We start from the raw sequence: 41,161 nt of genomic DNA on the forward strand, positions 1-41,161 counted from the left end.
CCCTACTCCCCCTACTCCCCTGCCCCAACAGCGATAGGATATTTTTTATTTGCAAGTCACTAGAGAGTAAATTTCTTGAATGCCAGGGTAACATTATGACCACCAAAGCCAAAAGAATTAGATAAAGCCACCTCGACTACCTGATCACGGCTAGTATGGGGAACATAATCTAGGTCACATTCTGGATCAAGATTTTCGATATTGATGGTGGGGGGAATTTTGTTATGAGCGATCGCCAAAATTGTCGCTACAGCTTCAATCCCACCAGAACCACCTAACAAATGTCCTGTCATGGATTTAGTCGAACTAATCGCCACCTTATAAGCATACTCCCCCAAAGCTTTCTTAATAGCAGCAGTTTCATTCACATCATTAGCTTGTGTACTAGTTCCATGAGCATTGATATAACTAACCATTTCCGGTGTCAGCGCCCCATCTTTTAAAGCTAATTCAATTGCTCTAGCCGCACCTAAACCACCGGGAACAGGCGAAGTCATGTGATAAGCATCACAGGTCATCCCATAACCGACAATTTCCCCATAAATCTTTGCACCACGACTAATGGCGTGTTCCAATTCTTCAAGAATTAAAATTCCTGCCCCCTCACCCATAACAAAGCCATCACGATCACGATCAAAAGGACGACAAGCATGAGCCGGATCATCATTGCGGGTGGACAGGGCGCGAGCAGCCGCAAATCCTGCCACTGACAGGGGTGTAACTGCGGCTTCACAGCCACCGCAAATCATGGCTGTGGCATATCCGCCTTGAATTTGACGAAAAGCATCGCCGATAGAATTAGAACCCGCAGCACAAGCTGTTACAGAGCAGGAATTCGGACCTTTTGCCCCAGTATGAATTGCTGTTAATCCTGCTGCCATATTGGCGATCATCATGGGAATCATGAAGGGACTACAACGACTAGGACCTTTATTAGGATCTAAGTAAATGGTTTGTTGGTCTTCTAAAACCTTAATTCCACCAATTCCCGAACCGATAATTACACCAACTTGTTCAGCGTTGAGATCATCAATTACTAAACCTGAATCAGCAACAGCTTGTTTAGCTGCTGATACACCCAATTGGGCAAACCGATCCATCCGCTTGGCTTCTTTGCGATCTAAGTAAGTGTGTGGATCAAAGTTCTTGACTTCACCCGCAATGCGGCAACTATGTTTAGAAGCATCAAAGGCGGTGATATAGTCAATTCCATTCCGTCCGCTTAATAATCCTTCCCAATATTCGGCTGGTGTGTTACCAATAGGTGTAATCGCGCCCACACCTGTTACAACAACGCGGTTACGTTTATAGTCTATCATGATTGCATTAAATATGGCGAAAAAGCAGCAGGGGGAAACAATTAAGAGGGCTGAGTTCCGAGTTAAGTATTCTTAGTTAAGACTATACTGTTTGCTCAATATTATGGACTTTTGGTGCTTTTTTTGAAGTCAAACTTACAGTTTAGACACTTAACACTCATCTAAGGACGGGTTTATCCAGTTAATTTGTATACTCTTAAAGTATTTGTTTAAACCCGTCAATGCTGAATATAATTTCGTCTATGGAGATGCAGCAACGTGACTAGAGATATAATCAACTACGGCTTGAACAGTTGTAATTTTTTCAGCCGCTTCATCAGGAATGTCGATCTCAAATTCTTCTTCCAAAGCCATGACTAACTCCACTGTATCTAGGGAATCAGCCCCTAGATCTTCCATAAAATTGGCATTTGGTATAACCTTAGCCTCATCCTCTATGCTAAGTTGCTCAACGATAATCTTTTTAACTTTTTCAAAAGTTGCTGCTTGGCTCATAAATAAAAGTCCTTAACAAGTTGCTATGATTTGCTCTAAATGAACAAAGTTTTTTTTGGGCATATACATCTTATCGGAAAGGGTGAACCTGAGTATAGGTTCTATCATTAAAACTGAGGATTAAAGATGAAGGAGATCCTGGAAATGAGAGATAAAGGTTTAATAACCACAGTAACCACCCAATTAATCAATCCTCATCACCTCTAAACAATAAACCAACTATACTTTTATGCTATCTAAACCGCTAAAATACGCTTACTATCCAGGCTGTGTAGCTCAAGGGGCTTGTAGGGAACTGTATATATCAACTCAATCTCTCACTCAAGCCTTGGGTATTGAATTGGTTGAACTGAAAAAAGCCTCTTGCTGTGGTTCAGGGACATTTAAAGAAGATTCTCAACTACTAGAAGATACCGTTAACGCCAGAAATATCGCTTTAGCAGAATCATTAAATCTCCCTTTACTTACCCATTGCAGCACTTGTCAAGGTGTTATTGGTCATGTTGATGAACGATTAAAAGAATGTCAATCTACCAATCCCGATTACGTGAATAAAGTTAATGGTTTATTAGAAAAAGAAGGTTGTTCACCCTATCGGGGGAGTACAGAAGTTAAACATCTTCTTTACGCTTTAGTGACAGATTACGGCTTAGAGGAAATTACCCAGCGTGTCACCAAGAAATTAAGTGGATTAAAATGTGCAGCTTTCTATGGTTGTTATCTCCTCCGCGCTCAGAAATCCATGCCCTATGATGATCCTTTTAAACCCGAAGCAATGGAAAATGTATTTCGGGCAGTAGGGGCGACACCTGTATATTATCGTGGCAGAACTCAATGCTGTGGTTGGCCTTTATCCAGCTACGCGACAACCGAATCTTTCCAAATGGCGGGAAATCACATCCAAGAAGCTTTAAATAATGGTGCTGATTGTATTGTCACACCATGTCCTCTGTGTCATTTGAATTTAGATTCTCGTCAACCAGAAGTAGAAAAGGTAATTGGTGAAAAGTTAGGTTTACCGATTTTACACTTACCCCAGTTAATTGCTTTAGCTTTAGGTGTCAGTCCCAAAGAATTGGGTTTAGACAGACATATTGTGTCTACAAAACCCATTTTAGAAAAATTAGGTTGGTAAAATATCACCGAGAATTTAGAGAATTTAGATCCCCGACTTCTTAGAGAAGTCGGGGATCTGTGGATCACTCATTTTTACCAATCACCGATTTTTGATATTCTTCTTCACTAATTAAATCCTGATTGTTTTCTACACGATCTAAAAATACTAATCCCTCCAAATGATCATACTCATGTTGAAAAATTCTGGCAACAAAATCAGTTAATTCTTGTTTTTGTAAATTGCCATAACGGTCTGTATATTCAACTTCAATTGTTTGATATCTAGGAACTAAACCCCTAATTCCAGGAACACTTAAACAACCTTCCCAATCTTTAACCACTTCTGAAGAATTGGCAACAATTCGGGGATTGATCATTGCTGTTGCTTGCATTTCTGGCGCATGGGGATATCTGGCATTAGGACGGGAAGCAACGATAAATAAACGGTATGATGCTGCTATTTGTGGTGCAGCAATTCCCACCCCATTAGCTTGAGCAACTGAGGTAATTAATTCATCAATGAGGTTTTGAATTTCTTGATTTTGAATATTCTCAACCGCAGCAGCTTTTTGTCGTAATATCGGATTACCTAATTTAATGATTGGTGCTAATTCATTCATTTTCAAATCTCTATATTTTTCTCATATCAAATTTCATTATCGCCGTTTTGACGATTATACCATTGATGATGTGCGATCGCCCTCCGATTGCGTCGCCTTCTACCTCGCACCGTCATGAATGCCGTAAGGTGTTACTTTACGCATTAAAAAAAGCGAGACAAGAAGTGGCTTCCGTGCCGTTCGCTCTTTTCTGTGAAATAATTAGGGCTTGCTAAATAAAGCTAAAACCATTGTAAACTTTACCTATTAGCCGGGAAATATGGCTTACGCCAGTAGATGTCAAGTTGCTATTTCCTAATCCCATAAAACCCATAAAACCACAAAAAAGGATCATGACAATGAGTATAGAATATCATGTCCAACTTATTCAAGCAGGTAACACCCAAACCTTAACAATTCCTCAAGAATTAAACCTATCAACAACAGAAGTAATTATCCGACAAGAAGACGGAAAACTGATCATAGAACCCTATCAGAAAAAATCCCTCCTGGAAATTTTTGCCACCTTAGATGATATTGAAGAAGATTTTCCCAATGTTGATGAAGGATTATTACCCCTAGATAATATTGAACTGTAAAAATGTCTTATTCTTACTTACTCGACACTAATATACTCTCTGATTTTATTAAACACCCAACAGGGAGAATTTTTTCTCAAATTCAAGATGTTGGTGAAGAAAAAATTTGTACCAGTATTATTGTAGCTTGTGAATTACGATTTGGCGCGGAAAAAAGTAATTCATTCCGATTAAAACAAAGAATTGAACTAGCTTTTAGCATTATTCCTGTATTGCCATTAATGGCGGATGTAGATCATAATTATGCCACAATTCGCACACATTTAGAACGTCAAGGAACGCCCATTGGTAGTAATGATTTATTGATTGCTGTGCAAGCGTTCACTCTAAATCTAACTCTCGTTACTGCCAATGTTCGTGAATTTTCTCGCGTTCCTAATTTAAAAGTAGAAAACTGGCTTAAATCTGATTAAGAAAGCTATGAGAAATGAAGAATAAACACAAAAATCACGTGAATTATACTCAACACGGCTTAATTATTTTATTTAAGCGGGTAGGGGTAAAGCAAGAGCTTCATTGGTGTCAACTTAACGTGAAAGCCTTGTAAAATATCAGTTTCACCCTTTCTCGTTCTCATACTCTGTATGGGAATGAATTCTAGAAGGCTCTGCCTTCTATGAAAACAGAGGCAGAGCCTCTGTAATAGCATTCCCAGTCAGAGACTGGGAACGAGATATCATCAGGATTTGAGCTTAAGTTGACACCAATGAAGCTCTTGCTTTACCCCTACAAATCTAGGTTTTTCGTGATTTTATAAAAGTCCATGTCCCAACCGTTTTGAGTATAAAAATTTTGGCGTTGCATAATATGGCGATCGCCATCTGGGCTATTAGCAACGCCAAGTTTTATCAGTTTTGAGAATGTGGGCAGGAAATCCGGGACAACTTACTAAATATCAATTTTCTTTGTTAATTGGTAAAGGTGCAGGTTTAACTAAAAATTGAGAAATTTTGCCATTACGCTCTACTTGCACTTGTAAAGGAATGCCAACTTGACTATTTTCTACTATTCTTTGCACCTCATCAACTTTCAAAACGGGTTGATTATTCATACTTTTGATCACATCTCCTGGACGTAATCCAGCAGTGGCTGCGGGTGAGTTAGGAACAATCCTCACTAATAGAATCCCTTGATTTGCAGATAAATTTATTTTCTCTCCAAATCGAGCAATGATTTTTTCCTTAATTTCTGGCGTTAATGTTACCATTTGTATGCCTAAATAGGGATGATCAACTCTACCTTTAGCAATTAGTTCTTCGGCAATTTTTTGGGCAGTATTAATAGGAATCGCAAAACCTAAACCTTGAGCGCCTTGAATAATTGCTGTATTCATGCCAATGACTTCACCACGAGCATTTAGTAATGGTCCACCAGAATTACCAGGATTAATTGCTGCATCTGTTTGCAGATAATCAACACGCTTATCACTTGCACCGATATCACTACTAGAACGATCTGTGGCGCTGATAATTCCAGATGTGACAGTATTATTTAAACCCAAGGGATTACCAATAGCGATAACGGCTTCTCCTGGTTGCAAAGTATCCGACTTACCTAAAGCTAGACTGGGTAAATTACTGGCATCAATTTGAATTACTGCCACATCTGTTACAGCATCTTCGCCTAATACTTTACCTTTAAAAGTTCTGCCGTCTTTGAGGGTAACTGTAACTAAATCAGCACCGTCTACAACATGAGAATTAGTTAAAATTTGCCCAGATGAATTAATGATAAATCCCGAACCGCTACCTCTTTCTACTCTTTCTCTTTGTTGAGAAGGGATTCTATTGCCAAAAAAGCCGCGAAAAAAGGGATCAGAAAATTCGTCTGGTGCTTGAGTTGTGACGGTTCTTGTCGAATCAATGCGAACAACTGCACCTCCCACCTTTTGTACTACTTTGACAACAAAGTTAGGATCTCCAGAAGAGGAAAAAATCGCGGGAGGAGCAATTTCTGTAGTGGGTGCAGTGGTTTTGTGTGGTTGTGCATTGCTAGGTTCGATTTCTGTGGTGGTTTTCTTGAGATTCGTACAACCTCCCAGCATGAACACGGCTACACCACACACTGCGAGCCATTTTTTACCCTTATTTCCCCAATTTTGCCCTAAAAATCTAGTATTAATATTCTGCGCTGCTAAGTTATGATTATTAATTTTTATCATGTGATTATTGCTCCGTATTCGTTAGTAGGTGCTAGGATATTAGCTACCGGGTTTTTATCAAAATGATTATAGGTGACACAGAAGTAATTACGAATTAGGAATTAGGAATTACGGATAAAGGTGGCGTTAATGGAAATTCCCATAGATGATTTATGGAATCGTGTATTAGAGCGGTTACAGTTAGAGTTAGCTCCGCCTACCTTTGAAACTTGGATTAAAACAGCTTATGCACAGCAGCTAGAAAATAACTGTTTGGTAATATATGCTCCTAATCCTTTTGCTCGCAATTGGCTTCAGAAGTATTACATTAATACTATTGCTAATGTAGTCCACGATATTGTGGGTTATCCAATAGAGATTTATATTACTGTAGTTGAGGATAAGGGAGTTTCTCATGTGGATAAACCGGAAGTGGAGGGGAAATTACCAGCAATAAATCATATTTTGGCAAATGCTCCCATAAATTCGCAAAAGACTTCAGATTTAAATTCTAAATATGTTTTTTCTCGTTTCGTTGTCGGAGCTAATAATCGCATGGCTCATGCGGCTTCTCTAGCCGTGGCAGAATATCCGGGTAGGGAATTTAATCCGTTATTTTTATGTGGTGGTGTGGGTTTGGGGAAAACTCACTTAATGCAAGCTATTGGTAATTATCGCTGGGAAATCTGTCCTCATTCTAAGATATTTTATGTGTCTACGGAGCAGTTTACAAATGATTTGATTACTGCAATTCGTCAAGATAGTATGCAGAGTTTCCGCGAACATTATCGGGCTGCTGATATGCTGCTAGTTGATGATATTCAGTTTTTGGAGGGGAAGGAATATACTCAAGAGGAATTTTTTCATACTTTTAATACTTTACATGAGGCGGGTAAGCAAGTTGTAATTGCTTCAGACCGTCCTCCTAATCAAATTCCCAGTTTACAAGAACGGTTGTGTTCACGGTTTTCTATGGGGCTAATTGCTGATGTGCAAATGCCTGATTTAGAGACGAGAATGGCAATTCTGCAAAAAAAAGCTGAGTATGAAAATATTCGTTTACCACGAGAGGTGGTTGAATACATCGCTTCTAATTGTACTTCTAATATCCGTGAGTTGGAGGGGGCGTTAATTCGAGCTTTGGCTTATATTTCTATTTGGGGTTTACCTATGACTGTGGAAAATCTGTCACCGATTTTAGGCACTCCTAGTCAGAAAATAGAAACTACTCCTGAGATAATTTTAAATATAGTTGCAGATGCTTTGAATGTTTCTATTGAGGATTTGAAGGGTAATTCCCGTCGTCGAGAAATAAGTTGGGCTAGGCAAATAGGAATGTATTTAATGCGACAACTTACGAATTTGAGTTTACCCAAGATAGGGGAGGAGTTTGGGGGTAAAGATCATACGACGGTGATGTATAGTTGTGAGAAAATTACCCAGTTAAAGGAGAGTGATCAGAGTTTAATTCAAACTTTACACCAATTGAGCGATCGCATCCAAATGGCTACTACCAAAAATAGAATTAATATCGTTGATGTTTTCCACAACCCAAAAAACTAACTTATCCCATTAAAATCTGCACTATTAAGTCCGAATTTTAAGAAAAATATAATAAATGATTAATTTTTATTTAAAATTGCGGTCAAAATCCAATTTTTTGCCGCAAAGCTGTGGAAAACTTTAATTTATTATTTATCAGTTTCATGAAGTATGATGATTTTGGGAAAATTCAGGATAGTTTTTCCACAGTTTTTCCACAGGTAACTATCCAGATTATTTGTTTTTTTATATCATGAGTATTGACAAATGGATGAATTTATGAGTGCTGCAATTTTCCAGGCTAAACAAGGTAGACAAGAAGGGGGAATTCCCATTGGCTCTGTTTTGGTTAAGGATGGTAAAATTTTCGGACAGGGACACAATAAGCGCGTCCAAGATGGTAATCCTGTAACTCATGCGGAGATTGATTGTCTCCGTAATGCGAGCAGAATTGGTAACTACAGAGGTACAATCTTCTACTCTACGTTAATGCCTTGTTATTTGTGTGCCGGTGCTGTGGTGCAGTTTGGGATTAAAAAAGTTATTGCTGGAGAATCAAAAACTTTTCCTGGCGCTAGAGAGTTTATGGTATCTCACGGTGTGGAAGTCATAGATCTAAATTTAGATGAATGTGAACAAATGATGAGTGAATTTATTACAACTAACCCGGAACTTTGGGATGAAGATATTGGGAGATAGGAGGTAGGGGCGCAGGGTCTGCGCCCATTCAGGAGTATGGCTAACGCCACGCTGCGCTATCAGGAGTTCAGGAGGAAGAAGAAATGAATGAAAATTGACACTCTCAGGGAGCCAAGCCACTGAGCTTTACGCTTACCGGATATTCCTGTAAAATTGTCCAAAAACCTATTACCCATTACCCATTACCCATTACCCATTACCTATCACCCATTTATATTGACCCCACAATTAAAATTGAGAAATTAGTGTCAATTTTCTCCAGTTGCGTTATGATGGCGATCGCAAGCCTAAAAACCTTGTCGGCTGGATATTGCCACGACTGTTCAGCTAAATAGCGTTTAGTAGTGGTAATTACCGTACAAAACCGAATTCCCAAGCAGCTTACTCTTGTTATTTATGGTATAGTGGAAAAGTTAGAACTAGCTTTACCAAACTATAATTGCTCTACGCGCAGGTAATAATTGCAAGCGGAAGGCTGTTTTGATCAAGAATTTACACACAAAAATCTGAAATACACCGAGTTTATGATTCAGCAAGTAATTCACCCAATGGTGAAATTGCAGCGCAACGTGCAATCACTCGTAGAATCCAATATTATCAAACCCAATGATAGGATTTGGAAGATTGCCTTACTCTATGGCGATGACTGGCAACATTGGAAACAGGAGTTGCTAGACTTTGGATTTAGCACCCAAGATCCAATTGGCGATTTATTAGCGGTAGAAAAGTGGGACGACGATTAAATATCTAAATTAGATTGGCTATATCTAGGATAGATTTGACGTAGATAAGCTGTTGTGCATTTAATTTGTATAAGTGGAACAGGCATCTTGCCTGTTAAACAAGAGTTCAGAATATTAGGATTATACAATTTAGCTGTGTAACAGCTTACACCTACCTCCAGCAATGATAGAACTTTGTCCTTGTTTTATGGTGGGTGCAATTCTTTCGTCACTCGATTTTGGATTGATGATTTTGGACTTCGACTTCGCTCAGTCGAACGATTTTGGATTAACTCCACCCTCAAGTATAGATATGGAAAATTTTGGATTTAGAATTGACGTTAGCGAAGCGTACGCAGCGCAGCGAGTATTTTTACATTAGTAACTGATACCAAATTTTTTAATCTAAAATCTAAAATTCCCCGTCCAAACACACACTCAAGAATTTTTATTAAGGTAGGTAAATTATGGTTCAAACCTTACCTAAAACCCAGTTAGTAACCTTTGAAGAGTTTATTAAATGGAAACCAGAAGGCGGATTTTATGAACTGCATGATGGGGAAATTATTGAGATGAATCCACCATTAGGAAAACACGAAAGCAGAACCGGGGTTTTAACTATAGAATTAGCTATAGAGTGCCGCCGCTTAAATCTTCCCTATTTTATTCCCAAACAGGCATTAGTTAAACCACCAACAACGGAATCAGCCTATTGTCCAGATGTTTTGTTGATAAATTCCACAAATCTAGTCAATGAACCTCTTTGGGAAAAAAAAGCAACAGTAACTCAAGGTGATTCTGTGCCATTAATCATCGAAGTGGTGAGTAGCAATTGGCGAGTTGATTACTATAGAAAATATAGTGATTATGAAGAAATGGGAATTAAAGAATATTGGATTGTTGATTATCAACCCTTTGGTGCTGGTAAATTCGTGGGTGAACCAAAACAACCTACCATATCAGTTTGTTCTCTAATTGGTGATGAGTATGAAATTAACCATTTTAGAGACAATGAGCAAATAATTTCCCGCACTTTTCCCGAATTGAACCTAACCGCTAACCAGATTTTGCTAACTGCTAATTGATATTAATGCCTGAGCCAACTCCTTTGCAGTATGATAGCGATCGCGTGGTAAAGGTTCTGTCACACAATCAATTACCTGTCTTAATTTATCACTAATTGTTGGTATCCCTTTAACCTCAAAGCGAAAATTACGCCCCCTTTGCCGATAAAATTTTAAAGGATTTTCCCCAGTTAATAAAAAAATTAACGTCGGACCAATAGCATACAAATCAGATTGGGTAAGCGGTTGTCCCCGTTCCTGTTCAGGAGCGCAAAAACCCTCAGCCCCGATTCTTGTCCCTGGTTTTGTGCCAATTTCCTTAACAGCACCAAAATCCAATACAACAATACTATTATTACCACTTCGCACCATCAAATTAGCCGGCTTAATATCCCGGTGAATTAATGGTGTATGTTGGTGATGCAGATAATCTAGAATATCACAAGTTTGGATCATCCAAGCGATCGCTTGCTTCGGAGTTACAGGTCCAGTTAAGCGAATCCGTTTGTCTAAATCTTGTCCATGAATTAACTCCATAGCCAAGTATTTTTTACCATCTTCCACAAAGAAATCATAATACTTGGGAACTCCCCCATGATTAAGATGCTTGAGAATACTAGCCTCTCGGATGAATAACTCTTGAGCTTTGGGAATTTTCACCATATCAGCATTCATCTGCTTAATTACCAGTAATTGTGGTACACCAGTAATTTCACCAACACCATCCCAAGCTAAATAGGTAGTACCCATACCACCCTTTCCCAAAGTGCGTAATACCTGATAATGACGAATAGTCTTTTGCACCAAAATTGGTTGACCACAGTGAACACAAAACACATTTTGAGGACGATTCCCTTCGTGAGTACAACCAGCACTGGAATATTCTGGAATTATCTTTTGATTAATTTCTCCATTTCCTGAACCTGAAGCTCGGATAAGTAGAGGAGATAATTCCTGAACTTGTACCTTGAGTACAGGACCACCCTGAGCTAATTGCAGCAAAGAATTATCAGCAACGATAGATTTAGTAACCAAAAAGCCATTGAGGAAAGTGCCATTAGTTCCATGACTAATTAACTCCCAATCATCCCCTCCAGCATTAGTAACTAATTTCAGTTCTAAATGATACCGAGAAACTAAATTGTCAGCCAAAACAACGTGATTATCTACCGCCCGACCAATGCGAACGACGGTAGAACCCTCAAAGCACCACTGTTTCAGCGGTGTTTTTGTGCTTTTTTCTAATAGGGTCAAAGTAATCACAATACAACCTAAAATTTAAGATCAAAAAACTAATTTTAGAAGCAACTTTGCTAAGATAGTCTGACTTTCACTCGCACTAGTATAGCTGTAATATTGTCATGACCATTGTGTTCATTACCCAATTCAATTAAATCTTGAACCCCTGTGACTAAATTACTAGAAGAACTTAATAAGGGTTGGAGATGGGTTTGCCAATGAGTTTCTAAGCAGTCATTATCTGATAAACCATCTGAAATCAATACCAGAAGCATATCTTCATTGATATCAAATAACATCACATCAGGATGGAGAGCATCTTCGTTGCGTGGACCTAAAGCTTGGGTAAGTTGATAAGCATCTGCACGTCCATAGGCAATACTAGGTTCTATACCCCTAGCAATTTCTCGTTGACCAACTTCATGGTCTATAGTTATTTGTTCTAGTCCTTGCTTGCGAGTCAGCCAATAAAGACGACTATCTCCCACATGAGCAATTGCCGCTTGATTATCTTGAATTAGTAGCATGACCAAAGTAGTACCCATGCGACCAATACCAGAACGAGCTTCTTTTTGATTAAGCTCATAAATAGCCTGATTAGCCAGATAAACTGCGTGAAGAATAGACTCCTTGCGAGGCAATTCTGTATCTACCCAAGTTTCTTGAAAGTATTGACGGATAGTATTTACCGCTAATTGACTAGCTATTTCACCTCCAGCATGACCACCCATACCATCACAAAGAATATATAAACCTTGTGTTGTAACTTGACTATTTCCTGGTAACTCTATCTTGTGAACTTGACTATCAACACCAAAATAGTCCTCATTATGATCACGTTGACGACCCACATCAGTAGCTGCTGCATATTCCACGCTACTTAGCTGCATGGATAGAACTAGGGTTGGGGCTTCATCACTTTTATTTTTTGTATCATCACCTAGTGCCAAGACAGGTGATGAAGTTGGTTGTTCCTGATTACATTCTTCTGCTATTTCTTGTAAATGCGATAGCAATTGCGCCAGAGTTTGAATATTCCCAGATTCCACATACTCTAACATCTGCACCACACAATCCAATGGAGTGTGTTGGGATTCTCTAAACAAAGTTTGCCACATCCGACCCAAACTTTTAAGAGTTAAAGCTTGTTGTCCATTCTCTCGTATTTTCGTCAAATCTAAAACTTCGGGTGGTTGTGGTGTCAGTAACGGTGTCTCTATATATAGCCGTTGTAATATCAGAGTTCGGTCTTCATCTAAGCGCAAGTTCGACAACTCCAACAAACTTTGGCGACAATTTACAGTTTCTAACAACTCCCAAAGTTGAGTCATTTGATAAAACCAATGTAAAATTTCCAACGGACTTACTGTATCTCGTCGCAAAACATCAAGCAACGTCGGGAAATTGGATCTGTCTTCTAACAAGACTACTTGAAAATGATCTTGCTGCCAAGCATCATGAATATTTGGTATTCCTGGGCGCTTATCTACCTGCAATTTTAGATAAGCTTCCGCCAGACCCGGAATTGTCCTTATATCCATCTTGGTTTCGTGCAAAAGCATTGCCCCAATCAGTGATATTTTGTAAGGTTGACAATCTAGAACCTTGACTTCTATATAATCCGCAAATTCTTGTGGAGATTCTAACAAGCGATAACGTTGCCAAGGATCTAAATAAGCATCTAAAACAAATTTGGATAACAGACCAGAATCTCCGCCACCATCCGCTATATTTTCTAGATTTTGGCTTAATTTCGCAGTTTCCGCCACAACAGAAACTACCTTATCCACTGCCTGAGTAATGAGTGCGTACCAAACTGTGCTAGATTCTGCACCACATTTATAACAATACTGTGCATCTAAAGCCATATCGGCACTACATTCAGAGCAGATTTTATGAGCTAAGGATATACCACAGCTTTGACAGAACTTATTACTATCACCGTTTTCAAATTTACACTGGGGGCAAATCAGCATAGTCGGACTTCCTTGATTTTCCTGGTAAGGTGCTTTTAGCTACAAATATTCAAACAGTCCACAATTAAATAACTAAAATTAAAATTATGTAACCTAAGAACTAAGTGCTATTGTTGACACTCTTTTTGTATACTGATATTACAGTACCTTAATCTATTTTTCCGGTTAATGATTTAATCTTGCAACTTCTAGGGGAGTGAGTTCTCGCCATTGTCCTGGTGCTAAATCATCTAATTGAATATTACCAATACTTATCCTAATTAACCGCAAAGTCGGAAAACCCACAGCAGCAGTCATGCGACGGACTTGGCGATTTTTACCTTCAGTTAAGGTCATTTCTAGCCAAGCTGTGGGAATACTTTTCCGAAATCGAATGGGGGGAATACGTTGGACTACGGATGGTTCTTCTAACAATAACCTAACTTGAGCAGGACGAGTCCGGTAATCTTGAATTTCTACCCCAGTTTGTAGCTGATGAATTGCATCAATATCAGGAATACGTTCCACCTGCGCCCAATAAGTACGTTGATGACCAAAGCGCGGATGTGCTAGACGATGCTGTAACTGTCCATCATTTGTTAGTAACAGTAACCCCTCACTATCCCAATCTAAACGCCCCACAGCATAAACATCGGGAACATCTATATACTCTTTTAGCGTAATATGTTTGGGACTTTCTTGAGTAAATTGGCTCAAAACCCCATAGGGTTTGTGAAAAATAATATACCGATTATTCATAAAATATAGAAGGATTCAGGAGGTAGGGGCGCAGGGACTGCGCCCATTCAGGATTCAGGAAAAAGAAGAAAGGATTAATAAACATCAATTATGACAATTAGCAAAATCAGCCGCAGATCCTTTTTATTTCTGGGTGGGGCAACCTTAGCACAAGGATTAACCTTAACATTACCTAGTTATGCTCAACCAGTCCAAGTAAACAAAAGTCAAATTAATGGTATCCCTTTTTATCAAACCATAGTTGATCTCACAGATCCAAAAACCTTGATTACAATGGGTTTAGCCAAAAATGCCAGCTTTGCCAACACCATTCAAAAAACCAGTGGTGATGAAGAATTTAGTAAATTAGTAGCGCGTTATAAGGCCACTGTGGTTGCTAATGGCACATTCTTCGCCAAAAATCCTCAAAAAACAGTGATGGGTAACATGGTAGCTGGGGGAAAATTTGTCAAATACAGTCGCTGGGAAAATTTTGGGACTACCTTGGGATTAGGAGTCGGCAATAAACCAGAAATGGTAACAGCCAGAGTAGACGGTAAACCCGAATGGAATAAACACTGGTTTTCCCTAACCTGTGGACCGAGATTATTGCGACAGGGGGAAATATGGATAAATCCCAGTATTGAAGGCTTTAAAGATCCTGTTGTTTTAGGCAATAGCGATCGCACAGCCATTGGTTTTACTCAGGACGGCACAAAGCTGATTTTAGCCAATTTTGAAATTAACCTCACTTTACAGCAGGAAGCAGAGGCAATGAAAGCGATCGGTTGTTATGAAGCTATGAATTTAGATGGTGGAGCATCCAGAGCCTTAGCCAACAAGACTAATATTGTAGTTCCCGCGGGTAGACCTTTAACCAATGTAATCGTCATTTATGATGCCACAAATCCCGCTCCCACAGCCTTAGAACAGGCATGGCTGAAGTTTCAAAAAGGAGAACACCCTTCCATACCTGCCTCGTAAATAAGGCACGGTTCAGGAATTAGAGGAATAATTACCAATTAGCCAGCCCTTGATTACGGAGTCAGGGGTATAGTATTTAATTTTTAATGGGGTTTGACGGCAAATACGACTATAAAGTTACGGTTCACCCCAATTCCTGAAAGTATTAATTCCCATACATTAGTCAATGTGAAAGCACATAAATCCATGAAACCACTAGACATAATTTATAAAATTCACCGTTCCCCTGACGGTTCGGTAAACCACCCTGCATGGAATGGCTACCACTGAGTTTATTTCTATTTCTTGCCCTGGGTAGCCTAGTTTGGGATTGTCTTCCCAGCAAAGCCATCAGTTTCTTTTTGGGCAACTGATTGTTATTAGCAGTTAGTTAATGCAATTTTATATTCTCTCTGAGTTCATTTAGTAATTTTATACGGAGCAAACACCCAAAATGGCAAAAGTAGTTGGAATTGATTTAGGAACGACTAACTCCTGTGTGGCAGTGATGGAAGGTGGTAAACCCACCGTTATCGCTAATGCAGAAGGTTTTCGGACAACACCCTCGGTAGTTGCATTTGCCAAAAACGGCGACAATTTAGTTGGTCAAATCGCTAAACGCCAAGCGGTAATGAACCCCGAAAACACTTTTTATTCTGTAAAACGCTTTATTGGTCGTCGCTTCGACGAAATTACCAACGAGGCTACAGAAGTTTCTTACAAAGTTCTCAGCAGTGGCGGTAACGTTAAGGTAGACTCTCCCGGTGCTGGTAAACAATTTGCTCCTGAAGAAATTTCTGCAAAAGTTCTCCGCAAATTGGTTGAAGATGCTAGTAAATACTTGGGTGAAACTGTTACCCAAGCTGTAATTACCGTCCCTGCTTACTTCAACGACTCTCAGCGTCAAGCTACTAAGGACGCGGGAAAAATCGCTGGTATTGACGTTCTCCGCATTATCAACGAACCTACCGCAGCTTCCCTAGCTTATGGCTTTGATAAAAAGAGCAACGAAACTATCCTCGTATTTGACTTGGGTGGTGGTACTTTCGACGTATCCGTTCTAGAAGTAGGCGACGGTGTATTTGAAGTATTATCAACATCCGGTGATACTCACCTGGGTGGTGACGACTTTGATAAAAAAATCGTTGACTTCCTAGCCGAACAGTTCAAAAAAGACGAAGGTATTGACCTCCGTAAGGACAAACAAGCCTTACAACGTCTGACTGAAGCCGCAGAAAAAGCCAAAATTGAACTTTCTAGCGTTACTCAAGCAGAAATTAACCTCCCATTTATCACTGCTACTCAGGACGGTCCAAAGCATTTGGATACAGTTCTTACTCGCGCTAAGTTTGAAGAACTCTGCGCTGATTTAATTGACCGTTGCCGCATTCCGGTGGAAGATGCACTTAAAGGTGCGAAGTTAAATAAGACCAATATTGACGAAGTTGTTCTCGTTGGTGGTTCTACCCGGATTCCCGCAGTTCAAGATGTGGTCAAACGGGTGTTAGGTAAAGATCCTAACCAAAGCGTTAACCCTGATGAAGTTGTAGCTGTTGGTGCTGCTATTCAAGCGGGTGTCTTGGCTGGTGATGTTACGGGTATCTTGTTGTTAGACGTAACACCATTATCTTTGGGTGTAGAAACCTTGGGTGGTGTGATGACTAAAATTATTCCTCGCAATACTACAATTCCTACCAAGAAATCAGAAGTGTTCTCTACTGCTGTAGACGGACAAACCAATGTGGAAATTCACGTTCTCCAAGGTGAGAGAGAATTCGCCAATGATAACAAGAGCTTAGGAACTTTCCGTTTGGATGGTATTCCTCCTGCTCCTCGTGGTGTTCCCCAAATTGAAGTTACTTTTGATATTGACGCTAACGGTATTCTCAATGTTGCGGCTAAGGATAAGGGAACTGGTAAGGAACAATCTATTAGTATCACTGGTGCTTCTACTCTGGATAAGAATGATGTAGAACGCATGGTGAGAGAAGCTGAACAAAATGCTTCTTCTGATAAGGAACGTCGTGAAAAAATTGAACGCAAAAACCAAGCTGATTCTTTAGCTTATCAAGCTGAAAAGCAGTTACAAGAGTTGGGTGATAAAGTCCCTGATGCTGATAAGACTAAGGTTGAAGGTTTAGTTAAGGAAGTACGGGAAGCTGTTGCTAAAGAAGATGATGCTCAAATCCAGAAGTTGATGCCAGAATTGCAACAAGCTCTGTTTGCTATTGGTAGCAATATCTATCAACAAGCTGGTGATGCTGCCGGTGCTGGTGGTACTGAACCTCCAAGCGGTGGTTCTGCTCCTTCTGGTGATGATGTTATTGATGCTGATTTCACTGAAAGCAAGTAGTCATAAATTCTCATCAAGGGCGGGGAACCCCCGTCCCTACACTATTAATACCCACCTAGCGCAATAACTGGATGGGTATTTTTTAATGGTAATTAAATTAGTTATTGCGAGATAGTGATTATTAATAAACCCAGTTGCTTAAAAATTCTATTTGTCCCTGCATACCTTGCGTTGATTTAGTGTTAATCAGCCGCAAAACTCCACGCATTAATTCGCCAATTCCGTATCTTTGTTGAGGTGCTAAAATTATTCCAGCGTGAGACAAACCTTGTTCCAGTAAAGTAGTATGGATCTGGTAAAAGTCCCTAGCATTAAAGCTAAATATAACTCGGTTATTTTCTTTAGCCCAAGTTAGCTGTTCTGGATCTGATTTATACAACATTCCCACATCGGCAACTGTTAATACATCTACATTGCGGGAACGTAAGGCTTGAACAAAATCTTCATCCATTGCGTCTTCGTCAATATACAACCGGATTTTATTCATCTGCATTTTTATCTTTATGGCTATGTAAAGTTGCCAAATTCCAGTATTCAGCGTCTGCTTCAGCCAATTCAGTCTCAATTTGATTAGGATTAGCGTGATAGTAAGCTAAAGCCGCATATACTTGAGCAAGGTTAAGGTGACTTATCCGGCGGGCAATTTCTTCAGCATTTGCACCTTGTTTGTAAAGAATAACCACCCGACTTACAGAAGTTTTAGTCCCTGTAATCATGGGACGACCATTATTCACACCTGGAGAACAGGTTACTAGCGTACCAATGTTAGTAGCAGTTGCCATAGTTGACAGAATTACTTGCTTATTTTACTTCACTTTAGTCTATCATAAGCGTTTCAGCTAATAAGAGACTTCCAATTAAAAAAATATCCTAAAATTTCTTGTGGTGCGGGCATACTATGGCTAACGCCACGCTTCGCTATCGACAAGCTCAGTACAAGTCTTGCCCGCTAATAATACAAGGACGGGCATCCCACATCCCACAAGATTGGATAGCGAGGCGCTGCTGCAAGCAGTTCATCTTTTTTGTGGAGTTCTCTAATGCAAATTGCTTCTTAATAAGTAGTGAGACAGAATTAATTACACAATGTCATTGCGTAATCGTTGCGTGGCGTTAGCCATATGGAACGAAGTGAAATGAAGCAATTGCAAGGGTTGTGATTGCTTCCCTTCGCTCGCAATGACTGTAAATATTAGCTCTTCGGTACTTGTTATGCTAAATTATTTTTTTTAAATCCCAAGATCCTTGTTATATAAGGATTTTACATTAATTTATTGGTTATTTTGACAAATTTGGTATCAAAAACAATAAAATCCTTTATTTATATGGGTTGTGGGGTAAATAAACTCATATTTGGCATAACAGGTACGGAAGAACCTAAATATTTTTGTCCAATTACTTATATCAAATCAAAGGCACAAAAAAAGAGGTCTTTTTAGACCCCTTCCAAAATCAAAATAAAATAATGTTTGATTTATAGAAATTAAGACAAACCAGCATTAGTACCTTGTTTACCGGTTGCTAATTCCACTTTAACAATCTTGCCACCCATTTTTTGAATCCGTTGTTGTTCACGGAACCAATTTTCATAAGGAACTAACTTAGTAAAGTAAGTATTTTGTAATTCGCGTTGGGTGCGAGTCCGAGATAGGCTAGGAACACAAGCAGTTACTTTAAATAAACGAGCCATTTTGTTTTAAATCTCCTGATATTGTTTGGGAAACTTTTTTATCTCAAATGTCTTGAGTGAAAATCTTTAATTTATCTGTAAGGATTTAGCTATCAGTGGTCAGCTTTTCTAAATTTTATGCCAAAAACTATATTTGATTACTTATCAATATATCAAATATTCTGACTCCTGACTCCTGACAATTATTTTTTCCAAGGCTGGAAATCAACCATCAGCACCAGACTGATAACACTTACAATCAATTAGCAAGAGAACCTTCTAGCAATCATGATTGATCTCCAGACCTTAATAATGCCGCACCTACATCACTAAGTGCAAAGCTAACTCCTAGCTCAAGCCAGAGGAGATATAGTCGAAGTAAACGCCCATTTCCTTACCAGCGTCAGGACCAACCAAACTAGCGGTTACTTCCTTCATAGCACTGATAGCTTGAATTGTAGCGCCTACGGGTACTCCCAAGGAGTTGTAGGTTTCTTTCAAACCATTTAATACACGCTCGTCCAAAATGGAAGCGTCACCAGCCAACATAGCGTAGGTAGAATAGCGCAAGTAGTAATCCAAGTCACGGATACAAGCTGCGTAACGACGGGTGGTGTACATATTACCACCGGGACGGGTGATGTCAGAGTACAACAAGGATTTAGCTACAGCTTCTTTAACGATCGCAGCAGCATTAGCGCTGATGGTTGTAGCTGCACGAACGCGCAGTTCACCAGTAGCGAAGTAGCCTTTTAGCTTTTCGAGAGCAGCGGTATCAAGGTATTTACCTTGAACGTCTGAAGAATTGATAACGGAGGTAATTGCGTCTTGCATTGTTGTTTTTTCCTTATTTCCAACCTTATTGCTACAGTTTTAGTTTGAGCCGAGTTACAGCTAAAACTTACTGCATTGCACCAACAACGTAGTCGAAGTAAGAACCAGCTTCACCAGCGTCTTCAGAAGACAATAGGGTAGCAGCAACGTTCTTCATAGCGGCAACGCCACCAGCAACTGCATCAATGGGAGTACCCAAAGATTTGTACATTTCACGCACACCAACGATACCGATTTCTTCGATGGCTGTAACATCACCAGAAACGATTCCGTAGGTAACGAGACGGAGGTAGTAGTCCAAGTCACGCAAGCAAGTAGCTGTCATTTCTTGACCGTAAGCGTTACCACCGGGGGAAACAACGTCAGGACGTTTTTGGAACAGTTGGTCGCCAGCTTGCTTAACAATGCGCTCGCGGTTTTCGGTCAATACTTGAGCGATGCGGAGACGTTGTGCGCCACCAGCAACAAAACCTTTGATTCTATCTAATTCACCGGGGCTGAGGTAGCGAGCTTCCGCATCAGCATTCACGATGGCTTTCGTGACGATACTCATTAATGGATTCCTCCAAAACTAATGGAACCAGAATTTGATTAAACTGGTACGACTTTATGTGGTTGATAGTGACTTGACAACTTGGTTGACATTTTTAGCCAGATTGTCTGGATTTGGTGTAAACCAGGTGGAAAACTCAATTACCTCCCGCAAAATATTGTCCAGTATTATGTTGAGCATTTATTACTGCTCTTAATATTTTGTAACACTTATTTTCAGATTTGCTCATTCTCAGGGAACAGGGAACAGGGAACAGGGAACAGTAAACAGGGAACAGGAAACAGGAAACAGGAAACAGGGAACAGGAAACAGGAAACAGGAAACAGGAAACAGGAAACAGGGAACAGGGAACAGGGAACAGTAAAAAGCCTGTGAAATCCAGATTAAACAGTCTTTTCTGAATCATGAGGGAGAAGAAAGGAAGAATTATCTCTTGCCTCTTGCCTCTTGCCTCTTGCCTCTTGTCTCTTGCCTCTTGCCTCTTGCCTCTTGCCTCTTGCCTCTTGCCTCTTGCCTCTTGCCTCTTGCCTCTTGCCTCTTGCCTCTTGCCTTCTTCCTGTCACCTGTCACCTGTCACCTATCTATTAGGAAGACCACCTGTTAAAACAGAAGGAGATAAGCTAGACCAGGATTGCTTCACTAGGTCGGCTTCAGCTTGAACACTGCCTAAATAGTTACCTGCTGGTAAAGATGGATAGCGTTTGTAGGGAACAACGTCTTCACCAAAGTAACGAGCATACTCAGGACTGTTAACAATTGCCTCTACTGCTGCCCGTAAACCGCTATCAGCCAATAGTTTGTTATATTGACGGATTTCGCCCTGAGTAGCGGGTGCGCGTCCCAAGAGGTGACGGAATAGGAATTCAATTACCTTGGTGTTGGGATAGGGGGTGTAGAACCGTTTGCGATAGATTTCGGAACTGGCTAGTTCGAGAACAAATTCCCGCACGGTAATTTCGCCGTTACGCAATTTGCTGTCTAAGTCAGAACGGCGGAAATAAGCAGGTACTTGACCGCTAAATACGTCCATAACTTGGATATAGATAGCATTGATGACCTGATTGGTTTCTGGGGAATTTGTGCCAGTGGTAGCACGGTAAATCCGGGCTGGTTTGCGACGGCTTGTACCGACACCAACTTCTACAGATTGACCACGACCATCGTTGAAAGAACGACCCAACTCAATAAACAAGGGTTTTGTCTTGTCCATTTTCTTGGCTTGGGCTGCTAAATCTGCGATCGCCTTCGCTAGAATTGGCGTATTCTCAGTTTTAATCCGTGGCTTCACAGTTTCAAAACTAGGAACAACCACATCATCATTTTGCTTGGTTAACTGGTTGTAAAGCTTCTCAGTATTGGGGAAATTAGCCGCAGGTAAAGTGGGGAAGCGACGGAAAGGAACGGTATCTTCACCAAACACCTGACCATATTCAGCACTTTCAACCATCGCGCTAATAAAAGCACGAATCCCTTGAGTAGCTAAAATTTGGTTGTATTTACGAATTTCTGCTTGGTCAATAGGAGCGCGACCCAAGAAATGCTTAGTACCCAACTCAATTACCTTTGTATTGGGGTAAGGGGTGTAGAACTCTTTCTGATACAGGCTAGAGTAACCCAAACCTTGAATAAATTCCTTAACGCTGATTTCACCGTTCACCAACTTACTTTCTAGAACTGTAAACTCGTTCTTAGAGATGTAAGGAGCAATATCGCGCTCGAAAATCTGCCGATAAGCACCGCTAATCACAATTTCCGCCGCAACCTTGTCATTTTTAACTGCTGTCAGTTTAAAGACTTTGGTTTGCTCACGTTGCTTAGTAACACCTTGGTTAATGCGGAAATCAATATCTGGTTCAGTCCGCATTTCTGTGACTGCACCCAATTCCACAAAGCGAGGAGTTTCTTGTTTCTCAACATTCGCCAAATCTTCGCGGATAGTCCCCACACGTAATTGACGTAAAGACACACCCGCAGGAGTTAGATAACGCTCGTAAGGAACTGTATCTTCATTAAATGCTTGGCTGTATTCGTCACTGTCAAGAATGGCATCAACGACCGCATAAAAGCCCTTCTTAGCAGCAATGTCAAAATACTTGTTGTTTTCTTCCCGACCGTAGGTAGGACGACCTAACAAGCGACGGTGAATATATTCAATCGCTTTACAGACATAGAGAGAAGTCCAGTACATCTTGCGGAATAAATCCGACTTCGCCAACATCCGCACAAACTCGCGGACGGTGATATCGCCGTTTTCCAGCTTAATTTCTGCAACCTTCAGACGTTGACCTTCGTAAACATCACGACCAAAAACTTGTAGATAAGTAGCCTTAATTACCGCTTGGGTAGAACTTTCCGAGAACTTGACACTTACACCCTTAGGAGCTTTTCTGCCAATAGTTCCAGGTAACTGGTCTAACTTGAACACCTTCGCGCCCAAAGTCCCAGGAGCTACACTCCGAGCATTAGGATTGCTGAGTTGGTTATTGATACCAGGACCTTGGTGAATCAAGATCCGGCGGGTATCCTTACTAAATGGTGCAGGGCTGCTGCTGGGGTTGCGGGTTTCTTTCGGGAAAATCGCCCCAAATTGGATTTCCAAGGGGTCATTACCAGAACCGTAGGGATGTTGGTCAGGTAATGGTTGTTCGTAAGCAGCAAAAGTTGTAATAAACTGAGGAACTTTCCGGAAAGGCGCACTGTATTTAAACAGGTCTTGCTGTTGTCCCCAGTTACGACATTCTTGGGCTTCTTGACCCAGACCCCGAATGTAGGGAACTGTTTCTTCACCAAAGTAATCACTGTATTCGGTAGAATCTACCAAAGCATCAACTAAACCTGCTAAACCTTTGAGTGAGACAATGGCAAAGTATTTTTGCACTTCTTCCCGGCTACTTGGACCCCGTCCTAAAATGTGACGGAAAGCCAATTCAATCACCCGGCTATTAATAAAAGGCTGATAAAACTGTTTTTGGTAAAGGGGGGATTTAGCTAAACGGCGAATAAACTCCCGCATGGAGATCTCGCAATTTTTAACTTTAGATTCTAAGTCAGAAATAGACAAGCTATAAGCACGGGTAATATCGCGCTCAAATACTTGACGATAAGCAGCTTTGATAATTTCAGTCTTCTCGCTAGAAGACAAACCGGGCTTCATGACGTACTTGGGACGACGTTCTGCGGCAACAGCGTAAATTTGTGGCAGTTGTAACCCTTGTTGGTCGCCGGAAGGACGTTGACGAACTTTAGTAGAAGGTGTTGGTGCTTTAAATTCCGTCAGCAACACATCCATGTACTGAGTCACAATTTCTGTAGCTGCGGCATCTTTACGGAAATAAGACAGGGACGCTGCTTTAATTTCCTGCAAAGCAACGATGGTTGCTTCCCCAGAACAAGCATTTTCAATAATTTCCCGCAAACCTCTGGTATTCACAGAAATGATATTGGGGTCGCCAGCGACAATGGCGTAGGTGGCATAGCGTAAGAACCAGGACAAGTCCCGTAAACTCTTGGCCATGTTGCTAGGACCATAACGAGCAACGTTAATAGGTCTAAAGCCTGGAGGTGTTGGTCCACCAGCAGAAGTATTGAAGATAGAACGGAGGTTTTCAAAGAAACCACCACTACTTTCAACGTAGGTGACTGTTCCTAGTTTCATGCCCTCTTGGACATTAACACCTGCGCCGACCATTGCCAATTCTCGTTCTTGGGGCTTTTCAAAGAAAGCCATTGGTGAACCACCAATGAAAATCCGGTTAGCCGCACGAGAAACGATAATTTCGGAATTGTCGGTCAAAATCTTGGCAATTTCTAACCGCTTTGCACCGGAGGCAAAATAGCTGCTAAGTTCACTTAGTTCACCTCTTCCCAAAAAGCGGTCTTGTTGTTCCGCTTGGGAAATGGTAGAGACAGGTAAGGTTTGATATAGTTGCGGACGCGCAACTGAGCTTCCACCGCTTGCCTTAACACTCATGGGTTTTTTAAGACTCCTATCATAACTGTTTATGTGTTAAGCCTGAGTTATTTATTTTAAGGCTTGACATTTGTGCGTATCTATGGATTTTACGCCTATAAAACCCAGTAAATTAACTCGGTCAATTTTTAGATTAGAACGTTTTGCGTTTACGCTGTTGGTTTATTAAGAAGTATGTCGAATCTGTAATCTAAATTTTGATATTCAAGAGGATACATACTTGGATTTTCTTGGCTGAACACAGATTTTATCCCAAATTCTGCACCAATTTAATTCTTAAACTTATTTATAAGAAAACAGGCTAAAAACTAGGGTGTTAATTCTGAATCCCTTATCCCATAAGACTTCATGCCCAAAATGTGTCGCATATTTTTATGAGAAAGTGCCTGGAACAGATGCTTTCGGTGTAAACTACGGTAACACCAATAATTTCCCAGGAAATCGCTCCAAAACCCACAAAATTAACATACTAGTACAACACGGCATAAATAAACCAACCATTCTAAATCGTTAAAAAGCCTATACTGTCTTCGTTTTGACTTTTGACTTTTGACTTTTGACTTTTGACTTTTGACTTCCGCCCTGCGGTACTAGCTTACTCCTCAAGAGTTTTCTTCTGGTTCTTCCGTTCATGGCAAACCTCGTTTGTCTAAAATTGGCAATTCCCGTTTGCGTCAGGCTCTTTTTATGCCTGCGATTGTTGCTCGTCGCTATAATCCTTTGATTCACTCCTTCTGTGAACGTCTTTTGGCTAAAGGTAAATCTAAAAAGTCTGTTATTGGTGCAGCCATGCACAAGCTTTTACGCCAAGTTTTTGGTGTTCTCAAGTCTCAGACCGCTTTTGACCCTAATTTTCTTTCTCCCACCACTTGACTTTCAAGACAGTATCTTGTATCTACGTTTAGAATCAAACAATCAAGCTGTTTTGAGTATAGCTATGACTTTAACATTCAAATTCCCTACATGATCATTAGTTGGAGTACTGAACAGACACTGAGAACTTAAACTGACAATTTAAGCTTGATGTCAGCAGTCAAGGCACTTGCATCAAGGGTATTAATCAACCCATCACCATTGATATCAGCAGTGGCATCAAAAATTCCCTTATTAAAGTTCGTTTTTGCTTGGTTCAGTGAACCTAAATCACCAGTATTAACTTTGCCATCATAGTTGATGTCTGAGTTAAAGGTGGATTTACCGGACAATTTAACCTCGTACTGAGACCAATCAGGAACGTTGGTAAACAATACCAGACCATTAGCAACATTAAAGTTTTCCTTAGCTACCAAAGGATCATAGGTCAAGTTAACCCGTTGGCTCGAACCCGGATTCAGGAACAGGTCTTTATCCCCTGACAAATCCAGATTTACAGTCACCCCGCCGACATTAATCTGAATATCGGAAACCACCAGGATACCTGTCCCCGTATTGTTGATATCAAAGTATTTGGTGATATCAGCATAATTGGGGCGGACATAATCGCTGTCTTGGTAGCCCTTACGAAACTGGGATAGTTCTGTTGTGAATTTGATACTAGAATCATCGGCATTGCCTGAATTATCGGTAATAGCCAAACCTGGAATCACAATATCAGCTTCCTTTTCAACTGTAATAGTAAAGATATCACTAACATTTGCTCCGGCTTTATCTGTAGCGATCGCCTTAACATTCAAACTACCAACATTATCATTACTGGGAGTACCGCTAAAGGTGCCAGTTGTGGGATTAAAGGTTAACCAACTTGGTAAAGCATTGCCATTTTCTAATGTTGCGGAATAAGTCAGAAAATCACCAGCATCAATATCGCTGAAAGTGTTGGTGGGAATTTGGAAGTTAAAGAGGTTATCTTGTTTAGCGTTTTGATCGGCGATCGCATTACTCAAAATCGGTGCATCGTTGATGTTTTCAACGGCAATTACAAAGATATCACTAACAGTTTCCCCGGCTTTATCTGTAGCGATCGCCTTAACATTCAAATTCCCTACATGATCATTAGTGGGAGTACCGCTAAAGGTGCGAATTGTAGGATTGAAAGTTAACCAACTTGGTAAAGCATTGCCATTTTCTAATGTTGCTGAATAAGTTAGAACATCACCAGCATCAACATCTGTGAAGGTATTGGTAGGAATTTGGAAACTGAAAGCGTCACCTTGTTTGGCGGTTTGATCTGCGATCGCACTATTTAGAATCGGTGCATCGTTGACATTTTCAACGGTAATTACAAAGATATCACTAACATTTGCTCCGGCTTTATCTATTGCGATCGCCTTAACATTCAAATTCCCTACATGATCATTAGTGGGAGTACCGCTAAAGGTGCGAATTGTAGGATTGAAAGTTAACCAACTTGGTAAAGCATTACCATTTTCTAATGTGGCTGAATAGGTAAGAACATCACCAGCGTCAATATCAGTAAAAGTGTTTTCTGGGATAGTGAAACTAAAGGCTGTATCTTCAGTTGCCGTTTGAGGGGCGATAAGGTTAGTAACCGTAGGCGGATGATTAACTATGATTTGTTGGTTGCCAAAATCAATTCCTGTACGGACTGCTCCTGCTGTCAAGTTAACGGTATGAACAAGGTTAATGGTATTGTCGAATATGGTAGTTGCGCTATTGTTATTGTTGTTACCCGGATCAACAGGATTGGGGTTAGAAGTTGCATCACTGAGATTGAGAATACCTTCTGCGAGTTTCAATAAATCTACACGGGGATAATTTGCTCCTGTGTTGATTACGTTGTCGTTTTCGTTATCACCGTCGTTGATAATGACACTGTTTGTACTCAGGAGATTGCGGAACTCATTAACTGTCAGTTTCCGACCAAGTTTTTCTACTGCTATCTGCTGTACGAGAGTTGCCACACCTGTCATGTATGCCGTTGCTTGGCTAGTTCCTCCCATAGAGGTAGTACCACCACTGGCATTAGCACCTGTAATTAAGATACCAGGAGCAAATACATCTAACAAGTTGCGATCGCGTTGGGAGAAACTAGCAATTTGATCAGCAGTTGTTGTGTAATCAATTGCACCACCGACAAAGTTTTTCGCGCTGCTAGAATTATCAGCCCAAACCGCGCCAACAGCAATTACATTGGGATCTATAGCCGGATAGGCTAATCCTGTTTTACTACCATACTGATAGAAACTATTACCTGCTGCCGCACTGATAATAATGTTTTGGGAGGCGATCGCTGCTAATTCATCACCAATGCCATAACGAGAAGTAGCTGTTGTCCAGTTTTGACTATCTCCCAGAGAAAGGTTGACAGACGCAATATTATATGCTGTGCTATTAGCTGCCACCCATTGCAGGGCTTTTTCTAAATCGGAGAAACTGCCAGAACCATTATCTTTAAAGACTTTTAAGGCGATGATATTGGAATCGGGGGCAACGCTGGTAAAGATGCTGGCAATGTGAGAACCGTGATTATTTTTATCACTGGCATCTGTGTCATTATCGGCAAAGTCGTATTCATAGATAATTTTATCAGCAATACCGTTATTATCAGCATCAGCCCCAAAGATGGGATGATTTAAGTCTATACCCGTATCAATGATGACAGTAGTTAAACCGTTGCCTTTGATGTTAGCAAAGCGGCTATCTGCCCGGAAATTATCCAGGTTAATTAAAGAAGTTGCCTGACTATCCACAAAACTGGAAATTGTGGTGCTAGGACTTTCCAGAGGGGGCGTTACTGTAGGACTGGCAAGGGCATCGTCATCAACAATAGTCACAGTAGCACTGCTTTGATTACCGATGGTTGCGCCACCTGTGGGGTTAGTCAGTTTAATTGTAAAATACTCGTCTCCCTCAACTTTGTCATCGTTACGGATTTTGATGGCGTTAGAATTACCTAACAGGGCATTCTGCACATAAACGAGTTTGCTGGTTTCATTTGCAGCGAAAGTGACAGTAATCGGAATATTGTTGAAATCATTATTGACAGAACTAGCCGCACATCCACACCCTTTGGCAGTACCATCAATGAAGCTAAGTGTGGCACTAACCGTATTACTGGCGTTTCCTGTGCGAGTTACCCAAATTTCTGTGACTGCTGTGCCGTCTTCCTTAACTATATAATTAGCCGCATTAAAGTTGAGTTGCACCTCGTTGGTTGAGTTGAGGGGCGAAATAATCTCTAAAGTTGGCGTATAAAGGGGAATTTCCGCGTTAGTGGTAGTGATATTAACGCCGGGGAAGGTTTGCTTCCATCCTGGTTGTTGAACTTCAGCGACGGTGTAAACTCCTGGACGCAGATTAGTAAATTGATAATTACCGTTTGTGTCGGTAATAGTTGAGATTTCGCCGTTGTCTAATTGTCCGTTGGTGTTGGTATCGAGGTAAATTGTCCAACCTTGTAAACCAGTTTCCCCAGCATCTTTCACCCCATTGCCATCAAGATCATGCCATTTCATGCCGCGAATTTCGGCATCATTATCGGTGATGCTGACAGCAACATTAGGAAGTGTGGCATTGTTGTAATTAGTATCTGCACTGCTAACACTATGGCTAATTGTACTGGTGTGGTTTCCTTCGGCGATAGTGTCGTTAACGGCTGTAACGGTAACAGTTTGGGGAGTATTCCAGTTAGCAGATGTGAAAGTGACGGTAGTTTTATCAATGGTAATTTGATTACCACCGTTTAGGGTAACAGTCACATCAGCAGTCGGTTGAGTTTTGAGAACAAGGGTATAACTATCAGTATTACCGCCTTCGGTGACGGCAGTGCTACCACCACTTTGAGTTAAAGTAATGCCGGGAGTTGGCGGTGCAGCAATGGTAAATGTTGCGGTTTTGGCTGCATCACCACTATTACCCGTATTATCTTGGATGGTAGTAGCATCAACTTTTAAGCTGTAAACACCAGGAGTGTTAGTTAAACTATCTAACCCGTTAATGCGATAGGTTGTATCGGAGAGATAGGTAACAGTGACGGTATTAGGTAAGGTTAGGTTAACACCGTCACGGCTGAGGGTCAGATCACTCTGATCAAAGGTATTGAGGTTAATTTGTTCAGAGAATTGAACATCAATAGTATTGACTGGGTTAGGGGTTGAGGTGGGAAGGTTAGGAAATTGGGTAATAGCTGGTTGAGTAACATCAGCAAAAACCCCAAGGGTAGCAGTTGAAATGTTTCCGGCAGCATCTTGTACCCGAATTTCTAGGTTACGAGAACCGGGGGAAGGGAGTTGAATATTGCCACTAAATTGCGTTCCGGTGACGTTAGCTTGTCCTAAGTCTTGGTTAGTGGTTAGGTCTTTGATATATACCCGGAGGTTAGATTCGGGTAAATTGCCTGTAATGGTGATATTTTGGCTATTAACTCGGAATTGTCCGAATTGATTGAGAATCCCTAATGAAGCAGTTTGTAGTTCGGCTGTTGGGGTAGCATTAACTTGAATATTAGTGGGAATATTGGGGGCAATGCTGTCTAATGTCCAGGTTTGATTTAGGGAGTTACTGACGCTATTTCCTGCTGCATCTTTAATTCCTGTACCGTTGACGGTGAGGGTGTAAACGCCGTTATCAGCTTGTAGTCCGCTTAATCCTTTGATGGTGTATGTGGTTTCGTTGCGTTTTTCTAGGGTGACACCATTGGTGATTAAATTGGCACTCCCATCACGGTTTAAGATCAGGTCATTAAAATTCAGTGTATCTTTGTTAATTGCCTCAGAAAAACTGATTTCTACGCTAGTAACTGCCGTATTGCGAGGACTGGTGAGGTTAGTAATACTGGTGAGGGTGGGAATGGTGTTATCGAGTACCCAGTTAAAGCCTTTACCGCCTACGCCGTTGTTACCATCAGTATCCTGTACGCCATTAGCGGTGACTAATAGTTGATAATCCCCTTCGGTGTTGGTAAATTGGGCAAAGTTACCGACTCGGAAGGTAGTCGCATCAATTTGGGTGATGGTGACGGTGTTGTTAACTAAGCTTTCGCCATTGTTGCGTAGTAGGGTGATGTCGGTGTAGTCGAAGCTACTGGGGTTAATGGCTTCTGTGAAGGTGACATCGAAGGTATTAACGGCAGTGTTAAGTAAGGTAGAGTTAAAGCCGATAATTGAGGCAATAGCGGGTCTGTCGCCTGTAAATGTCCAATTTTCGTTAACAATACCTGCCCCGGCGTTACCTGCTAAGTCTTGGATGCCTGTCGCATTAACACTAAGTTGATATTGTCCAATATTGCCTGTAATTCCGGTTAAATTATTGATTTGGAAGGTAATCGGGTCAATTTGGTTGATTGTCACCCCGTTAGTAATTAAATTTGCCCCACCATCAAGGGTTAAGCTTAAGTCTTGATAATCAAAGGTATTGGTGCGGATGGCTTCGCTAAAGACGACGGTTAAGCTATCAACAACTGTATTGCGGGGGTTGGGCGAAACATCAACGATTTCGCGGACTTGGGGGGCGGCGTTGTCGTTGCTGTTGTAGATGATTTTGTAGCTGCCCGTGCTGTCTTTGTCGAGGAAATGTAGTATATTTTCGTATACTGGTCGTCCGGTGGCGGGGAAGGTGCGATCGGTGCGCCAGATGTTGTCTAGATTGATTAAAGTACCATCGGAACGTAATAGCTGTTTAATTTGGAATTGTCCGTTGGCGGGATCTTCGAGGGTGATATAAGTCCAACCGACCTCACCCCCTAACCCCTCTCCTGTGAGGAGAGGGGAGTTTACGGTGATTTGTGCTTCTAGGTCGAAGATGGTAACGGGTGCGTCAACGGTGGCGGTGTCAACGGTGGTGACGGGTGCGGTTGTGCCGTTGCTGAAGTAGAGGGTATCGGGGTAGAATTTGGCATCAAAGGTGTCGTTAACGAGGAAATCAGGCAGATTATCACTGTCTGCTGCAACTTTTTGGATAAGTTCGTGAATTTTGACTTCTTTGATGAGGGAGAGTTCTTTGTTGCCGAGTCCGTTGACGTGTTCAAAGGTGGCTTTGTATTCGATGAATTTACCCTGTAGGGTAGATTTGAGCAACCAGTTAGCGACGGCGGTTTCTCCTGCTGCAATATCGCCAAAGTTGACTGCGAGGGAGGGAGTAACGTCTTCTCCGTTGACTTGGGAACCGATGATATTGAAATTAATCAGTAATCCTTTCTCATTTTCGATGATTTTGGGTTGAGAGGAGGTAATGCTGAGATTTTTCGCGTCGCCATAGCCTTGATTGCGGACTAAAACGGCGAGATCGAAGGGTACAGCTACTTCGGTGGCATCAGTGAAGGGATCATCGCCATAGACGTTGCGGGATTGGAAGTAGTCTAGGTACAGTTCGGCTTGGGGTAGGACGGTGATGGGAGTGGAAAGTAAGGGGACGTTAATGACTTGTCCGTTTTCGGTGTAGGAGAGTGTACCGCCGATGTTGTAAGTGGTAGCGGTTTGGGGTGCGGCGAGGTTAGTGGGGATAAATGTCCATTCGGCACTGCCTAAACCTTCATTTTGGGGGGTGTTGGGGTCATCGCCTGTGAGGATACCTGTACCATCTACTGCGGTGATATTTTTGATGGTGGGGTTGGTGATGCCAAAGAGGTTGTTAACGATATTGCCGTTTGCGTCTTTGACTTGGAGGGTGACGGAGAGGTTTTCGAGGTTGGTGGCGTTGCCGTTGTCGATTTCTAGTGCGCCGAGAAAGGCGGAACGAGTCATTACTGCTTCTTGGTCAATGGTAATGCGGACTTGAGCGCAAACTCCAGATTGAATCTCATTAGATTGAATCTCATTGTCAGCTTTTTTTGCGGCAGTGCTAACAGCAAACTCCACATCATTAGGTAAACCATCACCGTCAGTATCGGCCGCCGTACTACCTTGAAATACAAGACTAGCAGTTAAATCAATTCCTCGTCTTGATGATGGTGTATAGCCATAACTATGACTAACTAAGCTTGTTATCGGATCAAAGACTACCATGTGATAGTATTGATTAGAAGGTAAGACAGTTTGAAAGTTCCCGTTCTGGTCACTCTTTATCCGTTGAACGACATTATTGGAAAGATTAGGGAATTCAATTGCAATAAAATCATCACCCCATTGAGGATAAACTACTGTATCTAAACCTGTTCCTATGAAACTAAAGCGAGATTTAGAATTATTGGGATCGTTACTGGTAATTTCAACTACTCCTCGATCTAATCCCAACTTGTTAGGATCAAACTCAACACCAAAAGACCACGACTCACCCAAGTTTAGTGTAATAGGATTAGTGGCTAAGTTATTAGCAATATCAAGTAATTTGAAAGCACTACTACCTTCAACTAATTTAATATCAGAAATACTAAGAGGTTGAGTACCGTAGTTAGTAATTGTTGCCAGATTATGCGTTTCTACTTTTCCACCAACTACAGCGACACCACCTAAATTATTGTTCTGGGTGTTGAAGGATAGATAAGGATTGGTACTTTGACCAAATCCTGTCAGTGGAATTTCTACAATTGGTTGAAGTGCATCGCTATTAATTACTAAGGTAGTGTTGGACTGACCAATCACAGAGGGGTCAAAACTAATCCTAATCGGTGTATTTGTTCCTGGTGCAAGAACTAAACCACTGGTGAAGTTGCTTAAGGTAAATTGACCTGTATTTCCTGCAAGGGAAATATTATTAATTGTGGCAGATTGATCGCCTACATTAGCAAGAACAAAGTTTAATGTTGCTACCGAACCAGTAAGATTGACATTTCCAAAATTGATAACATCAACAAAGTTTTGAGAGCTACTATCTAACAACCATAAAAGTCCATCATTAATTGGTTGCGGTGGTTGCGAATCTGGATCATTTGTACCTTCAGGAGCATCTCCTCTTCCTGTTGTAATATAAGTCGAATAATACTGAACTGCTTGTTGTCCTTCGGCTTGATTCCAAGGTAGTCCTAATGCAATTTTGAAAGCATTGGCTGTGGTTGTAAAACTCTTTTGTGCGCCTAATACAAACCCTTGAGCCATTACATCACTAGCGTTGAAATTATTGGTGTGGTTGAGTCCAACATTATGCCCCAGTTCGTGAGCAATGGTTTTACCTAGCGATCTGACTAATTGTTGGCGAGTCCAGTCTCCTGTTCTTTCAGTAAAGTAGCGATTGAGATAAACATCAACATGACCATTGTAATTTTCATTTAATGCTTCGGATAACCTAAAGTTTTGTTCAGCTTTACTATAGATTGTCCGTTTGTTGTTAATGTCGTCAATATTGAACTGGCCATTCTCGTTATCAACAATAAAAGCATATCCTAACGTTGGAGAAGATTCATCTAACAAGTCCAGAGACTCTGCTTCCCAGTCATCAAAATCAACTGTCCCAGATGATGAAGAAGTTACTCGTTCTAACCCTGCACTAAATGGATTGAGCAACCCTGCTGCTTCAGCAATCACATCATTAATAAATGCGGATGCTTTTATAGCATCAAAAACAACAGTTCCATCAGCGTTAGCTGTCCCAAAGATCAGTTTTTCATTGGTAGTCATGTCATTACTAAACGCATTCTCAACAGCATCTGTAAAGTCATCAGGGTTGAAGAACGAACTAACATCAACAAACCACTTTTGTTTGGGTTCACCATCACCTTTAAGCTTAAGAGTACCAACATCTTTTCCAGTGGGAGTTTTAATGGTTAAAGTTCCACTTTGATCTAGTCCAACTGAAGTTGGCTTAAATTCGACAGTTGAACCTGAAGCAGAAAACGCACCTGAAGCACTAAGTTGAGGGGTTGCCGAACCTGCTTTTAAGCTAATCGGTTTGGTTCGAGTGCCATTGACGAGGGTATCCTCGAACTCAATGCGTTTATCGTTATGGTCAGCATCCGTCCCATCAATGAAGCGATATAGGTAATAGGTAGTCTTTTCAGTATGCGTAGAGCCATCTGGCTTACCTGTCACTTCAGTGATAATAATCTTGCTACCATAAAGAATATTTTCATTAAGTTGAGAGAAAGGTGCGCTTTTTGTACCTTTTAAAATTCCAGCCATTTCAACATAGGATTGGACAACCGCTTCATAGGAGCGTTTTTCTCCACTTCCTGCTGATAGGGTAAATGAACTACCCATTAAAGGTTCGGTTGTTCCTGACTGTTGTTTCATAAAGTCAGCTAAAGGTCTCTCTACCTGAATGTTGACAGAAATATAGGGCTGTTTCTTGTCAGGGTCTTCGGGTCTTTGAGGAATGTTACAATCTTGTGGTGGTGTTGGTGGTGGTGGGGTATCAGGTATCCTCTCAGGTGCTTTCCATTCTTTTTTCGGGAATGAGCCACTTTCCCCCGAAATTAATGGGATAACTTGTTCCGATTCATTTTTTGTATCTTCAGGAGTCGGTGGTGGCGGAGATAATGGTGGTGGGCCACCAGAACCGCCGCAGCTACCATCACTACAATTAGATGGCTGGTTAACTATAATAGGAGTGGGAGTAAATTTAGGAACCGCAGGTACAGTTGGAGTTGGAGTTGGGAGAATTCCACCATCTGGCGGACAATTACCTTCTACATTGTTAGAACCAATTCCTGTTCCAATCGGAATTCCACCACGACATGGAATTATGTACTGAAGAAAACCAGGGAGCGAACAAGAAACAGATGGTGTTGTGGTAGCTAGTGTTGCTAACTCATTACTATTACTTGTTAAAGTATCAAAATCCGCAATTCTAGTAATTCTTATAGGAATAGTTAGAGAACTTTTTGCTCCCAGTGAAACAATATCTTCGATCAAAGGCTCAACTTTATAGAAAGGATGATCTGCAAATTGCAATTTGAGATCCTGGGCAGCAATTAACCCATGATTGGTAACTCTCATATCTACTTGCTTGACTTGACCAACCACTTGCAGATCCCCATAATCAATTAATGGCGGATCAATTACTACAACAGGAATCGGTACATCAGTCTCAAAAACACTTTCAACCGTGATATTGTATTTATCCTGAATCTCTGTTGGGGTAACATTCCAAATATATTGAACGGTTTGGCGAGATAAAAACGCATCAACATTCTCCGTTTCCCCTGCATCTAACTGAATCGTTTGACGGAAAGTATCGTGCTTATCTGCCTTAATTTCAATGTTATAAAACCCTTCATTAATATTAGACAGGTTAATCATTCCTGTCTCATCTGTCACCGTAGTGGCTATCACTGCATTACTGAAATAATCCCGTAACGTTACCGTTGCATTCGCTAACTTCGGCGCACCTTCTGCAAAATAGAATAATTCATCAACCGTATTAATCCGTATATTACCTTTAGCATCACTTACCGCACGGAAGTTAAAATCAACAGATAAATCCCCATCATTTCCAGCAGCATCTAAGAAGAGATTGCCTGTATATTCCGTTAACGGTAAATTCGCCTCTGGAGACAGTAATAAAGTAACTTTTGTAGATTCTCCCGAATTTAACGCCGAAATTGTCACAGGAGAAGCTAACTTTAACCAAGGTTCATTCGGTAACAACACCTCAATATTTTCTGCAACCCCTCCCCCCTCATTCGTCACCTCAAATTCAACAACCGTCTGATCTCCCCGTAACATCCCACTACTCACCAAATTAGTAGAAGCCACTAAACGGGGGACAATGCGCTCTAAATTGACATTAACAGGTAAAACCGCCGTCGCGCCTTCCGCACTGGTAAGCTTGATATTAAAAGTATCTTGGGTAATATAGGAATCATTAGGCGCAGTAATCGTGTAGCTAACGGTATTATTCCCCGAACCATCCAAGACTGAGGGGGTATTAACCTGCACATTCCACCCATTCACCACACTATCAACCGTCGCCGTAATCCCCGTTAACCCAATATTCGTGATGTTTTCCAGTCCGATAGAACCAGTAAAGGGAGAATTGGCAATGACTTTATTGGTGACTTGATTGCTATTAAACTTCATCCCCAACAGCTTAAAACTGTCTTCGGGTGCTGTATCTTCGTTGGGATTACTGGGGAAATAGGCATTAATGTTATATTGTCCCCCTTCTGTGGGTAGGGGATTAAATGCCTTAACAAAATTGCCGTTACCATCCGTAAACGCGCTTAATTCCCGAATTGTGCCGTTATTTTCAACTTTAATGGTGACAAATTCAAAAGGTACAGGGGAATTATCCGCATTATTAACCGCACTTCCTCGCAATGTCACCGCTTGTCCATTTGTCCCAATTACCGTATCAGTGGAAACGGTAGCGCGATAAGCAGGAGTAACTGTAATGGCATTGGTGACGGTGTTATTCTGTTCTCCTAACCCCGCGCCTTCATTAACAGTATTGTTAGCGTCAGTGGTGGCAATTAAATAATATTGTCCCGCAGTTTTCGGCGCAAAGAAGGGGATATTACGGTCATAGAAAGAATTAAAGGGAATATTTGGGGTAAAGGTGGTTTCAGTGATCAGAGTATCACTACTATCAAATTTATTATCAGTAGAAAGATAAACCTTATCTGTCCAAGTTCCCGAAGCAGGAGATAAACCTTTATTTTCGACTTTATAGGTTAAATAAGACTGTTTACCCGTATAAAGGGGGTTAGTTGTTGCTGCTAAATTAGTAATTTGTAAATCTGGTACATCAATGTCACTAACCTCGACAGTTTTCACCCCATTATTAAACCCGTTTGCAGTTGCAGTCAGGGTGACACTTTGAATACCATCGTTAACCCCATCATTTACCCCAGTGACAATAAAGGTAGCAGAGGTTTGTCCGATGGGAATAGTAACAGTTTGGGGTGTGGTTGCTTCAGTGGTGTCGCTACTGGTGAGGTTAACGGTTAATGCTTCTGTTGTGGGGGTATTTCGGGTAATGGTAGCGGTAGCAGTTCCCGTCTCGCTGATAATATTTTTATCGAGGGTTAGGGTTAAGCTAGGACTTTCATTATCTGTAACATTAAGATTAGCAGTTGCTTGTCCTGCATCTACCGTTATATTTGTCCCTGTATAGGTAGGTTTAGCGGTAATAATAAACGCTTGTGTGCCATCTAAAATGGTATCATCAACCCCTTTTATTTCAAAGGTTGCTGATGCTTGATTAGCAGGAATAATGACGCTGGTGGGAACAGTTGCTTCTGTGGTGTCGCTGCTACTAAGTTGAACTTCTAGGGGAGTATTGGTAATAATATTTCGGGTGACTGTAGCGATCGCTTTACCCCCATTCTCGCTGATACTATTAGCAGCTAGGGTCAAGGTTAAAATCACCCCATCATTATCTATCACTGCTACAGTATTCTGACCACTAATAAACCCAGAAGCTGAGGCAATAATTGTATAGTTTTTCGGCAGTTCTATTAAGGTATCATCGACGGCAGTAATATTAAATGTTGCTGAAGTTGCACCTGCTGGAATGGTAACAGTTGTAGGTACAGTAATTTGACTACTTTCACTATTAACTAAGGTGACTGTTAAGGATGCTGTAGTGTCTGTATTACGGGTGACTGTTCCCTGAATGGTGTTACCTTCGTTGACTTGTTGGGAATTAATATTAACCGTTAAAGTGGGTTTAAAATCATCATCCAAAATGTTGACAATCGCGCTCTTTTGTGCATCATTAATTGTTGCTCCTCCAGTCGGGTTAGTTAGGGTTAAGTTGATGGTTTCTGTATTTTCTAAAACCGTATCATTGATGATGGGAATAGTAACTGTTTTACTGGTTTCTCCATTAGCAAAGTTAACCGTAATAGGTGTAGCAACATAATCACTTCCTGATGTTGCTGTACCATTTATTAATAATATTTGTGCGCTAATTGCCCCATCACTTCCCCCAGTGCGGTTAATAGTAACTTGAGTGACAGGTGTGCCATTTTCATTAATATCATAAGTGGCATTGCTGAAGGATAAAACACCAGGCACTGCATCATTATCAATGATACTTAAAAAGGCTGTTGTTTGTGTCCCTAATATTGCCCCATTGGTGGGATTTGATAGGGTTAAGTTGACTGTTTCTGTGGGTTCATAAACCGTATCATTATTGATGGGAATATTAACAATTTGACTGGTTTCTCCATCAGTAAAATTAACCGTAATAGGTGAATTATTATAATCACTTCCTGCCGTTGCTGTTCCATTACTAGGGGTTAAAGTAACACTAACTATGCCATCACTTCCCCCTGTACGATTTAATGTTATGTTAGTAACTGGTGTACCATTTTCATTAACACTATAACTACTCGTATTAAAAGCAATTGTACCCGGTCGTAAAGGATCATCATTAATGATGATTAATGTGGCTGTTGTTTGCGTTCCTAATGTTGCACCACCAGTGGCATTTGTTAACGTTAAATTGATAGTTTCATCGGGTTCAAATTGAAGATCATTAACGATAGGAATGGTGATAGTTTTACTGGTTTCTCCACTAGCAAAACTAACCGTAATAGGGGTGTTATTGTAGTCAGATGGTGCAGTTGCTGTACCCCCTGTATAGGTAATGGTTGCGCTAACTGCGCCGTCACTTCCTCCAGTACGATTTATGGTTATATTAGCTGTTCCGTTTTCGTTAACGCTGTAACTTGCAGTATTAAAAGATAATGTACCTGGATTACTTATTGGATCAGGTTGTAAAGTAAATAAAGCACTATCAGGAACAATTTGCTTGGGAATATTGCCATCAACACTTGACCAAGAAAAATTCATGACTTCGCCTCCATTGGCCTCACCGTAGAGCATTAAAATGTCATGTAATCCTGCGGTTAAAAATGCTGTACCACTTATTTCTATCGTGCCGTGTAATCCTCCATTATTAACTGTAGAATTACTAGCAGACGGAGAAAATGCTGCACCATCTAAAAATAAATAACTAGCATCATCACTATTCAAATAAAATGTGTAATTTCCAGTTATAGGAATATTAATATATCCCTGCCAAAGAACACTAAAAGTGTCTAAATCTGCGAGGGAAGTATTGCCAAGATTCCAAGAATTACCAGCAAAGTCTATCGTGCTATCATTGCGGCTGAGAACGAGTTGATTTTGAGCAAAGAAATTAAAATTATCGTTCCAATAACCATCGTAATATTGTGCTGCTAATCCACCAGAAGCTACGCTAGGATTCGTAAAGTAATTAGAATTAATATCTAATCCTGTTACTCCTTCAACAACGGCAATTAATTCATCGGGTTCTGTGCCTGGTTTATCAATAAATATTCCTGTTCCTGACACTCCAGCAATGGGAGAATTAGCGAGAATATAATTACTTTTTGCCCCGAATAATTGAATCTTATCTTCATTGATATTAAAGTCTTTAATCAGGGCATAATCACTAATACCATTAGTGCTAGTATTGCCATCATCATAATAGGCTTTTGTCGCATCTCCTAAGATAAAGCGATCGCTTCCTGTTCCCCCTTCTAATGTATCAATTTCACCGATTCCAGGAGCAGCCGCAGTAGTATTAACACCAATTAGGCGATCGCTTCCATCCCCACCATTAAGGGAGTCATTACCAGTACCCCCTTCTAGGGTATCATTCCCTGCATTACCTGTGAGGGTATTATTGCCACTGTTACCTGTGAGGGTATTGTTAAGGGTGTTACCCGTCGCATTGAGGTTATTTGTGCCTGTGAGAGTGATATTTTCAACATTAGCGAGGGTTTCAACGCTGTAGGAAATAGAAGCTTGAATGATGTCTATTCCTGCACTAACATTCTCATTGATGGTGTCCCCTAGTTCATCAATAATGTAAGTATCATCGCCGATACCCCCTTCAAGGATGTCAATACCCGTACCACCGTTGAGGGTGTCATCCCCTGCACCACCTTTTAAGGTATCTTCAAGGTTGCCACCGATGAGGTTATCGTTACCGCTACCACTTGTAATGTCAAATTTCTCGATATTGACGTAATTTACAGAGTTTCCAGTGGTGGAGATTGTTCCACCGCCATTATTAGGGGTTGTGGAGGTTATATTGGTGCTAAGGGTGGAGTAGTCAACTTTTAATAAGTCAATATCCGCACCTCCATCAACATTATCAACACCTAGTCCGGGGTCTAAAGCATCATTACCCGCTTCACCATAAAGGTTATCATTCCCCCCTAACCCTGAAAGAGCATCATTACCGTCCCCACCATAGAGGTCATCTCGATTGGTATCACCTCCTTGTAGACTGTCATCTCCGGCTTCTCCAAACAGTTGGTTCCATCCCGTTGCACTACCAATGACCGTATCATTGCCTGCACCCGCATAAATTTGATTTTTCCAATGGCCATCGTAATTATCTGTAGCCGAAACGTTGATATTATCGTTCCCTGAACCTGTTCTGAGTCGAGTTCTTTCTATTCCTTGGAAAACTGTGCCGTTATTTGACCCACCTGTGATAGTGCCATTGTTGACATTGGTATAGATAATGGTGGTGTTGGCTGTGTCGTTACCGTTGTCAATGTCTAGATAGTCGCTGCCATTTCCCCCATCAATACTATCTGCACCTGTTCCTGGAGCTAAATAGTCGTCTCCGTCTCCCCCATTTAAGTTATCATTACCCGCTTCACCATAAAGGTTATCATTCCCCCCTAACCCTGAAAGAGCATCATTACCGTCCCCACCATAGAGGTCATCTCGATTGGTATCACCTCCTTGTAGACTGTCATCTCCGGCTTCTCCAAACAGTTGGTTCCATCCCGTTGCACTACCAATGACCGTATCATTGCCTGCACCCGCATA

General features: G+C 41.0%; 23 protein-coding genes and 1 pseudogene. 10 read left to right on the forward strand and 14 right to left on the reverse strand.

Annotated elements, in window-relative coordinates; all coding sequences use genetic code 11:
• Positions 1 to 59 precede the first annotated feature (59 nt).
• Both fabF and acpP read right to left on the reverse strand, forming a co-directional pair.
• The gene (gene fabF, locus AN486_RS14550; protein WP_290601250.1) at positions 60 to 1,319 is read right to left on the reverse strand and encodes a beta-ketoacyl-ACP synthase II; all 1,260 of its coding nucleotides are present in this window, start codon (positions 1,317 to 1,319) and stop codon (positions 60 to 62) included.
• Positions 1,320 to 1,559: 240 nt separating this feature from the next.
• A complete protein-coding gene (acpP, locus tag AN486_RS14555; protein ID WP_053541139.1) occupies positions 1,560 to 1,814 on the reverse strand; it encodes an acyl carrier protein in 255 nt (84 codons plus the stop codon).
• Positions 1,815 to 2,043: 229 nt separating this feature from the next.
• On the opposite strand from acpP, the gene AN486_RS14560 reads away from it, so the two are divergent.
• Entirely contained in the window at positions 2,044 to 2,949 is a 906-nt protein-coding gene (locus AN486_RS14560) for a CoB--CoM heterodisulfide reductase iron-sulfur subunit B family protein (protein WP_015081593.1), read from the forward strand.
• A 64-nt stretch (positions 2,950 to 3,013) separates the two neighbouring features.
• Here AN486_RS14560 and def read toward each other — a convergent pair whose 3' ends face one another.
• Positions 3,014 to 3,550 carry a peptide deformylase gene (gene def / locus AN486_RS14565; protein ID WP_053541141.1) on the reverse strand — a complete coding sequence of 179 codons (537 nt, stop codon included), beginning with the start codon at positions 3,548 to 3,550 and terminating at the stop codon, positions 3,014 to 3,016.
• 338 nt (positions 3,551 to 3,888) lie between these two features.
• Here def and AN486_RS14570 point away from each other — a divergent pair, with 338 nt between their 5' ends.
• Complete coding sequence (locus AN486_RS14570) at positions 3,889 to 4,128, forward strand: AbrB/MazE/SpoVT family DNA-binding domain-containing protein (RefSeq protein ID WP_290601276.1); 240 nt, start codon at positions 3,889 to 3,891, stop codon at positions 4,126 to 4,128.
• 2 nt (positions 4,129 to 4,130) lie between these two features.
• Positions 4,131 to 4,541: a type II toxin-antitoxin system VapC family toxin gene (locus tag AN486_RS14575; protein ID WP_168635650.1), complete on the forward strand. Its 411-nt coding sequence runs from the start codon at positions 4,131 to 4,133 to the stop codon at positions 4,539 to 4,541.
• Positions 4,542 to 5,023: 482 nt separating this feature from the next.
• On the opposite strand, the gene AN486_RS14580 is transcribed toward AN486_RS14575, so the two are convergent.
• Positions 5,024 to 6,289: an HhoA/HhoB/HtrA family serine endopeptidase gene (locus AN486_RS14580; protein WP_290601255.1), complete on the reverse strand. Its 1,266-nt coding sequence runs from the start codon at positions 6,287 to 6,289 to the stop codon at positions 5,024 to 5,026.
• Between the two features lie 129 nt (positions 6,290 to 6,418).
• Between AN486_RS14580 and dnaA the strand changes: the two genes are divergently transcribed.
• From dnaA to AN486_RS14600, 4 genes are all read left to right on the forward strand, one after another.
• A complete protein-coding gene (gene dnaA / locus AN486_RS14585; RefSeq protein WP_051424346.1) occupies positions 6,419 to 7,831 on the forward strand; it encodes a chromosomal replication initiator protein DnaA in 1,413 nt (470 codons plus the stop codon).
• A 246-nt stretch (positions 7,832 to 8,077) separates the two neighbouring features.
• On the forward strand, positions 8,078 to 8,509 hold the full coding sequence (locus tag AN486_RS14590) for a nucleoside deaminase (protein ID WP_290601259.1): 432 nt from the start codon (positions 8,078 to 8,080) through the stop codon (positions 8,507 to 8,509).
• Positions 8,510 to 9,033: 524 nt separating this feature from the next.
• On the forward strand, positions 9,034 to 9,252 hold the full coding sequence (locus AN486_RS14595) for a DUF4327 family protein (RefSeq protein WP_027402742.1): 219 nt from the start codon (positions 9,034 to 9,036) through the stop codon (positions 9,250 to 9,252).
• A 446-nt stretch (positions 9,253 to 9,698) separates the two neighbouring features.
• Complete coding sequence (locus AN486_RS14600) at positions 9,699 to 10,316, forward strand: Uma2 family endonuclease (RefSeq protein ID WP_290601262.1); 618 nt, start codon at positions 9,699 to 9,701, stop codon at positions 10,314 to 10,316.
• On the opposite strand, the gene AN486_RS14605 is transcribed toward AN486_RS14600, so the two are convergent.
• From AN486_RS14605 to AN486_RS14615, 3 genes are all read right to left on the reverse strand, one after another.
• A complete protein-coding gene (locus AN486_RS14605) occupies positions 10,302 to 11,558 on the reverse strand; it encodes a protein kinase (protein ID WP_053537469.1) in 1,257 nt (418 codons plus the stop codon). The genes AN486_RS14600 and AN486_RS14605 overlap by 15 nt on opposite strands.
• A gap of 50 nt (positions 11,559 to 11,608) precedes the next feature.
• Complete coding sequence (locus AN486_RS14610; protein WP_290601264.1) at positions 11,609 to 13,510, reverse strand: serine/threonine phosphatase; 1,902 nt, start codon at positions 13,508 to 13,510, stop codon at positions 11,609 to 11,611.
• Between the two features lie 165 nt (positions 13,511 to 13,675).
• Entirely contained in the window at positions 13,676 to 14,248 is a 573-nt protein-coding gene (locus tag AN486_RS14615) for an rRNA large subunit pseudouridine synthase E (protein WP_027402737.1), read from the reverse strand.
• A 90-nt stretch (positions 14,249 to 14,338) separates the two neighbouring features.
• Between AN486_RS14615 and AN486_RS14620 the strand changes: the two genes are divergently transcribed.
• Both AN486_RS14620 and dnaK read left to right on the forward strand, forming a co-directional pair.
• Positions 14,339 to 15,211, forward strand: a complete 873-nt coding sequence (locus AN486_RS14620; RefSeq protein ID WP_290601267.1) for a phosphodiester glycosidase family protein — start codon at positions 14,339 to 14,341, stop codon at positions 15,209 to 15,211.
• Between the two features lie 433 nt (positions 15,212 to 15,644).
• Positions 15,645 to 17,543 carry a molecular chaperone DnaK gene (gene dnaK / locus AN486_RS14625; protein ID WP_053537473.1) on the forward strand — a complete coding sequence of 633 codons (1,899 nt, stop codon included), beginning with the start codon at positions 15,645 to 15,647 and terminating at the stop codon, positions 17,541 to 17,543.
• Between the two features lie 121 nt (positions 17,544 to 17,664).
• On the opposite strand, the gene AN486_RS14630 is transcribed toward dnaK, so the two are convergent.
• From AN486_RS14630 to AN486_RS14655, 6 genes are all read right to left on the reverse strand, one after another.
• The gene (locus AN486_RS14630; protein ID WP_290601269.1) at positions 17,665 to 18,036 is read right to left on the reverse strand and encodes a DUF5615 family PIN-like protein; all 372 of its coding nucleotides are present in this window, start codon (positions 18,034 to 18,036) and stop codon (positions 17,665 to 17,667) included.
• Positions 18,023 to 18,325 carry a DUF433 domain-containing protein gene (locus tag AN486_RS14635; RefSeq protein WP_053537474.1) on the reverse strand — a complete coding sequence of 101 codons (303 nt, stop codon included), beginning with the start codon at positions 18,323 to 18,325 and terminating at the stop codon, positions 18,023 to 18,025. Before AN486_RS14635 ends, AN486_RS14630 begins: the two co-directional genes overlap by 14 nt.
• Positions 18,326 to 19,026: 701 nt before the next feature.
• Complete coding sequence (locus tag AN486_RS14640) at positions 19,027 to 19,233, reverse strand: phycobilisome linker polypeptide (RefSeq protein ID WP_027402734.1); 207 nt, start codon at positions 19,231 to 19,233, stop codon at positions 19,027 to 19,029.
• A 327-nt stretch (positions 19,234 to 19,560) separates the two neighbouring features.
• Positions 19,561 to 20,046: an allophycocyanin subunit beta gene (apcB, locus tag AN486_RS14645; RefSeq protein WP_027402733.1), complete on the reverse strand. Its 486-nt coding sequence runs from the start codon at positions 20,044 to 20,046 to the stop codon at positions 19,561 to 19,563.
• 67 nt (positions 20,047 to 20,113) lie between these two features.
• Positions 20,114 to 20,599 carry an allophycocyanin subunit alpha gene (apcA, locus tag AN486_RS14650; protein WP_193891438.1) on the reverse strand — a complete coding sequence of 162 codons (486 nt, stop codon included), beginning with the start codon at positions 20,597 to 20,599 and terminating at the stop codon, positions 20,114 to 20,116.
• A 577-nt stretch (positions 20,600 to 21,176) separates the two neighbouring features.
• Entirely contained in the window at positions 21,177 to 24,569 is a 3,393-nt protein-coding gene (locus tag AN486_RS14655; RefSeq protein WP_290601272.1) for a phycobilisome rod-core linker polypeptide, read from the reverse strand.
• Between the two features lie 606 nt (positions 24,570 to 25,175).
• On the opposite strand from AN486_RS14655, the pseudogene AN486_RS14660 reads away from it, so the two are divergent.
• A pseudogene (locus AN486_RS14660) lies at positions 25,176 to 25,442 on the forward strand (transposase); the annotation flags it as partial.
• A 128-nt stretch (positions 25,443 to 25,570) separates the two neighbouring features.
• Here the strand turns inward: AN486_RS14660 and AN486_RS14665 are convergent.
• A partial coding sequence (locus AN486_RS14665; RefSeq protein WP_290601274.1) for a Calx-beta domain-containing protein occupies positions 25,571 to 41,161 on the reverse strand: 15,591 nt, incomplete at its 5' end.

It is taken from the genome of Anabaena sp. AL93 (assembly GCF_001672085.1).
In the GTDB taxonomy this organism is placed as follows: domain Bacteria; phylum Cyanobacteriota; class Cyanobacteriia; order Cyanobacteriales; family Nostocaceae; genus Dolichospermum; species Dolichospermum heterosporum.

Excerpts from the sequence above, each read along its gene's own strand:
- fabF (WP_290601250.1), bottom strand. The coding sequence starts at position 1,319 with ATGATAGACTATAAACGTAACCGCGTTGTTGTAACAGGTGTGGGCGCG.
- acpP (WP_053541139.1), bottom strand. The coding sequence starts at position 1,814 with ATGAGCCAAGCAGCAACTTTTGAAAAAGTTAAAAAGATTATCGTTGAG.
- AN486_RS14560 (WP_015081593.1), top strand. The coding sequence starts at position 2,044 with ATGCTATCTAAACCGCTAAAATACGCTTACTATCCAGGCTGTGTAGCT.
- def (WP_053541141.1), bottom strand. The coding sequence starts at position 3,550 with ATGAATGAATTAGCACCAATCATTAAATTAGGTAATCCGATATTACGA.
- AN486_RS14570 (WP_290601276.1), top strand. The coding sequence starts at position 3,889 with ATGAGTATAGAATATCATGTCCAACTTATTCAAGCAGGTAACACCCAA.
- AN486_RS14575 (WP_168635650.1), top strand. The coding sequence starts at position 4,131 with ATGTCTTATTCTTACTTACTCGACACTAATATACTCTCTGATTTTATT.
- AN486_RS14580 (WP_290601255.1), bottom strand. The coding sequence starts at position 6,289 with ATGATAAAAATTAATAATCATAACTTAGCAGCGCAGAATATTAATACT.
- dnaA (WP_051424346.1), top strand. The coding sequence starts at position 6,419 with ATGGAAATTCCCATAGATGATTTATGGAATCGTGTATTAGAGCGGTTA.
- AN486_RS14590 (WP_290601259.1), top strand. The coding sequence starts at position 8,078 with ATGGATGAATTTATGAGTGCTGCAATTTTCCAGGCTAAACAAGGTAGA.
- AN486_RS14595 (WP_027402742.1), top strand. The coding sequence starts at position 9,034 with ATGATTCAGCAAGTAATTCACCCAATGGTGAAATTGCAGCGCAACGTG.
- AN486_RS14600 (WP_290601262.1), top strand. The coding sequence starts at position 9,699 with ATGGTTCAAACCTTACCTAAAACCCAGTTAGTAACCTTTGAAGAGTTT.
- AN486_RS14610 (WP_290601264.1), bottom strand. The coding sequence starts at position 13,510 with ATGCTGATTTGCCCCCAGTGTAAATTTGAAAACGGTGATAGTAATAAG.
- AN486_RS14615 (WP_027402737.1), bottom strand. The coding sequence starts at position 14,248 with ATGAATAATCGGTATATTATTTTTCACAAACCCTATGGGGTTTTGAGC.
- AN486_RS14620 (WP_290601267.1), top strand. The coding sequence starts at position 14,339 with ATGACAATTAGCAAAATCAGCCGCAGATCCTTTTTATTTCTGGGTGGG.
- dnaK (WP_053537473.1), top strand. The coding sequence starts at position 15,645 with ATGGCAAAAGTAGTTGGAATTGATTTAGGAACGACTAACTCCTGTGTG.
- AN486_RS14630 (WP_290601269.1), bottom strand. The coding sequence starts at position 18,036 with ATGCAGATGAATAAAATCCGGTTGTATATTGACGAAGACGCAATGGAT.
- AN486_RS14635 (WP_053537474.1), bottom strand. The coding sequence starts at position 18,325 with ATGGCAACTGCTACTAACATTGGTACGCTAGTAACCTGTTCTCCAGGT.
- AN486_RS14640 (WP_027402734.1), bottom strand. The coding sequence starts at position 19,233 with ATGGCTCGTTTATTTAAAGTAACTGCTTGTGTTCCTAGCCTATCTCGG.
- apcB (WP_027402733.1), bottom strand. The coding sequence starts at position 20,046 with ATGCAAGACGCAATTACCTCCGTTATCAATTCTTCAGACGTTCAAGGT.
- apcA (WP_193891438.1), bottom strand. The coding sequence starts at position 20,599 with ATGAGTATCGTCACGAAAGCCATCGTGAATGCTGATGCGGAAGCTCGC.
- AN486_RS14655 (WP_290601272.1), bottom strand. The coding sequence starts at position 24,569 with ATGAGTGTTAAGGCAAGCGGTGGAAGCTCAGTTGCGCGTCCGCAACTA.